Source organism: Clostridium lentum, assembly GCF_014287815.1.
GTDB classification, from domain to species: domain Bacteria; phylum Bacillota; class Clostridia; order Clostridiales; family Clostridiaceae; genus Clostridium; species Clostridium lentum.
On record NZ_JACOOQ010000019.1, the window covers coordinates 1 to 57,671 of the forward strand.

Consider the following 57,671-nt stretch of genomic DNA (forward strand, 5'->3'; position numbering starts at 1 on the left):
TGTGTTTAAAATTAAATTTATTACCACTAATTACATAATATAAACTGAATAATTTTTCTAAAAAACAAAAAAGAGGTCGTCTACATAAATGATTTAAAAATCATTTATGAGACGTCCCCTTTTTTCTATAAAGAAAATGTATGTATAGTCGATAAATTAATTATAATAAATTTGGAGGCGATAAATATGAAGGTATTAAAACCTTTTTATTATGATGATTTTAAATGTATAGCAGGTAATTGTATAGATAATTGTTGTAATTCTGAATGGGAAATAAGTATAGATAAAAGCACGTATAAAAAATATAAAAGGTTAAGAGGACAATGGGGCAATAAAATTAAAAAAAATATTTGCAAAATTAGGAATAACAATAATAATTATTTAAGATATGGAAAAATCAAATTAAAAAATAGTAGATGTTCATTATTAAGTGAAGAAGGATTATGTTCCATACATGCTAATTTAGGTGTGGGATATCTATGCAATACTTGTAAAGTTTATCCAAGGCAAATAATTAAATATGGAAAAATTTATGAAAGAAATTTATTTATGTCATGTCCTGAAGTAGCTAGATATTTTGTTAGACATAAAGAAAATTTTTATTTTAATATGGGTGAAGAAGAGTTATCAGATTTAGATAAAGATTATATTATTGATAAAAGTTATGATGAAAATCTATATAATCTTCTTTGGGATAGCCGTAGTTTAGCTATGGAAATAATTCAATTTAAAGAAATTGAAATTTGGAAAAGAATTATATTTTTAAAAATGCTTACAGATAAAGTTCAAAGATTAATAGATGAAGAAAACTATGAAAACTATGAAAAGGTATTAAATGTTTTCAGAAATGAAATAACTAATATTGATCTAATAACTTCTTTAGATAAAATTAAAGTGGTTGAAGAAGTAAAACTTACATTTATTAAAGGTGTGTTAAAAACCAGTATTAAAAAAAGTTTAGATAATTGTAAATATAGAAATTTAATAAAAGAATATAATGAATTATTTAGAAAAAATAATCATAGAAAAAATGAATTAGAAATGATAATAGAAAAAGAGAAAGAATTTAATATATTCTTACAAAATTATGAAAACATATTAGAAAATCTATTAATTTATTTAATATATGAATATTTTATACAAGCAGTATATACAAAAAATTTAATTAGAGAAATTAATAATATTGTTTTTAGTTATTCAATTATACGAATGTTACTATTAGCAAGATGGAATAAAAATAATAAAAAACTAGAAGAAAATGATTTTGTAGAAATATTTTATGTATTTGCAAGAAATATAGAGCATAGATATAAATTTTTAGATTCTATATATGATGCAATTAAAAGTGCAGGATATGATAGTATAGCATATACAGCAATATTAGTGCGATAGAATGGAGTAAATTATGAGAATTAATATAAATATGAAGTCCTTAGGGATATATAGTGGATATAAGAAAAATATTATAGCTAATTCTGCTGCCATGGAGAAAATATCCAGTGGTAAGAAAATTAATTCTGCCAAGGATAATCCTCTTAAAATTGAACAAAGTGAAAATTTTAGGATGCAAATAAGAGCATTGGAAATGGCTAATAAGAACTTGCAGGATTCCACATCTATGATTCAAGTTGCAGACACTGCCATGGGCACCATCAGTGAAGCTTTAATTAGAATGAAAGAATTAACAGTGCAAGCTGCCAATGAAGTTACTAATGAAGCTGATAGAAAGATTATTCAAGGTGAAATTGATGAATTAACAAGTTATATTAATGACACAGCTAAGAATACAGAGTTCAATGGTAATAAGCTTTTAGTTAATGGCAATGTAACTGATAATAGTAAACCCGATTATGTGGAAATGCAAATAGGTGCTAATGTAGGTGATAGCATTGGAATTCCATTCTTTAATGTATCTAGTGAAACTTTAGGTATTGATAAATTAGATGTGGTTAATGATGCCACAAAAGCTTTAAATTCCATTGATGAAGCTTTAAAAGATGTAAATGGGTGTAGAGCTAAATATGGAGCAGTGCAAAATAGATTGGAAAATTCCATAGAAATTACTTCTAGTTCATCATATATATATGAAAAATCTAGCAGTGATATAAATGATGCTGATATTGCACTGGAAATGGCGGAAATTGCAAGAACATCTATATTGATGGAATCAGCCACAGCAATGATGGCTCAAAGCAATAATTTCCCTAAGGATATGTTAAATATATTAGCAAATTTAAGAAAATAATATTTTAAAAAACTTTAAAAGAACTAAAATGTGGTTAAAATTCATTTTAGTTCTTTTTTTATTTTTGTTAAGTAAATAGAAGTAGATAATGGAATAAATTTGGAAAAAACTATAAAAATTTTATTTTGAATTTAAAAGTTGAAAATGTTTTTCTGTTTGAAAATTCAATGTTATTTAATATTATCACAAAAAATAATTTAAAGTTTTATAAATGCTAATAATATATTAAATTATTTTGAAAATCATGTAGAAAACATTCATTAAATGTAATATAATTAAAACTAAAGTTTCGACATTTATAGAGTTTGGAGGGGAATTAATTGTCTAATAGTTTAAATACATATGACTTAATAAAGCGAGGATTAAATGCCGCTGCTGTAAGAAGTGAAACTATAGCCAATAATATAGCAAATGTTAACACCAGTGGATATAAGGCTTTTAAAGTTGTTTTTGAAGAAAAATATAAAGATTCTGGTTTTAATATGAAGGCAACCAATGAAAAACATATTCAAAAGGAAAAACCAGGAAGTATCACTACTGTTAGAGACGAAGAGACAAGCATGAATGAAAATGGAAACAATGTTAACTTAGATTTAGAAAAGGTAAATCAAGCAGCAAATACTTTAATGTATCAAGCATTAACATCACGTGCCAGTGGAAAGTTAGCATCAATGAAAACTGTGATTGGAGGAAATTAAAATGGGAATGTTTGATTCAATGAGAATTAGCGCCAGTGGATTATCAGCAGAAAGATTAAGAATGGATACCATAAGCTCTAATGTGGCAAATGCTCAAACAACAAGAACAGAAAATGGTGGACCATATGTGAGAAAGGTAGCTGTTTTTAAGGAAGCATTAGATGAAGCAGGAAGATGCAAAGGTATATCAGCAGTGGGAATAGTAAATGATGAATCAGAGCTGGAAAGGGTGTACGATCCTACTCATGTGGACGCTGATGAAGACGGATATGTAACTATGCCTAATGTGAACATATTAAATGAAATGGCAGATATGATAGTTGCTACTAGAACATATGAAGCTAATGCTGATGCATTAAGTGCATCTAAATCAATGTTTACTACAGCATTATCTATAGGAAAATAGGAGGATATAACAAATGAAGATAGACAATTTTACACCCAGTGAAAAAATATTTGAAAAAAGAATAGCAATAGAAGATGAAAATAAGGATGGATTTGGACAAGTATTTAAAAGTGCATTACAAGCGGTCAATGATAAACAAGTTTATTCTGATGAAATGACAAATAAACTTGTTTTAGGTGAAGATGTGGAAATTCATGAGGTAATGCTGGCGGCAGAAGAAGCTTCATTGGCATTACAAACAGCAGTGCAAGTTAGAAATAAATTAACAGAAGCAATTAAAGAATTAACAAATTTACAAATATAGTTAGGAGTGCTTAAGCATGGACAAGTTTTTAGAAGTTTTTAAAAAGCTTTTAGAAAAATTTAAAAATTTAAGCAAAGGTGTAAAGATAGCATCGATTATATCTGCTATAACACTTATCATAGCTATTTCATCATTGTTTTTTTATCAATCTTCCAATAAATATTCTGTTTTATTTTCAGGTTTAGACTCAGCAGATTCAAAAACAGTTTTAAGTGCATTGGAGGAGCAAGGTGTAAATTTTAAAGTTGAAGGTGATTCAATTTTAGTAGATAAATCTGTAGTAGATAAGCTTAGATTACAATTAGCTTCTAATTTAACTATGGGGAGTACAGGCTATGAACTAATGGACTCAGGAAGCTCTTTTGGTATGACTGAAGAAGAATTTCAAATTAAAAAGCTTAGAATGCAACAAGGTGAATTAGAAAAAACCATAAAGAGTTTTGAACAAATAAGTGATGCAAGAGTACATATTACTCTTCCTACAAATTCGGTATTTGCCGATGAAAAAGAACCAGGAAGTGCAGCAGTATATGTTAAGTTAGTAGCAGGAAAAACTTTATCACAAGAGCAAGTTAAATCAATAGTGGCTTTAGTTTCAGGAAGTACAGCCATATCTAAGGATAATATTCAAGTAATGGATAGCAATATGAATCTTTTATCAGAAGATTCAAGCTTTAAATTAGATGAAAATAGTGATCAAAATGTAACTTCTACTTCCATTGCAACTCAATTAGAGTTAGAAAAGAAGTATGAAGCTCAATTACAAAAATCAATTTTAGAACTTTTAACACCGGTATTAGGAAATGGAAAAGTTAAAGTAATGGTAAGTGCTGATTTAGATTTTGATTCAACAAAGGTTACAGAAACAGTGGTGGATCCTAATAAAGTAATAATCAGTCAAAAGACTTCAAAAAGTGAGAATAATTCATCAGAAGGTAATGATAATGCAAGTGGTAGCGGAAGTGTAATTGATGAAAATATGGGAAATACAATAGTTACCAATGATAAAAACACAAAGAGTACAACTGAAGAACAAACAACTAATTATGAAGTTGGAAAAACTGAAACAATAAAAATTAAAGCTCCAGGTGAAGTTAAATCATTAAGTGCATCAGTAATAGTTGATGGAGAAATTAATGATGCATTAAGAACTGCCATTGAACAATCTGTGTCAGCAGCAGTAGGGTTAAATGCTGAAAGAGGAGATAGAGTTAGTGTAGCAGGAATTACATTTAACACTAAAGATACAGGAAATATTACTGATCCATTTGCAGAGCCAGAAGCAAATAATAACAATATGATTTATATGATTATTGCAGGAGTAGTAGGTGCTATTTTATTAATAGTATTTATTGTGTTAAGAAGTAAAAAGAAAAAGACTAATAAAGAAGTAGTTACAGAAGAAGAAGGAAATCTACTGGATATAGTTATAGAAGATAAGATTTCAAAAGTAGAGGAAGAAGAATTAAAACCTATAGAGTTTGAAGTTCCAAATCAAAATATACATATTGAAAATGAAATTAAGAAATATGCAGCAGAAAAGCCACAACAGGTAGCTGATATAGTTAAATCTTGGTTAGTAGAAAGTGAGAGATAGATAAATGGCGAAAAAACAATTAACAGGTATTCAAAAGTCAGCTCTATTATTTATTACTTTAGGGCCAGAAGCATCAGCAGATATTTTAAAAAGATTACCTGAAAATGAAATACAAAAGATAACTTATGAAATAGCAAATATTTCAACTGTTACATCAGAGCAAAGACATAGCATATTACAAGAGTTTTTAGAAATGAATAAGGCTAAAGATTATCTTTTAGAAGGTGGACTTGACTATGCTAAAGAATTACTATCTAAAGCTTTAGGACCACAAAGAGCAGGGGAAATATTAAACAAGGTAGCAGAAGCATCACAACTTAATAGACCTTTTGCCATAGCAAGAAAGGCAGATGCTCAGCAAATACTTAATATCATTAATTATGAACATCCTCAAACCATTGCATTAATACTTTGCTATTTACAAGTGGAAAAGGCAGCTCAGATAATTGCTGAGCTACCTGAGGAAATTCAAAGTGAAGTAGCTTTAAGAATAGCTACTATGAATACTACATCACCAGATGTTATTAGAGAAATAGAAAAAGTATTAGATGATAAGTTATCTACTATTGTTAAAACTGAAACTACAGTATTAGGTGGAATAGATACTTTAGTAGGTATATTAAATCAAGTTGATAGAACAACTGAAAAGAATATAACTGAAAGCTTACAAGAACAAGATTATGAGCTTGCAGAGAAAATCAAAAGCTGTATGTTTGTATTTGAAGATATTCTTACTCTTGATGATGTGGCAATTCAAAGAATTCTTAGAGATGTTGAAACTAAAGAGCTTGCTCTTGCTCTTAAGGGAGCTTCAGAAGAAGTGGCAAATGTTATTTATAAAAATCAATCTAAGAGAGCAGCAGCTTCATTAAAAGAGGATATTGAATACTTAGGACCAGTAAGATTAACTGATGTTGAAAAAGCACAACAACAAATTGTAGCTATTATTAGAAGATTAGAAGATGCACAAGAAATAATTATTTCAAGAGGTGGAGAAGATGCACTCATCATGTAATCTTATAAAATCTAGTAATACATCTGTTAAAGGTGATATTAAAATAGTAACAGAATGTGTTGTTACTGAAGAAGAACAACATTTTCAAGAAATTGAAAATAGTCAAATTAAAAGCTATGAAGCCATTGGGGCAAGTATATTAGATAAGGCAAGAAAAGATTCTGATAATATTATTATGGAAGCTTTTCAATATTCAAAAAATATTGAAAAAGAAGCTTATGAAAAAGGATATGCTCAAGGTGTAAATAATGGATATGAAGATGGCAATAAACAGGGATATGCAGAATCAAAGGAAGAAGCTAAAAGTATTATAGAAGATGCTGTAAAAAAAGCTAGAGAAATTTTATTAAGTGCTGAAAAGCAAGTGGAAGATTATAAAATAAAAAAAGAGAAGGAAATAGTGAAACTTTCATTGGAAATGGCAAAGATTATAACAAATAAAAATTTTGAAAATGATGAAAGTGTTATAAGCTTAATTAATCCTGTACTGGAGCAATTTAGAGGTGAAGAAAATATAGTTATAAAATGTAATGGAAACTATATTGTGGCCATTGAGTCTAAAGTTAATGAATGGAAAAAGTCATATGCTATTTCTGGGGAAATACTAGTTCTTGAAGATCCATTAATGGAACTTGGAAATGCAGTTTTGGAAAAAAGTACAGGTAAAGTTGTAGTTGGTTTAGATGTTAGCTTAGAAAAATTAGAAGAATCTATAAAGGAATTTTGTGGTGAAGAAGATGCTTAATATAGATTTTAATTTAATTAGGAAAAGAGTTAATGAAATAGATACTACTTACTGTGAAGGTATAGTAAGTGAAGTTATAGGTCTTACCATTGAAGTGCAGGGAATAAAAGCTTTTGTTGGGGAAGTTTGCACTATATATAATGTTTATAATAATCCTGTAAGTTGTGAAGTGGTAGGGTTTAAAAATAACAAAGTCATATTAATGCCTTTAGGTGAACTTGTAGGTATATCTCCAGGATGTATAGTTGTTCCTGAAAGAAGGCCTCTTGAAGTACAGTGTTCTGATGATTTAATGGGAATGGTATTAGATGGTTTAGGTAAACCAATATATGGTGGAGAACTTTTAACTGGAACACCATATCCTTTAGAAAATCAACCACCAGATCCATTAAAAAGAAAAAGAATAAAGGATATACTACCTACAGGGGTAAGAGCCATTGATGGTTTTTTAACTTGTGGTGATGGACAAAGAATAGGTATTTTTGCAGGTTCAGGAGTAGGTAAGAGTACAACACTAGGAATGATTGCAAGAGAAGCAGAGGCAGATGTTAATGTTATATGTCTAATTGGAGAAAGAGGCCGTGAGGTTCTTGAGTTTATTGAAAAAGACTTGGGACCGGAAGGGATGAAAAAATCAGTGGTAGTTTGTGCTACTTCTGATAAATCAGCCTTAGAAAGAGTTAAAGGTGCATTAACAGCCACTGCCATAGCAGAATATTTTAGAGATAAAGGTAAGAAAGTTATTCTTATGATGGATTCTGTAACAAGATTTGCCATGGCGCAAAGAGAAATTGGACTTGCCATTGGAGAGCCACCAGCACAAAAGGGGTATACACCGTCAGTTTTTGCTAAGTTACCAAAGCTTTTAGAAAGAGCTGGTACATCAGATGTTGGTTCCATAACAGGTTTTTATACGGTGCTAGTTGATGGTGATGACTTTAATGAGCCTATTGCAGATACAGTAAGAGGTATACTTGATGGTCATATAGTTCTGTCAAGAGCATTGGCTCACAAGAATCATTACCCAGCCATTGATGTATTAAATAGCGTAAGTAGATTAATGTCTCAAATAGCTGATGATAAGCATAAAGCAGTATCATCACAAGCAAGAGATTTACTTGCTACTTATAAGGAATCAGAAGACCTTATAAATTTAGGAGCGTATGTTAAGGGCTCCAGTAAAAAGATAGATTTGGCTATTCAATTTAATGATAGTATTAATGCTTATTTAAAGCAAGGAATTGATGAAAAAACAACTTTTGCAGATAATTTAAATAATTTATTTGCTATATTTGGATGATAATTTTAGGAGAGATTAATTTTGGCAAATGGATTTAAATTTTCTCTTGAGAAATTGTTAGAAATGAGAAAAACAAGAGAAGAAGAAGGTAAGAAGCTTTTTAATAATAGTCAGCAGGAACTGCAAAAGTCCATTAATAAGTTAAATGATCTTAATGATAAGTATAAACAATATAATGGAATTGCAGCAGGAGAAACTGTTATATATCAAAAATTAAAGAAAAATTATTTAATAGCTTTAAATAAAGGTATTGAACAAACTGAAATAGAAATAGAGAAAAAACAAAAAGAAGTAGATTATAGAAGAGAGCAATTAAAGGTTAGGCAAATTGAAAGAAAAACTGTAGATATATTAAGAGAAAAGAGATTTAATCAGTTTATGGTAGATGAAAAAAGAAAAGAAGAAATAGCCAATGATGAATTTGCACTATATGCCCATATGAGAAAGATTGGAAAGGAGGTGAAAGAACATGGATTTAGGTAATTTAAATGCTGTAATAGCCAATATGGGAAAAGTTGATAATAACAGTAATGTTAATGGTGATAATTCAGTTAAAACTGAAAATAAAAGCAGTAATGGTAATTTTAAATCAGTGATGAGTTCCAAGGAAGATTCTCTTTCTAAAACTACAGAAGATAACAAAACAACTGTTGAAAATGTATCTAAAGATATAAATGAAGCTATAGATAAAACTGAAGTTATTGAAAAAATTGAAAATGGAACTAAGGAGGAAATAATTGAAGAAGTAATGGTATTACTTCAAGCATTAAATATTCCAGTTATTGATAATAGTAATTTACCTATAAAAATTTATTTAGAATCTGGCAATACTTCTAGTTTAGATTGTATCAATACTTTAAAAAATATAAATTATTTAAGTGAAATTGCTGATTTAAATATTTCATCAGAGCTAATAAATAACAATAACTCTAATGTGTTAGAAAATATAAATTTACTTAAAAATAATACTGTATTTGAATCAGAAAATATTAATATATTTGAAAATGTAATAGAAGAAGTGTCTTTAAATAATGGTGAAAATATAGATTTAAATGAAGAAACATCATCTAATATAATCAATTTGCCTATTAAAGAAATTGTTAAAACTTTAAATTTAGAAGAAGATAAAGTTGTTACAACAGATAATATAGATAAAATATTAACTGTTTTGTGCGATAAAGATGGCAATGAAATTAAAAAGGATAAATTTATAGAAGTTGTGGATAGTTCTAAAGGCGAAAGCAAAAAGGATACTTCACAAGGTGTTGAAATGTTAAAGATGGTATTTAATATAGATAAATCTAATGGTGAGCAAAAAGGTGAAGAAGATATTTTAGCCAAGCTTATGACAATGGATGAAGACATAAATAAAGTTGAAGATTACATAGTTGAAGACACACCTATATTTACAGAAGTTTTAAATAGTAAAAATGATGTTGCTTCAAGTCTAATATCAGAGGTGAAACCTGTGGTAGTTTCAAGAGAAACAGTAGCTACTGATGTGGTTTCTAATGTTAAGTATATGGTTAAAAATCAAGTGGAGCAACTTACTGTAAAGATATATCCTAAGGAATTAGGTGAAATAACCATAAAGATAATATCTGAAGATGGAATAATGAAGGCAGATATTAAATCAACATCTAAAGAAACATATACATTGTTAAATTCTAATATGGAAGAAATTAAAAAGCATTTAAGCAATGAAAGTTTAATTATTAAAGAAGTAAATATTGGCTTATATGAAGATACTACTTATTATAGTGGACAAGGTTTTAGTAATGAATTTAATGATGAAAGAAATAAAGAAAATTATTTTGTAGAAGATAATGATTCTATAAATATACATAAAGAAGAAAATGAAGAAATTTCAGAAGAAATTTCTAATGTTAACTTATTAGCATAGGAGAGAATACATATGTCAGATATAAGTACAATTTCAGGTCAAAGTAGAGCTGGTGGTAATTATACTGTTGGAGGAAAAACTGATAGAGGAACTTCAATTGTTGAAGCAGGTGGAAGTGTAGATAAAAATGCATTTTTACAAATATTAGTGGCAGAATTATCTAATTTAGATCCAACGGCTGATGCAGATTCAACACAATACATATCACAATTAGCACAGTTTTCAACTATGGAACAAATGTCTAATTTAAATACTACAATGTCTAATTCAGCAGCATATAACTTAGTAGGTAAAGGTGTTACAGTTAATGTTCTTGATAATAAAGGTATTCCTTATACTGGTATAGTTAGAGGTGTAAGTGGAAACAATGGGACGAGTTATACAGTATCAATAGAGGTTTATGAGGATAATCAAACAAAGTATATTGATGTTCCAATGAGTAGTATTCAAACGGTTTTAGATGTAGGAGACTCATCACTTTCAGCTTTAAATAATATGAATACAAATATTGCGATGATGACAGCAAGTTCTTATATAGGAAAATATGTGGAACTTACTGAAAGTAAAGAAAATGGTAATAATGAAAAGGTAACAGGACAAGTTATGTCTGTATCTAGAGAAAATGGTGCTATAAATATTAAAGTTAAGCTTTTAGATGGAGAGATAAAGACTTACGACTATAGTTTAGTTGAAAAGGTGCAAGATACTCCAATATAACAAAAGAAGGTGAGTTATGGGGTATAGAATAGTTAATGGAAGAGCATATGCTGTAGGTAATTTTTTTAACCTGGAAAGTGAAGCAAAATTAACTAATGGTAACACAGGGGAAGTTAGCTTTAATGATGTATTAAATAATGTAAAGACAGAAAATGAAGGATTTATTTTATCTAAACATGCTTGTAAAAGATTCAATGAAATAAGCTTTTCAAGAGATGATATGAATGTGATAAATAATGGTTTCGATTTAGCAAAAGAAAAGGGTGCTAAAAATGCAGTGTTTATATATAAGGATGTGGCATTAATAGCTAATATAAAAAATAGAACAATAATAACTGCCGTAGAGAAAGAAAGAGCAGAAAATAATGTTTTTACCAATATAGATAGTGTAGTTATATTATAAAAATTTATTAGGCTGGACCAAATATGGAGGCCTTGTCTTGTGGAAAGATAGAAGCAAGAAACAAATGAAAAATTTTTAGGAGGAAATATTTATGTTAAGATCGTTATATTCAGGGATTTCAGGAATGAAAGTAAATCAAACTAAGTTAGACGTTATAGGTAATAACTTAGCCAATGTAAGTACAACAGCATTTAAAGGATCAAGAGTAAATTTCAGTACTACAATAAGTCAAACATTAGGTAGTGCCAGTGCAGCATCAGATTCTTTAGGAGGTGTTAATGGTAAGCAAGTAGGTCTTGGAGCACAAATTGCCAGTATAGATAAAATCATGTCTCAAGGTTCAATGCAATCAACATCAAGATCTCTTGACGTGGCAGTAGATGGAAGTGGATACTTTATGGTGGCTGCAGGTCCAGAGCTTACGGGAGGAACTAATGACAAGATAACAATAGATGATAATGGAATAGATGCTATGCCAGCTAATAGCTCTGTGGCATATACAAGAGATGGTTCTTTTGTGTTAGATAATGAAGGTAACCTTTTAACATCAAAAGGTTATAGAGTTTTAGGGTTTGCTATGAAAACAACAGATACAAAGAATAATAATAATGGAGATAACATAAGACCAGATGGAACAGTATTATACGTTGAATCAAACAATAATACAGTATCTGTAGATAACCAATTAGTATCTTTAAAAATTCCAGATAAAGTAACTAAAATTGATAAAGCAGGTAAAGAAACCCAAGTTGCAGTAAAGAGTTTTAATATATCTGCTGATGGATTAATAACAGGTGTATTAGAAACTGGTGAAATAACAGCTCTTGGTCAAATAGCTATGTCAAGCTTTAAAAATGAAGTTGGTTTAACAGATATAGGAAACAATATGTATGAACCTTCAGGAAGTTCAGGAGCAGCAATAATTTCAAGTGGTAAAAATAGTCCAACTAATAGGAATAGCTCAGGATATGGAGATATTCTTCAAGGATATTTAGAAATGTCAGGAGTAGATATGGCAGAACAATTTACTGATATGATAGTTGCCACTAAAGCTTTCCAAGCAGCAGGAAAAACAATCACTACAGGTGATGAAATTCTTTCAGAAATAATTAACTTAAAGAGATAGTTTGTAAATTATTAATTGTGAGCAATGAATGATGGATTAAATTTAATTTATCATTCAGCTCATAAATTATAGTAAAAAATTGAATTACCAAAAATGAGTTAATTATTTTTAATTGATTCATTATTGGTAATTCAATAAGCAAGAAAGGTGTTAGTATGATTGATTTAACAGCAATGAATAATAAAGAATTTACTTTAAATGCAGATCATATAGAAAAGATTGAAGAAGTTCCTGAAACTTTAATAACACTTACCAATGGGAAAAAGTATATTGTTTTAGAAACTATACATGAAGTAAAAGATAAGGTTATAAGATATAAAAATAGAATAGCTACGTATAGAATTTAGGGGGAAATTGATGTGAAGAAAACAGATATTATGACGCCGGCTGGGTTTGTACTTGGAGCTGCCTTAATAGGATATGGAATTGTTTCTGGAGGTCCTTTTAGTATATTTATTGATATTCCATCAATATTCATATGTGTTGGAGGATCTTTAAGTGCTTTATTTATCACATATACTATGGATGAAATAAAAGAGATGTTTGGAAGTCTTGGTAATGCATTTAAAGAAAGCAGTGCTTCTCAAAAAGATATAATAGTACAGTTTTCAAATCTTTCACAAAGAGCAAGAAAAGACGGTTTATTATCTTTAGAAGAAGATATAAGTAATTTAGAAGATCCATTCTTAAAAAAGGGTATGCAAATGGTTGTTGATGGTATTGAGCCGGAAACTATTAAGGAAATATTAGAACTAGATATATATGAAACTGAAAATAGAGGAATGAATGTGGCAGGTATGTATAGTGCTTGGGGTGGATATGCTCCAGGGTTTGGTATGATAGGTACATTAATAGGGCTAGTTCAAATGATGCAAAACTTAAATGATATTCAAAGTATAGCTGTTGGTATGGGAGTTGCACTTCTTACAACTTTCTATGGTTCATTCTTAGCTAATTACTTTTGTAATCCAATAGGTGCAAATTTAAAAAGACAATGTGCATTAGAAACTGGTACAAGAACTATGATGTTAGAAGGTATCTTAGCAATACAATCAGGTGTTAACCCAAGAATTGTAGAAGAAAAACTTTTAACTTATTTATCTGCAAAAGAAAGATTAGAATATATAAATAGTAATACAGAAAATACAGAAGGAGTTGCATAAGTTATGGCAAGGAAAAAAGTACAGCGTGATGAACCAAGCGGTGATGAATGGTTAGCTACCTACTCTGATTGTGTTACTCTTTTGATGACTTTTTTTGTTCTTTTATATGCAATGTCTTCTACTGATGAAGCTAAAATGAGAGCACTTTCTCAAGCTTTCAGAAGTGTAATGGCAGGTGAAGTTGGGGATAGTATTTTAGAATATAATTTATATAATGGTGATGTTCCTTTAATTGGTGGAGAAACACCAACAGATACTGTAGATGGTGAAAATATTGAAGAAAGTATGTACTATCAAGTAAGTAAATTTGTTAAGGAGCATGAACTAGAAGCGGCAGTGGAAATAATTGAAACTGAACAAGGTGTTGCCATTCAAGTTAGAGAAAGTATACTTTTTGAAACTTCAAAATCAACTTTAAGGGAAGATAGCAAGGAAGTATTATCATCTATTGCAGAATTATTATTGTCTATAGATAATACTATTGTAGTAGAAGGGCATACTGATAATAGACCTATTTCTACAGCAGAATTTCCTTCTAACTGGGAATTGTCAGTGGATAGAGCTGTAAATGTAGTAAAATATTTTGTTGAAAATACAGGCATAGATCCAAAAAGATTAAGTGCTACAGGATATGGTGAACATCATCCAGTGGTGCCTAATGATACTGAAGAAAATATGGCTAAAAATAGAAGAGTAAATATTTTAATTATAGCTGATGATAAGGAGTAAGAAATGGCAGAAGAAAAGAAAAAAGGTAAAGGTAAACTAATTATTATTATAGTTGTAGCATTATTACTGCTAGGTGGAGGAGTTTTTGCTGGAGTATATTATGGTATATCAAAGGCAAATGCTGAAGAAGCACCAATAGTAGAAGCTTATACTGAATTAGGGCAATTGCTTGTAAATTTAAGTGATGAAGGTAGCAAAAAATATGTGCAAATGACTGCTACTGTTACTTATGACAGTGCTAATACAGAAGTAGGAGAAGAAATTACTACTAAGCTTGTTGCTTTAAGAGATTCAGCAATATTTTATTTAAAATCTTTAAAAACTTCAGATTTTACTGCTGATAATGAAGTTAATTTAAAGAGAGATTTAGTACAAAGATTAAATTCAAATTTAAAATCTGGAACTATTATAGATATTAAATTTAATGAACTTTTAGTTCAATAATAGGAAGTACATATATATGGAATTTGTATTGATGAGTATTAAAATTATAGGAACATTAATAGTTCTTATACTTTTAATGCTCTTACTATTAAAATTTAATGAAAGCAAATTAAATGAGGTAAATTCAAGAAAAACCATAAGAGTAATTGAAAGAACTCAGTTATCAAAAGATGTATCTTTACAAATAATAAAGATAGGAAAAAAAGCATATGTAATGTCAGTATCACCTTCTAAAGGTGAATTTATAAAAGAGCTAACTGAAGAAGAGCTAAATGAGATTGAAGTTTTAAAGAAATTTGAAATTGAAAAAAATAAAGAAGCTTTTAATAATATTATAAAGCCTTTTGAGGAAGTAATAAATAAACTAAAGAAAAGGAAAAATAAATATGAAAAATAAAAAAGCTTATAAATTAATAGTGTTTTTTATAATAGCAATTACTTTCATGATTCCAAAGGAAGCTTTTGCATCGCCACATTTTAATTTATCTGTTAGTAGTGGAGATACTCCAGCAGATTATGTGGATAGTATAAAAATACTTATATTTTTTACAATGTTAACATTATTACCATCATTTATAATAATGTTTACATCATTTACTAGAATAACGGTGGTCTTTTCATTATTAAAGAATGCCATAGGAGCGCAGCAATCAATACCTAGTCAAATTTTAGTTGGATTAGCTATTTTTTTAACTATTTTCATAATGCAACCAGTATATACAGAAATAAATGAAGTTGCATTAAAGCCGTATTCAAATGAAGAAATAACTTTTGAGCAAGCACTTGAAAATGCATCTAATCCAATAAAGGATTTTATGTTAAAAGAAACAAGGCAAAAGGATTTGGAATTATTTGTTGATGCCGCAAAGCTTAATAGTGGAGAATTAACAAGAAAAAATATTCCTTTATATTCTATTGTTCCTGCTTTTGCCATAAGTGAATTAAAAACAGCATTTCAAATAGGATTTTTATTATTTGTACCATTTATGGTAATAGATATGATAGTAGCCAGTGTGCTTATGTCTATGGGTATGATGATGCTTCCACCAACAGTTATATCTTTGGCATTTAAATTGTTATTATTTGTAATGGTAGATGGATGGAATTTAATTGTAAAATCATTAATTACAAGTTTTTCGTGAGGTGAATAAAAGTGAGTGAAGCGTTATTAAATGGAATAATAAAAGAATCTATAATGACAGTAATAAAGGTGGCAGGACCTTTTTTAGCTGCTGCATTAATTATAGGTCTTATAATAAGTATAATTCAAGCAACAACCCAAATACAGGAACAAACTTTAACTTTTGTTCCAAAATTGTTAGGAATATGTGCAATAGGATTATTTTTAGCTTCTTGGATATCAAAAACTATGGTTCAATATACAGAAAATATATATAATATCATTACTAAGATATCTTAGGGGGATAAATGATAGATTCAGCAATTATTTTTACTGTTATGTTTATCTTCGTAAGATTATCAGCATTTTTTATAGTTTTTAATATTATTTTTCCAAGTGGAACACCAAAGGTACTGAAATTAGCTATTCCAATGATTTTAGCTTTTGCAATTGAACCAACGGTTTCCAATGTAAGTATGGAAATTATAAATAATAATAATAAGCTACTGATATATTTTTTAAACGAAGGGATTACTGGAGCACTTTTAGGACTTGTAACTAAAAGTTTATTTCAAATATTAAAGCTTGCTGGAAGTTGGATTGATCTTCATATAGGATTTAGTATGTTGTCACTGGCAGATGCCAGTGCATCATCAACTACCACTGTAACAGGAAAGTTACTTGAATATTGTACTTTAGTATTATTTTTTATAACAGATGCACATCATTTGATCATTAAGTCATTAATAGAAAGTTTTTCAGTTGTTTCTGTAGGTTCATCAATAATTTCATCAGAATCTATGATGGAAAGTATGCAGATAATAATAGAATATTTCTTTATGGGAATAAAAATTGCATTACCTATAGTTATTATAATTATAATGACAGATATATGTATGGGATTAGTATCTAGAGTAGTTCCACAAATAAATGTAATGATTTTAGGTATGCCTGTAAAGATGATAGTAGGGTTATTAATGATTACACTTTCTATAGCGATAATAAATAAAGTTTTTATAGGTGCTTTAAGTTATTTACCTTCAGTTATAAGAAGAATATTAAATGTAGCTCCTGTAGCACTTATTTTTATGTCAGATGATAAAACAGAAGAAGCTACGCCTAAAAAGAAGTCTGATGCTAGAAAAAAAGGTCAAATTGCTAAAAGTAAAGATGTAGGAATTGCTCTTACTACCATAGCAACTTTATTGGTGATTATGACTTTAAGTGATAAGATAATTAATAACTTTAAGGAAATAATAATTTACTATTTAAGCAATGTAGGCTCTATGGAGTTAACAGATGGTTTATTAAAGTCAATTGCAAGTAATTCTTTTACTAAATTTGCTTCAACAGTTGTATTGGTAGTAATACCTATAATGGTTGCAGGAATAGTAGCTAGTTTAATGCAAACAGGATTTTTATTAACTGGAGAACCATTAAAACCTTCTTTAAAAAAGCTTAATCCTTTAAATGGTATTAAAAATATGTTTTCTAAGAAAAGTGCCTTTGACCTTTTAAAGAATCTATTGGTGGTAACTATTGTTACTTACATTGGATATTCTTATATGAAAGATAATTATAATGATATTCTTCATATATCAACATTAAATGTTTCAAGTATAGGTAGTGAAATAAAACAGATAGTTGTTGGTTTATTTACTAAAATAGTAATACTTTTAATAGTGCTGGCAGCTACTGATTATTTTATTCAATTTAGGTTCCATAATAAAGAGCTTAGAATGTCTAAGCAAGAAATAAAGGATGAATATAAGCAGATGGAAGGGGATCAACAGGTAAAGGCTAAGATAAAGCAAAAACAAAGAGCCATGATAACTCAAGGTATGATGAATGCCGTGGGAGATGCCACTGTAGTTATTACCAACCCAACTCATATAGCTGTAGCTATAAAGTATGAAGATGGACAGAATAATGCACCTAAATTGGTTGCAAAGGGAATAGATCATTTAGCCATTAGAATTAAGGAAAAGGCCAAGGAAAATGATGTTCCAATAATAGAAAATAAACCTTTAGCAAGAATGATTTATAAAGAGGTAGAATTGGACAGAGAAATACCACAGGAAATGTATCAAGCTGTAGCTGAAATTCTTGTGGCTATATATAAAATGAAAAAATAAGATAATTAAAAGGATTGATGAAATTGGCTATCGATAGAAAGTTTAATTTAAAAGAAAATCTTGATGTGTTGGTGGCTTTTGGGGTAATTGGTATTGTACTTATGATAATAATACCATTACCATCAATAGCTTTAGATATTTTACTGGCACTCAACATAACTTTATCAATTATTGTAATAATGATTACTATGTTTACCACAAGCGTACTACAATTATCAGTTTTCCCAACATTACTATTGGTAGTTACCTTATTTAGATTGGGGCTTAATATTTCTTCTACAAGACTTATATTAAGTAAAGGTGATGCAGGAAGTATAATTACTGCCTTTGGTGATTTCGTAGTTGGTGGAAATTATGTTGTTGGAGTTATTATATTCTTAATAATTATGATAATACAGTTTCTTGTTATAACTAATGGGTCTACTAGAGTTGCAGAAGTTTCTGCAAGATTTACATTAGATGCAATGCCTGGTAAGCAGATGAGTATTGATGCTGATTTAAATTCAGGATTAATAGATGAAGCAACTGCTAAAAAAAGAAGAGCTGATTTGCAGTCTGAAGCAGATTTTTATGGAACCATGGACGGGGCATCTAAGTTTGTTAAAGGTGATGCTGTAGCAGGTATAATAATTACTGTAATAAATGTTTTAGGTGGAATTATAATTGGTATTACTCAAATGGGTATGTCAGCTGGAGAGGCAGCTAGTCGTTTTGTTATTTTAACAATAGGTGATGGGCTTGTAAGTCAGGTTCCAGCATTACTTATTTCTACTGCTGCTGGTATTCTTGTAACTAGATCAAATTCAAAAAATAATTTCGGTAAAACTTTAACTACTCAGTTATCAGCTTTCCCAGTGGCTCTTGGAATTGCAGCAACAATAATGTTTGCCTTTGCAATAATACCATCAATGCCAACAGTACCATTTGCATTGGCAGGGGCATCTATGGGTGGATTATCATTTATGCTTATAAAGGAAGAGGAAAAGAAACAAGAAGTTGCTATGGTTCAAGAAGTTGAAGAGCAAGAAGAGCAAATAAGAAAAGAACCTGAGAATGTTATGAATTTAATTTCTGTAGAACCTATGGAAGTTGAAATTGGATATGGTCTTATACCTTTAGCTGATGAAAGAAATGGTGGAGATTTATTACAAAGAATAGCTTCAGTTAGAAGACAGTGTGCCATTGAAATGGGTATAATTGTACAGCCTATTAGAATAAGGGATAATTTACAGCTTAAAAATAATGAGTACATATTAAAAATTAGGGGAACAGTGATAGTTTCCTCTGAATTGATGCCAAACATGCTTCTTTGTATGGATCCATCAGGAGAAAGTGGCACTATGCCAGGAATTAAAACTATTGAACCAACATTTGGTCTGCCAGCTGTATGGATAAATGCAGATCAAAAAGAAGAAGCTGAAATAAGAGGATTTACAGTGGTAGATCCAATAACAGTAATGGTTACTCACTTAACTGAAACTATAAAATCTCATGCACATGAATTATTAGGACGTCAAGAAGTTAAGATGATAGTTGATAATATGAAGGAGAAGTATAGCACAGTTGTAGAGGAACTTATACCTGATTTAATGACCATCGGTGAAGTACAAAAGGTATTACAAAATTTATTAAGAGAAAAGGTACCAGTAAAGGATACTGTAACAATTTTTGAATCTTTAGCAGATAATTCAAGAAATACTAAGGATATAGAGTTATTAACTGAATATGTAAGATTTGCTATGGCAAGAACCATATGTAATACGGTAGTAGATGAAAATAGAACTGTTACAGTGATCACATTAGATCCACAAATTGAAAATATAATTGCAAATAATACACAAAAATCTCTGCAAGGATCATTCCCATCAGTTGATCCAGAAACAACTACAAGAATTTTAGAAAAAATACGTCAAACAATAGATAGTGTTTATTTCTATAATAATCAACCAATTATCTTGGTATCACCTAATATAAGACCGGTATTTAGAAAACTTATAGAAATGGTATTTCCACATGTGATGGTACTTTCTTTAAATGAAATACCAAATGATGTACAAATAAGAACAGAAGGAGTTGTAGCTTTATAATGATAATAAAAAAATATGTAGTTAAAAATATGAATGAGGCTATGACGAGAATTAGATATGAATTAGGAAAAGATGCAATAATTATAAGTCAAAGAAAAATAAGACAATCAGGATTTAAAAAATACTTTTCACCTAAGCTTATAGAAGTTACAGTAGCCTTAGAAAACACTACAGAATCAATGAAAACACAAAAACCACAAAGTACTTTTGCAAGTAGTGATGTGTTAAAGGAATCTGTTGAAAGTATTAAAGCAATAATGAGTAAGGATGTTGTAAAACCTAAAGAAGAAGAGAAAAATGTTCTTGAAGATGAAGTTAAAGAAATGAAGAGTATTTTAAATGAGATATTAAATAATACTAAAGGTGAAGATAATGAAGATTTATTATTAAATTATGTTAATAGTCTTGATTTAAATCCTGTTTATTTAGAAGAGTTTAGAAGAGTTTGGAATGAAGCTGAAGATAAAGAAGAAGCCATGAAAAGTTATTTGTCAGAGGTAGTACAAATATCAAATGAAGATATAAATGGTAGAGTTGTGTTGGTTGGACCTACAGGTGTAGGAAAAACCACCACAATAGCAAAATTAGCAGGAAAATTAGCTCTTATGGATAAGAAAAAAGTTGGGTTAATCACCATAGATACTTATAGAATTGGAGCTGTAGAACAACTTAAAACTTATGCAGAAATAATGAATATACCATTTAGAGTTGTTATAACCATAAAAGAAATGGAAGAAGCAATTAATTCCATGACAGATTTAGATGTGGTATTAATAGATACCACTGGAAGAAGCAGTAAGAATAATATGCAGATTTCAGAACTAAGAGCTTTTGTTCAAAAAGCTAATCCAGATCATACTCTTATGGTTATGAGTAGTACAACTAAAAACAAAGATGTAAAGATGATACTTAAAGGTTATGAGCAAATAGAGTACGAAAAGCTTATTATTACAAAGTTAGATGAAACTTCATCATATGGAATTATACATACCATATTAAAGGAAAGTAATAAGCCGGTAGCTTTTTTAACTACAGGTCAAAATGTACCAAATGACATAAGGGTTCCAAGTAAAGATGAAATTATTAAGCTTATAATGGGAGAAGATTCAATATGATGGACCAGGCAGAAATTTTAAGACAATTAGCTAGTAAAAGTAGTGGATTAAATGAAAAATCAAAAATTATAACTATAACTTCAGGAAAAGGTGGAGTAGGTAAAAGTAATTTTGTAGTAAACTTAGCAATAGCTCTTGCAAAAGAAGGGAAAAAAATATTGCTTTTTGATGCTGATATTGGTATGGGAAATGATGATGTATTAATGGGAATATATCATAAGTACAATATTATGGATGTTATAAATGGTGAAGTTTCAATTGAAAATGGAATTATTGAAGGGCCACATGGAATTCACTTACTACCTGGAGGAACAGGAATAAATAATATTGAAGATTTGACAGAAGAACAAAGAGAAAGATTTATTTCAGAAATAGATAGAATTGATGGATATGATTATATATTAATTGATACAGGTGCTGGAATAAGTAGAACAGTTCTTGCTTTTATTGCTAGTTCTGATGAAGCTATATTTATTTTAACACCAGAACCTACATCATTGACGGACGGATATAGCCTATTTAAAGCACTTAAGCATTTTAAAATAGAAACTCATGTTAATATAGTAATTAATAGAGTTATAAGTGAAACAGAGGGAAAATCAACATTTAATAAATTTGACTTAGCAACTAGAAAATTTTTAAATGGATATCCAAGTTATTTGGGATGTATATATGAGGATAAGCATATTACCATGGCAGTGAGAAATCAAATTCCTATAGTAATAAAATATCCTAAATCTGAAGCAGCAAAATCCATAGTGCATGTATCAGAAAAAATTATGGGTAGAGAAAGTTCTATAAGAGGAAATGGTGCAAAAGGATTATTTAATAAGTTATTTGATATTTTTTCTTAGGAGGAGAGGGAAATGGCCAAGTTTCAATTAAAAATAAATGGAAGATTAGATGTATTATGTATGCAAAAATTATAGCTAACTAAGGAGGGGTAACAATGAGCTGGACTAATATAGATAATAAGGAAAAAATAGTGGAACAATATATTCCTTTAGTAAAATATATTGCGTCTAGAATAATGATTGGAAGGAGTACTTATATAGAGTATGAAGATTTAGTTAGTTATGGAATGATAGGGTTAATGGATGCCATAAGTAAATTTGATCCAGATAAGGGAATAAAATTTTCATCTTATGCATCAATAAGAATAAAAGGTGAAATGATAGATCAGATAAGAAAAGCCAGGCCTATTTCTAAAGGGGCAATGGATAAATTAGCAAAGTATAATGAAGCTATTGATGCATTGCAAAATAGGTTACTTAGAGAACCAATCATAGATGAAATAGCTGAATATTTAAATATAACTGTGTCAGAAGTTGCTGATATCGAAAGATATATTAACTTTATGTCAGTAGTATCTTTAGAAGGAATTCTATTTTCGGAAGATGATGAATTAACTATTATGGGAGTTGTTGAAGATAAAAATAGCCCAAGTCCTCATGATTCTTATGAAGATAAAGAAAAAGTAGAAATATTAGCTGAATGTATTGAAAAATTAAAAGAAAAAGATAGAACAATATTAAATCTTTATTATTATGAGGGCTTGACGTTAAAAGAAATAGGTAAAGTACTAGAGGTATCTGAATCGAGAGTTTGTCAGTTACATAGTAGAGCTATTAAGAATTTAAGGGTTATGCTTCAAAAAATAAATTACATAGAGGTATAAAAAGTGATACATATTTTACTTATAGTTATAGGAATAGTTTTAATAGTTGTTAATAGAGATATAAAAAATGAAAGAGCCGATGATGGAGGCTCTTTTACTAATATTCTAAAAAATGAAGAAAAAGAATTTACAGACTATGATATGAAATTTGTAGATATGAGAAAGGATATGGCGGAAAGTATTCTTGATTTACAAAAAGAAATTGAAGAGTTAAGAACTGAAGTTTTTAATATAGAAAATAGTAATGTAAATATAAAAGAGAATATAAAGCAAGTGAAATTAGATAACGATATAAAAAGAGATTGTATAGATAAAGATATAATTTCTGAAATTAATTTTAATAATTTAAAGGATAATCATGGTGATGATAGTAAGTTTGAAAATATTAAAATGATGATTGATGAAGGAAAAAGTGATGAAGAAATATGTAGTTCACTTAGTATAGGAAAGGGTGAAGTATTATTAGTAAGAGCATTATACAATCAATAAAAGAAAGTATTTATATATTTAGAGATAAAAAGATTTTAATGGGAATTGGAATTGGAATGATTATATCTACATTAATATTATTTTTATCTGGCACTAATAAAATGTCAAATGCAGAAATAGAAAAAGCAGCAAGAGCTATGGGAATGCATTATGAAGATGAATGTAAGGTTTTTTTTGAAAATGATAATTCTTCAAGTAATGATGCTACTACTAATAGCACCACAGAAGCTAATGAGGAGGATATATTTAATGATTAGAAGTTTATATACATCATTATCATCAATGATTACTTTAGAAAATCAGCAAACATCAATAACAAATAATTTATCTAATGCTAATACAAATGGATATAAATCAGAATCTTTAGTTACTAAGAGTTTTAATGAAGTATACATAGGTAATAGAGAAAATGGTGTAATAGGTAGTTTGAGTTTGGGAGCTGCCATTGACACAGTACAAAAATCATTTACTCAAGGTGGACTTAAAAGTACATCAGATTCATCGGATTTTGCTATAAATGGAAGAGGTTTCTTTGTAGTTCAAAAAGGTAATGAATATTTGTATACAAGAGATGGAGATTTTACTGTGGGAGCTGATGGAACTTTAAAGACTACTTCAGGAGATTCTGTAATGGGAAGAAATATGAATACAGGGATAATGGAACCTATTTTTGTAGGCAATAATCAATATACATTAGGAGTAAATAATATTTTAAATGTTGATGGATTAGCTAATTATCAAATGGTTACAGCTGATTTTGAAGATTATAGTACATTAAAAAAAGTAGGAGATAATTATTATACAGGAGAAAATCCTATTATGGATTCTGTAGTAAAAACACATCAAGGTTATTTGGAAGGGTCTAATGTTAATGTAACAAATGAAATGGTTAATATGATGAGTACAATGCGTAATTTCCAAAGTAGTCAAAGTATCTTTAAGATGATAGATGGTACTTTGGATTTAGCTGCTAACAGCATAGGTAAAGTGTAGGAGGATATATAGATGTTAACAACATTATGGACAAGTAAATCAGGACTTAATGCTAATCAAGAGAAATTAGATGTAATATCAAATAATATAGCAAATGTAAATACTACAGGATATAAAAAAGTTAATGCAGGTTTTAAGGATTTAATTTCATCTTCTTTAGATGAATGGGGAAATCCATTAAATGATAAAACAGCTACAGTAGGAAGTGGAGTTAAAGCTGGTAATTTTACTAAAGATAATAGCCAAGGTGGTTTACAAACAACAAATCAAAAAACTGATTTGGCATTAGATGGTGAAGGATATTTTAAAGTGATTTCCAGTAATGGAACAGAGTATTATACTAGAGATGGCAGTTTTAAATTAGATTCTTATGGAAGACTTGTAACTGCTAATGGGAATATTTTAGAGGTTCAGTATGCAAATGGGTATTCACAGAATAATACAGGCCTTACAGCTGATAATTTTACTATAAATAAAAAAGGGGAAATATTTGCAGAAAACAATGGTAACTTTGAAAAGGTTGGAGAAATTGCAGTATATACAGCAGTAGGTAATGATGCATTTACATCTGTTGGAGATAATTTATTTAAGGAATTAAATGGAGTTCAAGTATACAGAACTTTAGATGCCGATATGTATCAAGGATATTTAGAAGCTTCCAATGTGGATCTTTCACAAGAAATGACAGATATGATAGTAACTCAAAGGGCTTTTCAATTAAGTTCTAAAGGAATTACAGCTGCTGATGAAATGTGGGAAATGATAAATAATCTTAGATAAAAAATAATGGATAAAATTTAAAATAAATTTTATCCATTATTTTTTTATAAACTATTAATTTAATAAGATTTTTTTCGATAATAAAAATGGAGAGAAATTTTAGATAACAGAGGAAGAAATAATGAAAATTAATCATAATATGGGTGCTATGAACTCAAAAAGAAATATGAAAATAAATAATAAAGCCTCCTCTAAATCAATGGAAAAGCTAAGTTCAGGATTAAGAATAAGCAGTGCTGGAGATGATGTAGCAGGTCTTTCTATTTCTGAAAAAATGAGAGCACAAATTAGGGGCTTGGAGCAGGCTTCAAGAAATGCAGAAGATGGTATTTCTTTAATTCAAACAGCAGATGGTGCATTAAATGAAACTCATTCTATAATTCAAAGAATGAGAGATATTTCTGTACAAGCTGCTAATGACACTAACACTGAAAGTGATAGAAAAGCTCTTCAAGAAGAAATGAATGAACTTACTTCAGAAATTAATAGAATTGCCAATACTACCGAGTTTAATACTAAAAAAATATTAACTGGTGGCCAAGGAAATGGTGTAAAGGCTATAAATTTAGATTTTAATGGTACTGAAGTTACTCACACAAAAGGTAATGATGCTATAACGAAGAATATGAAGGTTGCAATTACATTAGATGCAGGTATATCAAGTAATATTTATCCTCAACCTGATCGTTTTAGTTTTCAGATAAATGGAATAGATTTAGGGGTTACATATGTTTATTTACCTAATGGAAATGTAGGAGATATTACTTATGGAGTAAAAGATCCAAATGGATTTATAACTCAATCACCTACTCCCAATGGTGTAGTTACAGGAGGTCAAATTAAAATTACTAATACTGCTAATGGAACTTTGGAAGCTAAAGATATTAAAAAAGTAGCAGAAGCTACAGCTAAATTAGTTCAAAGTCAAATTGATACTAATCCAGCTTTAAATGGCGATTTTAGAGCATATGCTAAAGGTAGTCAAATTATAGTTGAAGCTTTAGATAGTGGAAATAGTACAGGTGCAAATGCAACAATGAATGTTACAGGAATAGCTTCTGCTAATAAAGCTTTTAATGTAACAGATGTTAATACTGGTGGACAAGTCGGTGCAGGAGGAACTATAGCAGGGCAAGATATACCAGCAAAGGGAGCTTCAACTACAATAGATTTTTCTACTATAGCAGCAACTAAAGATGATATAAAAGCACTTGTAGATGCAGGGATGAGCATTAATGGACAAACTATACAGTTTTTTGATTCTACTGATGGACCATATATGGGTAAAGCAATAGGAATAGATATCAAGGACGCAACAAATGCAGAAGAGTTAGTTCAAGCTATAATAGATCAAACTATAATGAAACTTCAAGGTGTAGATTTAACAAGGGATGGTAATAAATTAGTTATTACATCTCAAATAGTAGGAGAAAATAGCGTACTTGAAGTATTTAATGGTAATTCTTATAATGAAGATATTGAGATAAAACTTCAAGTTGGTTCAAATAAAGAACAATCAATGCTTGTTTCAATTGGAAATATGAGAGCTAGAGCTTTAGGTTTAGTTGGAGCTGGAGCTGGTTTTACTAAAGAACCAGGAGTTACTGATGGAACCGATACTAAAAAGTATGAAAGAGCATTAGATGTAACTACATCAAAAAGTGCAGAAAGTGCAATAAAAATAATTGATGAAGCTACTAAAAAAGTATCAGATCAAAGAGCGGCTTTAGGTGCATATCAAAACAGATTACAATATGTAGTAAATAATTTAGATAATTCAGCTGAAAATACTATTTCATCTGAATCAAAAATAAGAGATACTGATATGGCCTTAGAAGTTACACGAAATACAAAAAGTGATATATTATTACAAGCAGCTCAATCTATGATGGCACAGGCTAATTCTGCACCAGAGCAAATAATACAATTACTTAAATAATTAATAGGTAAAAAATAAGAGATGCAAAGCATCTCTTATTTTTTAAGCATTTGTTATTACGTTTGTTACTGGCGGTACAACTTGTTTCTTTCTTGAAAGAACTCCAGGAAGGAAAGCAGTATTGTCTACTAGTGTTGCATTGAATGCTTTTTCAGCTATGTCAGATCTTTCACCAACAACAAGAACTTGAGAACCTTCAGTGATTATGTCAGTTAATAATAACATAACCATATCTAATGATGATTCTTTTGCTTTTTCATTCATGTAAGCTAACATTTCTTCTTTTAATGGCATAAATCCATCAATATCCATTGTATTAACTTGTGCTATACCAACTTTGATATCTTCAATTGAGAATGGTTTGTAATCTTGATTGAAGATTTGTTCCACAGTTTTTCCTTTTAATGAAGTTCCTGCTTTGAACATTTCTTTAGCGTAATCTTCAACAGATGAAATACCAGCTATTTCAGCAAGTCTTCTACAGATTTCTTCATCTTGAGGTGTGCAAGTAGGGCTTCTGAATAATAATGTATCAGAGATTATAGCACTACATAATAAACCAGCAGCAGTCTTAGATGGAGTTAAACCTCTTTCAAAGAAGCATTTAGCAACTATTGTAGAAGTACTTCCTATTGGTTCATTTCTAAAGAAGATAGGATTGCTTGTTTGAATATCAGCAACTCTGTGGTGATCGATGATTTCTAATACTTCTGCATCTTCTAATCCATCAACAGATTGACCTCTTTCGTTGTGGTCAACTTGGATAACTTTTTTCTTGTGTTTAGAAATTAAGTGGTATCTAGCAACCATTCCTAAAACTCTACCATTTTCATCAGTTACTGGGTAGCTTCTGAATCTAGTTTGAGCCATAGCATCTTTTATATCGTCCACTAAGTCATCATTAGTAAATGATACGATATTTTCCTTAGCCATTACATATTCAACAGGTACGCTTTGTACAATAAGTCTTGAAGTTGTGAATGAGTCATGAGGAGTAACTATTACAGTAACGCCATTTTCTCTAGCTAAAGTAATGATGTTTTCACATGGTGTATGAGAACCTGTTACAATCATTAATGATACTTTCTTATCTATTAATGCTACTTGAGCTTCTTCTCTATCACCAACGATAGCAATATCTCCAGCATTTATATGATCAACCATGCTCTTTGGATCCATAGCAGAAACTACTATTTTGCCTGGGAATGTTTTTAAGTTTTCATTTATATAGCAAGCTGTAGCTGAAAGTGTATCTAATATGTTTTCTAACGTAGTATTGCTTTTTGATAATATTGTGTTGTCCCACATGTCCATGTAGCAAGAAGTTAAATTAGAAACAGAAAGAACACCTAATAAGTGATTGTTTTCATCAACAACAGGTAATGTCTTCATGTTGTTTTCTTTCATTACATTCCAAGCAGATTTTAATGAAAGTGTAGGTAAAACTGGATTTATTTTATCGAAGTTTAAGTCTTCAACCATAAGTCTTACAGTTTTTAATAATTCTGGAGCTTTAGCACCAAAATAATCAAGAACAAATTGTGTTTCTTGGCTTATGTTACCAAGTCTTACAGGAACAGCTTTTGTATCTCCTGTTAGATTTTTAAATTCAGCATAAGAATATGCTGCACATATAGAATCTGAATCTGGATTTTTATGACCAGTTACATATATTATATCTTTCAAATCAATTGCCTCCTTTGTATTTTCTAAAAATAAGCATATGACAATATTTTATCGCATAAGTATAAAGGTTGTAAATAATTAAAAATGTAAAATTAAAAATCGATGAAATTCATAATTTTTAATTCTTAATTTATATTGGATTTAATATATATTTATAGAAGAGTTATTTTATGGGAGGAGAAGATGTGATTCAGGAAAGAGAATTCACAAGGGGACTAACAACTAGGGAAGCAGAAAAGAGGATACAAACATATGGTTATAATGAACTTAAACATAAAAAGAATAAATCAGCCATATTAATTTTTTTATCTCAATTTAATGATTTTATAGTTTGGGTTTTAATAGTTGCAACAGTTATATCAGGTATAATGGGAGATAAGGCAGATGCAGTAACCATATTAATAATTGTGTTTGTCAATGCTATATTAGGATTTGTTCAAGAGTTTAAGACGGAAAAATCATTAGAAGCATTGCAGGAATTAGCTGCTCCCACATGTAAGGTTATTAGAGATGGAAGTTTAAAAGTAATTACGTCTAGGGAATTGACCTTAGGTGATGTAGTGGTGGTAGAAGCAGGAGATAGAATACCAGCAGATGGTAAGTTTATTGATGCTTCTAATATGGTAGTGGATGAATCATTGCTTACAGGAGAGTCTGTAGGAGTTTCTAAAGATACTACGAAAGATAAAAATCATGGATATATGGGGACAATAATTTTAAAAGGAAGAGGTATGATACTTATTGATGCTATTGGTATGAATACAGAAATGGGTAAAATAGCTAATCTTTTGGATAATATAGAGGAAGAAAGGTCACCACTAAAAGAAAGATTAAATTCATTAGGAAAGATTCTTGTAATTGCCTGTTTAGTTATTTGTGCTGTAGTAACTATCTTAGGAATAATAAGAGGTAATGATATTACGGAAATGTTCTTACTGGGAGTTTCATTGGCAGTGGCAGCAATACCAGAAGGGTTAGCAGCTATAGTAACAGTAGCATTAGCACTTGGTGTAAATAGAATGTTAAAAAGAAATGCACTTGTAAGAAGACTGCCAGCAGTAGAAACATTAGGGTGTACATCAGTAATATGCTCTGATAAAACTGGTACTTTAACTCAAAATAAAATGACTGTTAAGGAAATCTTTATAAATGGAAGAATATATGAATTAGATAGAGAATTGCCAAGTAATTATGAAATGCTGAAAAAAGCATTTGTATATTGTAATGATACTAACTATGACTATAACGTCAGCAAAGTAGAAAAAGCACTGATGGGAGACCCTACAGAAACAGCACTTATAAGTGCATTTTTTAAAGATGTTAAGGAAATGAAAAACTTTGTGGAAAAAGCTAAAAGAGTTTATGATATTCCTTTTGATTCTAATAGAAAAATGATGACTGTAATAATGAAGGAAGATAATTGTGAGACTTGTTATATGAAGGGTGCACCAGAGAGGGTTATAAATAAGTGTAATTATATTTTAGAAAATGGCAGAGTAAAGCCTATGACCATGGCTAAAAAGAAACAGATATGTTCGTATATTGATATCATGTCCAACAAAGCTTTAAGGTGTATTGCAGCAGCATATAAAAAAGAGGATATAAAGAAATCAGAAGATGTGGAAAATAATTTAATATTTATAGGTGTTGCAGGTAGCATGGATCCGCCAAGACCAGAAGTAAAAGAGGCAGTAATGAAATGTAAGTTGGCAGGAATCAAGCCTGTTATGATAACAGGAGATCACAAAAATACTGCATTGGCAATTGCAAAAAGTATAAATATATGTAATAGTGATGATCAAGGTTTATCAGGAGAAGAACTTGAAAAAATCAGTGATGATGATTTAGAAGAAGCAGTTAAGAAAGTAAGAGTTTTTGCTAGGGTATCACCAAATCATAAGTTAAGGATAGTAAAAGCATTTAAAAAGAATAATAATATAGTAGCCATGACTGGTGATGGAGTTAATGATGCACCAGCTATAAAGGAAGCTGATATAGGTATAGCAATGGGAATATCAGGTACAGATGTAACTAAGGAAGCAGCAGCAATGATACTGACTGATGATAATTTTGCAACTATAGTATCTGCTGTAGAGGAAGGTAGAATTATTTATGATAATATAAGAAAATTTATTAGATATTTATTATCATGTAACTTAGGAGAAGTTCTTACAATGTTTTTAGCGTCTGTATTTTACTTACCTAATCCATTGACACCAATACAAATTTTATTTGTTAACTTGGCAACTGATGGTCTTCCAGCCATTGCTTTAGGAGTAGACCCACCAGATAAGGATATTATGATGCAACAACCACGTAGAAAGAGTGAAGGGATATTTGCTAGAGGTCTATGGGAAAAGATAATAGTAAGAGGATGCCTTATTGGTGTATGTACATTATTTTCTTTTGAACTTGCTAGGCTTTTTGGTATGGATTTGGCAACTTGTAGGACTATTTCATTATGTACACTTGTAATGTCTCAATTATTGCATGTTTTTGAATGTAGATCTGAGAGACATTCTATATTTGAAATTAAGATTTTTTCTAACCCATATTTATTAGGAGCTGTATGTGTTTCTGTTATCATGATATGTAGTATTTTATATATACCTTTCTTGAAATCAGTGTTTAACACTGTTTCATTAAATTTAGATCAATGGGCATTAGTATTATTTTTTTCAGGAATAATATTCTTAATAAATAGCGTGTATTTATATATTAAAAGTAAAGGAAAGAAGGAATATAATTAAAAAGGTTGCTAGATAATATTTTGTATGTAATATACTATTAAATATTATCTAGCTTTCTTTGTTTATAATAAAAGGTTAATAGAACATTATTATGAAATATTTAGTACATACTATAATATAGTTGAAAATATGAAATTAGGAGTATATAATTAAGAAGAATTTTATTATAGCAAATTAAGAAAATAAAGTGCTAATTTTAGACAAGCTTTTATTTTCATGGGAGATATGCATGAAAAAAAATAGTAATATGATAAAAATATTAATGAGTATGATGTTTCTAGTAGCAATAGTAGTTTTAGCTAATACATATTATAAGGAAAAGGAAAATGAAGAAAATATTTATTTAAATAATGGTATAGATGAAACTGCAGAAAATAGTGATTCAGTAAATGAAGAAGTGCAATATGTTGATATTATATCTCTAGGAAATTTAATAATACATCAATCACAAATAGATGGAGCAAAACAAGAAAATTCTTATGATTTTTCGCCAAGTTTTCAATATATTAAGAAAATGATTTTAGATTCAGACATATCAATGGGAATATTAGAGGGTACTTTAGCAGGTTGTGAACCAAGTGGCTATCCATTTTTTAATTCGCCAGATGAAGTAGTTGATGCTTTAAAAGATACAGGAATTGATATAATTAATTATGCTAATAATCATATTTATGATTATGAAGATGTAGGTTTACAAAGAACTATTGATGTTACAAAGGAAAAGGGATTAGATGTTTTAGGAGTAAAATCTACAGAAAAAGAAAAAAATTATTTAGTGAAGGAAGTAAATGGAATAAAGATAGGATTTCTAGCGTATGTTTTTGAAACATCAATGATTAATGGCCATAAAACAATAAATAGTAATATATTATCCACATATAGTGAAAATCTTATAAATACTTTTAATTATAATGATTTAGAAAGCTTTTATAAGAAAATTGAAAATGAAATATCAGCAATGAAATCAGAAGGTGTTGAGTTTATTATAACATCAATGCATTGGGGAGAAGAATATAATACATATATAGAAGCATCTCAAAATGAAATAGCTAAAAGACTTAATAAATTAGGTGTGGACATTATTTTAGGTGGACATCCCCATGTTATTCAGCCATATGAAATAATGAGAAATGAAAGTGGAAATTCTACTTTTGTAATATATTCACAGGGAAATTCTCTGTCTAATCAATCAGAGCAAGAAATTGGTGTAGCTGAAAGTGAAGATGGAATAATGATAAAGTTTACTTTAGAAAAGAAAGATGGAAATGTATCTTTAAAAGAATATAAGATAATCCCAACATGGGTTTATAAGGAAGAAAAAGGGAATGGAACATATTATCATAAAATAATTCCTGTAGAAGAAGCACTGGCAGATCCAAAGAAATATGGCATAAGTAGTGATGTATATGAAAGGGTAGAAACTTCATTAAATAGAACTAAAGGTATATTAGGCATTAAATAGGCAGTAACTTTACTGTCTATTTTTTAATATGTGATCAGAGAATTGGCAATAACTTGATGGTGAAAGTCAGTTGTGGGCTTGGTATTGGTAACTACTAGCAAAGGATAAGGGTGTCTATGGTGAGGTAGAATCTGAAAGAAGTCTAAGGCAAAATCTTGGTCTGAGGAACACAAACTACATACAAGGTTTACTAAGATTGGACTAGTTTGTGTTACAAAACAAATTTCATAATAATTAAAAATAAAATAGTTATTTTCCTCCTAATCCATTGTTAACAAAGAAAATACTTGTATTTGTGAAAAGCAAATGATAAAATTCTTTTAAGTTAAAAAATGTTAATTTTAACATATATAAGCAATTAATTAATTAAAGCTGGGGGAGAGGGAATGAGGTTTATAAGTACAAGAGGAAAAAGTGGAAAAGTTTCAGCAGCAGAAGCTATAATTAAAGGGTTAGCTGATGATGGAGGATTATTTGTACCAGAGTATTTTCCAAAGGTTTTTCAAAAGTTAAAAGAGAAAGCAAGTATTTCATATGAAGAGTTATCATTTGAAATAATAAAAGAGTTTTTTGATGATATTCCAGAGGAAGATTTAAAGGAAGCTATTGATGAAGCATATAGAGGTAGATTTGAGATACTGGAAAAAGGGGCATTTTTAGAATTATATCATGGGCCTACATCAGCATTTAAAGATGTAGCACTTTTATTTCTTCCACAAATTATGAAAAAGGCAAAGAAAGTACTTGCCATTAATGATGAAATAACTATATTGACAGCTACATCTGGTGATACTGGCAAAGCGGCATTGGAAGGATTTCATGATGTAGAAGGATTTAAGTGTGTAGTTTACTATCCTAAGAATGGAGTAAGTGCAATTCAAGAAAGGCAAATGAATATACAGGTGGGGAATAATGTTAAGGTTATAGCTATAGAAGGTAATTTTGATGACGCTCAAAGAGGTGTGAAAAATATATTTGCTGATGAAGAGTTAAGGGATAAATTTAAAAATCATGGAATCTTATTGTCGTCAGCAAATTCTATAAATATAGGCAGGTTAGTGCCACAAATAGTTTATTATTTTTATGGATATTTTAAACTTGTTAATAAGCAGAAGATAAAACTTGGAGAAAAGATTAATGTTGCAGTGCCAACAGGTAATTTTGGTAATATATTAGCAGCTTACTACAGTAAGAGAATGGGGTTACCAATTGATAGATTTATTTGTGCATCTAATGAAAATAATGTTTTGTCAGATTTCTTTAAGACAGGAACTTATGATAGAAAAAGGGAATTATTTATAACAGATTCACCATCTATGGACATATTAGTATCATCTAATTTGGAAAGATTGATTTTTGAAGCAGTGTGCAGAGATGGAGAAAAGGTTTCTAATTTGATGCAACAATTAAATAATAATGGAATATATGTTTTAGATGAAATTTCAAAGAAGTTTTTAGTTGACTTCTATGGAAATTATGCAACTAAAGACGAAATTTTTAAAGATATAAATAGGCTTTATCATGAAGAAAAATATTTAATGGATACTCATACTGCTGTTGCTCATACTGTACTAAGAAAATATAAGAATGAAAGTAAGGATTATAAGCAATCTCTTATAATAGCGACAGCAAGTCCTTATAAGTTTCCAAGAAGCATTTGTAGTGCTTTAGGTATTGACGTGAAAAATTCTAGTGATTTTCAAGTATTAAATATATTAAATAGCTATACTAAGATACCTATTCCAGAAAATTTAAGAAACCTTGATAGTAAGCCAATACTACACAAAGCTGTTTGTAAGAAAGAAGATATTAAAAAGGAGCTTTTAAGTTTTTTATATGAATGATAGATATTTTAAAGTAAGGGTTCCAGCAACCAGTGCTAATATGGGGCCTGGTTTTGATTCATTAGGGATAGCATTTAAGTTGTTCAATGAATATATTTTTGCTGAAATTGAAAGTGGAGTAAAATTTATAGGTTTTGAAAGTGAGTTTGCCAACAAGAATAATATAATATTTAAAGCTATGGAAAAGGTATTTAAAGATTATAATTATGATTATAGTGGTTTAAGGATTGAAATTATCAATTGCAATATACCAGTTTCAAGAGGTTTAGGTTCAAGTTCCAGTTGTATAATTGCAGGAATTATAGGTGCATTTTCAATAATTGGCAAGGATATTAATAAAAGTGAAGTATTAAAATATGCTGTAGAAATAGAAGGTCATCCTGATAATGTATGTCCAGCTATTTATGGAGGTATGGTCACAGTTGTAATGGAAGATAATGCTCCTATATTTAATAAAATAGATATTAAGGAAGAGGTTAGGTTTGTGGCCCTTATTCCAGAATTTAAATTTTATACAGAAAAAGCAAGAAGTATTTTACCTAAGGAAATTTCATTGAAAGATGGAGTTTATAACGTTGGAAGAACTGCTTTACTTGTTTCTGCATTTGCAAATGGTAATTATAATTTGTTAAAATATGCAATGAAAGATAAATTTCATCAAGCATATAGAAGCAGATTAATAGAAGGATATGATATGTTAATTAAGGAATGTATGAAGCTTGGAGCTTTGGGATGCTTTTTAAGTGGAGCAGGTCCAACTATAATGACAGTTGTAGGTAGTGAGGATAAAGCATTTAAAAGCAATATTAAGAAATTTATTGAAGAGAATAACTTAAAATATACTGTTGTTGAACTAAAAATAGACAAAATTGGGGCAACGGTTTTAGAGGTGAATAAAAATGAAGGACGATTATTTAGTAATTGATAAGAAAGTACTATCAGAAATTTTTCAGAAGGTAATTGATACTAAAAAGATTATAGAAAATGGTGATGTAAAAGGAATAACAGAAGCAACTAAGGTAACAGGTATAAGTAGAAGCGTATTTTATAAATATAAGGATTATGTTTTTGAGTTTTCTAAGATGTCTGCTGGCAGAAAAGTTACTTTTAGCATGATGGTAAAACATGAAAAAGGGTTATTATCAACTATTTTAAATGAAATATCTAAGGAAGGTGGAAATATACTAACTATTAATCAAGGAATTCCTATAAATGATGTGGCTAATTTAAGTATAACTATGGATATAAGTAGTATGGAAAAAAACTTTAAGATATTTTTAAATGAAATAAATAATATTAATGGTGTTGATAATGTTGAGCTTATTGCAATAGAATAAAAAATAATGATGAATTGTTAGTTTTTATTAATAATTCATCATTTTTATTTTTATTTGACAAAAGTACATTTTTATAGCAGAATGATTGAAGAATTGAATATAGGTAGTATGTAAATACTAGTAAGAAAGGAGTGAGAAACATGGAGATTTATTTTGATAATAGTGCCACTACAAAGCCTTATGATGAAGTTATAGAGGAAACTTGCCAGGCTATGAGAGAATATTATGGAAATCCATCTTCATTACATAATATAGGTCTTAAATGTGAAAAGAGATTAAATGAGGCAAGAGAGTATTTTGCTTCAACTATAAAAGCTGATAAAGATGATATATACTTTACTTCTGGAGGAAGTGAAGGGAATAATTTTGTATTAAAGGGATTACTTAAACCAGGTCATCATTTAATAACAACAGCTTATGAACATCAATCAGTATTAGATACGTGTAAAATACTTGAAAATAATGGTGTTAAGGTAACATATTTACCTGTGGATAAAGCTGGGAGGATTTCATTAGAAGATTTAGATGAAGCAATAACAAAGGATACAGTATTAGTATCAATAATGCATATCAATAACGAAGTTGGTACAATACAAGATTTAGAAGCTATTGGTAAGATAATTAAATCAAGAAGCTCAAGAGCAAAATTCCATGTGGATGGAGTACAAAGTTATGGGAAATTTCCTGTAGATGTAAAAAAAATGAATATAGATTATTTTACAGCAGCAGCACATAAAATTCATGGACCAAAGGGAACAGGATTTGTTTATATAAAAAAAGGTGCTGGTATAAACTCTTTAATTTCTGGTGGAAGTCAAGAAAGAGGGTTTAGAGCAGGTACTCAGAATTTACCATCTATAATAGGTTTTGAAAAAGCAGCTAAAATGACTTTTGATAAGATTGATGAAAATTATAACAGTGTTTTAGCCATAAAGAAATATATGATTGAAAGGTTGCAGGAAATAAAAGATATAAGAATTAACAGTCCTCTAGAAGATGATTTTTCTCCATATATTTTAAATGTTTCCTTTATAGGAGCAAGAGCGGAAGTATTATTACATTTGTTGGAGGATGCTAAAATATATGTTGCCACAGGATCAGCATGTACATCAAAAAGTAGTGCTGCATCAGGAAGTTATGTAATAAAAGCTTTAGGATTAGACAATAAAGAAGTGGAAAGTGCCATAAGATTTTCATTTGATCACAATAATACAAAGAAAGAAGTAGACAAAGTAATTGAAGTGTTAAAAACTTCGTTAATGTTTTTAAGGAGAGTGCGTAAGTAATGAATCAATTAATTTTAGTAAAATATGCAGCAGAAATATTTTTAAAGGGATTAAATAGAGGGAAATTTGAAAGAAAACTTTTAAATAATATTAAGCAAAAGCTTGAAGGATTAGATTATGAGATAATAAATGACCAAAACAGATGGTTTATTAAGGCTAATAATATTGATGAAGCAGTAGAAAGAGTAAGAAAAGTATTTGGTGTTGCAGAAGTATGCACAGTAACTCAAGTAGAAAGAGATTTAAATATAATAAAAGAACAAGCTTTAAAGAAGATTAATGAAGTTAAGCCAAAGACTTTTAAAGTTGAAACTAATAGAGCAAATAAGAAGTTTACTATGAATTCTTTAGAGGTTTCAAGAGATGTAGGTGGATATATATTACATCACTATGAAGGTGATTTGGATGTTCAGGTTAAGAATCCTGAGTGTGTATTAAATATAGAAATAAGAGAACATGCTTACATATTTACTAGTGCAGATAAGATAAAAGCAGTTGGAGGACTTCCTTACGGAATAAATGGTAGTACTATGCTTATGTTATCAGGTGGAATAGATTCACCAGTGGCAGGATACTTAATGGCTAAAAGAGGTGTTGAATTAAATTGTGTATACTATCATAGCCATCCATATACTTCTGAAAGAGCTAAGGATAAAGTTAAAGATTTAGCTAAGATATTAGCTCAGTATACAGAAAGAGTTAATTTATATATAGTACCATTTACAGAAATTCAAATGGCAATAATTGAAGGTTGCAGAGAAGATGAATTAACAATTTTAATGAGAAGGTTTATGATGAGATGTGCATGTGCTTTAGCTGAAAAGAATGGAGTACAATCAATATCATCAGGGGAAAGTATTGGGCAAGTTGCCAGTCAAACAATGGAAGGATTAATAGTAAGTACTGATTGTGCTGATAGACCAGTATTTAGACCATTAATAACAATGGATAAGGGAGATATAATGGACATAGCAAGAGAAATAGGTACATATGAAACGTCTATATTACCATATGAAGATTGTTGTACAATATTTGTACCAAAACATCCTAAAACTAAACCGCAATTAGAAGCTATGAGAAAGTCAGAATCAGTATTAGATGTTGAAGCTTTAGTAAATAAGGCAATAGAAGAAACTGAGTTAGTTGTATTTTAAATTTGAATAAATTACAAAATTTTTCACAGAAAAAAGTATTTTTCTGTGTTTTTTTAAAATTTAATAATATTAAAATTTATGTTTACAATGAATAGGTATGTAGTATAAAGTAGTGTTAATAATTTACGATAATAATAATAAAATTACTTTTAATTTTATTATTAACAATGAGGGGGATATCTTAGTGAAAAATAAGAAGATAGTTTCATATACATTGGCAGCAACACTGGCAACATCAATAGTACCTAATGCTGATAGTGAAGTAGTTAGTGCAACTGAAAATAATTCAGTTGAAAATAATGCTGATGAAAATTTAAAGGAAAATGTAGAAGTAGAAATTGAAAATACAGAAAAAATTCAAGATCAAGATGCAGATAAATCTGATGAAAGCACAGATGAAGTGAAAAATGAATCAGATGTAGTTGAAGATGAAATAAAAGATAATACTATAGAAGAAAAGTCTTTAGAAGATGATGAAGAGGTTGTTAAATCGGAAGAAATTTCTAAAGCAAAAGAAAAAGAGGAAAAAATAGAAGTTAAAAAAGCAGAAGGTAAAGTTGTAGGAAAATTAGAAGTTGATATGAATTTCCCATTACCACTAGCTGATACTTCAAATTTAGGAATATCTTTAAATCTGAAAAATTCTAATAAAGAATTAATAGGAAAAGTTGATATAAATGATATTTTAAATGGAAATTTAAATTCAGGTGTTACTTATACTGTTGAAAAATTAAATTCTAAAAAGCAACCATTAGAGCAAGGAGATTCAATATATTATATAAGAGTTGTATTTGAAGGGTTAGAAAGAGGAAATTATTCTGTTGATATAGATGGAGAAGGATACATAAATACAACAGTAGATAATATAGATATAGTTGATTATTCTAAGAGAATAAAACTAGGAACATCTATAAATGAGATGATTTCAAATGAAAATTATAATCCAGTATTCTTAGCAGGAGATGTTAATAATGATTTTGTTATAGACATGAAGGATTATAAATTAGTTTTTGATGCTATTGGAAGCAAAGACAGTAAATATGATTTAAATAGAGATGGAAGTGTTGATATAGCAGATTTATCTTATGTTAATTCAAACATTGGAAAAACTAAAGGACAAGTGGAAATAGTAGATTTAGAAAAGATATTAGACCCTGAAAATATTGACATAGACACTAAAGATTTAAAAGGTGCAGAAAATATCAAGGATATATTAACAAGTGCAGACACTGTTGTTAATTTAGGGAGAGCAGATGGAGAAGCACCAAGTGCAGACAAACCTTTAACTATATCTATGGGATTAGATACTACAAAAAATGGAACTCTTAGAACAGCTAATAGCGAAGGTGTTGAAATGGAATCAGTTGTAATAAAAGGTTCTGCAGTTGAAGGTGAAGATGCATCTATTCCATCACAAGGATACATAACTTACACTGATGTTGATGGTAACACAGAAACTGTACCATTCAATGAAGAAAATCTTAAAAGAAGTGGTGCATCAAATGATGTTGTTATTGATTTAGGAAGTCAAGTTGCTGTAAAGCAAATATCTATAAATGTAACAGGAAATAGAGGAAACAAGAAGATTTCTCAAATTGCAAAAATAGAGTTTTTAAATAATGTATATAAAGAAGTTCCAAAGCCAGATATGAATATTCCAACAATAAAATCTTTAGAAACTTCTACTAATCTTCATGATGAAAGAATAACAATATCATGGGAACCACAAGCAAATGTAACTTCATATGAAGTAATGTATCAAAAGCTTAATGAAAGCGGTCAAGTTATAAGCACTAAAAAGTTACAAACAAATAAAACAAATTTAAATATATTAGATAAAGATATAAAACCTTATGATTTATATAGAGTAAGTATTCAATCTTTAAGTGGGGAATGGAGCAGTGGATATTTAACTGAAAAAGATGTACCTACAGCATTTGATGGAAAAGCAGATAATGTAGATGCTGATTTTAATCCAATAGATAGCTATTATAATGGTGATAAGGGAAGTGTATCAGAAATACAAGTTATTCCTTTAAACTCACCTGAACCACCAAGAAATTTAACTACAAATCAAGGATATAAATCTTTTACAGTAAGTTGGGAACAACATTCTCAAGCAAGAGATTTTGATATATATTATAGAAAAGTTGGAGATAGCAATAAAAACTGGATAAAGGCTAATGATAATCACAAAGAAGTTATTGAAGGTAGCTCTGATATTACAAATCCAGATAAGAGTAAATTGGTAAGAAGTCATAGTTATACAGTTAATAATCTTGATGATAATGCTACTTATGAAGTAAGAGTTACTGCTACTAACCACTTAGGTACAAGTGAAATGTCTAAGTCATATATAGCAAGTACAACATCAGTTACTCCACCATCAATGCAAGAATACAAGTTAATTAATAGACCAACAAGTGAAAATGAAATAGGAACTACTCATATTGTTGATGTACGTAATAAGAAGGATGAAAATGGATGGAATCAACAAGATGACTACTTACATTATGATTCTAAATATGCATTAGTAGATGGAGATTTTACTACTGAATGGAAGGTTGATAACTGGGATACAGGGGCTAGTTATGGTGCAGATAGAGGTTCAGAAATTACATTTGATGATACATATACAATTGGAAGTATAGGTATTGGTAGAACTCTTCAAAGTGGTCATTATATGGGACTTTATAAAGTAAAGGTTACTTATTGGGATGAAAATGATAATAAAAATGTAGTTTATACAGAATCAATAAATGAAAAATGGTCAAATGGCAACAGTTATTATATGGTTAAGTTAAATGAACCTATAAGAGCAAAGAAAATAAAAGTTGATACATCAGGATATGGTGGAAGTACACAAATAATATCAGAGCTTAAGTTCTATGAATATGATAGTTTAAGTGATGATATAAAGAATTTATATGAAGATGATTTAAGATTAGTTCTTAAGAAATCTGTTACTCAAGATGTATTAAATGAATTGGCTAAGAGATTAGATACACCAGATGCTATTAGTGGCGAATATCATCCAGATAAGGATGTTTTAAAGAAAGAGTTAGATACAGCTCAAAAGTTATTTGATGATAAGGAAGTTTCAGAAAAAATTACAACTCTTGATGCTAGTATTAGAACTAATAATGAAGGTCCATCTTTAGGAATGGGAAATAGTTATCAATCTTTAGGAAGTGTTGCAAGACCTTCAGTTGATGACAAGGGTACAAGTAAGCAAATTGTAGTATACATGGGGTCAAGTGATCCAAATACTAGAGTTGATATAGTATTTTTACAAAATTATGGACTTCCAGGTTCGTATATGAGTAAAGTACAAACAGTATCACCAGGAAGAACAGAAATAACTATACCATCAATCATTTCTGCTGATGTGGAAAAAGGTGGACAAGTTATGGCAAGAGTTACTCAAGGTTCAACAACTGCCAATGTTCAGATACGTTTAAGTGGAGTTACTGAAATTCCTAACTTAAATGTTAACAATATGATAAATGATACTACTAAGGAAAAAGAAGTAAAAGATAAAATAAGAAATTATATATCAGAATTAAAAACATATATGAATGATATAAATACTTTATATCCATCAGAAGTTTCTGATAAAGATAAGATTAATAATGTATATCTTTATGATGAACAAACATCACCTTTAAATACAACTGATATTGAAGGAGATAGATTTACATTAACTTTACCAGCATCAGAAATTCTTAAAGGTATAGAAAGTGGATTAGAAGGTAATACTGAAGCTCAAGTTAATAGAGTATATGATGCACTTTTAGCATGGGAACAAGAAGTAAAAGTTGGTTTTGCTAAAAAAGGTGTATTTGAAGAAGTTCAAGATTTTAATGGTAATGGTGAAATTGATGATGAAGATAGAGCTTACTTTAGAAAGCACAGAGCACCACTTACAAGATTAAATATTAAATATCAAAGAATGATGATGGGAGCAGCAGCTTATGCATCTAATCATCATATAGGTGTAGGATTTAGCTCATCTCAATATATTCAAGGTGTTCCTTATAAATTTGATGAAAATGGAAAGGTTACTAATGCAGATTCTGCTCATTTATATGGTGGATTAATAGGTCATGAAATGGGACATGTTATGGATATTGGTGATAGATTATATCCAGAAACAAGTAATAACTTAATGACTGCTATTACAGGAACTATGTTAAATGAAAATAGTCCTTACTTTGATTCATTTAAAAAGGTATATGAAAAGGTTACTTCTAATACAATAGGTTTATCTACTGATAGAACTGTAGTTTTAAATATGTTATGGCAACCTTATTTAGCATATGAAGATAATATTACTTATGAAATGTTATTTACAGATGTTGATGCTGACTTAACTAATGATTCATATTTTGCTAAATTAAATAGAGCATATAGAGAAATGTCAGAAGAAGAAAGAGTTAATGGTGACAGAGATCAATGGCTAATAAGATTAACTTCTAAAGTTGTTGGTAAAGATTTAACTGATTTCTATGAGGCTCATGGAATAATTGCAAATGAAACAACATTAGCGTATGTTTCTAAGTTCCCTAAGGAAACTAAAAAGATTCAATATATAAATGATGAAGCCAGAAGACAAAGAATAGCAGGAACTGCTGATATGGAAGAGGGTACTACATTAAGTGCATCATTTGCAGATGGAATTACTACAGGTTCTTATGTAGATTCTAAAGAAGTTAAAATTAATTTATCAGTAGATAAAAGTAATGATAGAATTTTAGGATATGAAATTTATAGAAATGGTGAGCCTTGTGGATTTATAGAAAGAGATAAAGCAAATTCACAAACTGTATATACTGATACTGTTGAAAATATAAATAATAGAGTTGTAGAGTATAAAGCAGTAGCTTATGATTATAACTTAAATCCAACAAATGAAGTTCAATTAGGAACTGTTAAAATACGTCATGAAGGTGGAGTAGATAAGAAAAGTTTAATAATATCTTCTAATACTATAAGTCTTCATGAAGAAAGTAATGATATTCATTCATGTGATGGTAATGAAGATTTAAAACATGCTTTAGATAATGATAAATCTACTGTTTATGAAGGTAGAATGCTTACAAAGGATGAATATAACTCAAGTATTCATACTGCTGAAATGAATCCAAATAATAATCCGTATGTAATTTTAGATACTACTGAAATGAAAACTTTAGTAGGTATAAAATATACAGCACCTACAACAAAATCAGGATTTATATTTAAGAGTACATCTATAGCTGATAATGCACTGAAGAAATATAAGATAGAAGTAAGTAAGGATGGAGCAAGTTGGACAACTGTTAAAGAAGGTACTTTAAACTTAGATCCACAAAATCCAACAGAAACAATTTATTTTGATGCAGAAGGTGTTACAGGTGGTAACCAATTAAGTTCATATAATGCTAGATATGTGAAGATAACAGCATTAGATACTAAGAATTTTGCTGCGTCAGAATTAGATTTAATAACACCTCCTGGAGATAATATTGAAATTGGACTTTCTGATGATAATATTACGTATACTAATGGAATTGGTGTATTAAAAAATGATTATGAATATCAATCAGATAATCCAGATACTGATGAAGATGAAAGAAAATTTATTCCAGCTGGTTCAGTTATAATAACTGGGGAATATAGGGGAAATCCTGCATTTAATGTTCCATTAGTTCTTAATGAAAAAGAACAACATATAGCAGATAAGTATCAAGGTATTCTTTTAGCTCAAGTACCTGACAATGGTAATTTGGAAGAAGTAGCAGAAGGAACTTGGATTTATTGGGTAAATCCAGAAGATGCAAAAACATTTAATGAAGATAATAAGAAAATTTTTGCAGAGTTATATAGAACAGATGCGGCTGATGCTTTAGAGGGTGGACAAAGATTAGTAAGTGATACATTTAAAATTGATGTACCAAAAGAACTTCCTGAAATAACATTATCTGCTTCAAGTAGAAGTGTAAATGAAGTTAAGGCTATTGATATAAAAACTGATATATTAAATGCTATTAAAGAAAATAGATAGTACAAAGGAGTAAATGCATGAAAAAGGTTAATACTAAAACAAAAGTTATAGCTTTATCAACAGCTGCAGTAATGACGACGGCTATTTATTTAAAAAGTGATAATGTAACTAATGCTGAACAATATGCACAGGTATCAGATAATGCTATAGAACTTAATGTAGATAAACAAAATAAAGATACAATTAAATTATCATTAAGTAATTTTTCAGATTTAGCAAAATCTTTACAATTAAGTGTTAAGATTGAAGGAAATGCTATTTTTACTGATGATTCTATAAAGTGGTTAGTTAAGTCACAAAATGATGATTTAAAAACAGATGTTAAAATAAGTGCTGATAAAAAGCAAATGGATATATTTATATTATCAAATTCTAATATAGAAATTGATGGTGGATTATTAGAAATTTGTGAAATTAATGTTGCTAAGGAAAATAAAAATAGTACAGAAGGATATACTGTTGTACCAAATGTAAATTCGGAAGGTATTGCATATAACTATATTATTGATGGAACTAACAAACAGGTTAAGGGTTCAGATATAGTAAATAGTAGTAAAGATAAATTAACAGTAAATACAGCACCAGTAATTTCATTAGTAGAATCACCTAAAATTGTTGAAGGAAATATAATTATAAAAACAGGTGATGTTTTTAAGCCTTTAGAGTATGTTAAAGCAACAGATGATGAAGATGGTGAAATAACTAATATAACTGCCAATAGTAATGGTGTAGATAATAAAAAACCAGGAAGTTATAAAGTTACTTATGTAGCAACAGATAAGGAAGGAGAATCTACTACTTTTGAGGCCATTGTAGTGGTAGAAGAAGCTAAACAGTCTGTTAGCAATCCAGTTATGACAGTAACAAATAAAAATATTCAAATAAGACAAGGTGAAACTTTTGATCCTTTAAATGGTGTTATAGCAACAGATTATCAAGGAAGAAAGTTAACTGTTACTGTTACAGGAACTTATGATGTAGAAGCTTTAGGAAGCTATGTATTAACATATACAGCAACAGATGCATATGGCAATACTGTTACAGATACTGCTACATTAGAAGTAGTTAAACAAAATGCACCTGTAATAAATGGAGTTAAATCAGAGGTTACAATAGAGGTTGGGCAAGCTTTTGATCCGCTAGAAAATGTTACTGCTACAGATTTTGCAGGAAATGCAGTAGAAGTTAAGGTTACAGGAACTTATGACGTAAATGTACCAGGTGAATATACTATAACATATAAAGCTGTAGATAATTATGGAACTGAATCAGCTGAAATGAAAACTATATTAAAAGTCGTTGAAAAATCAAATAATAACCAAAAACCTGATGATAGTGGAAATAAACCAGACAATGGAGGAAGCAATCCAGGAGATGGTGTAAATAAACCAGATAATGGAGGAAACAATCCAGGAGATGGTGTAAATAAACCAGACAATGGAGGAAGCAATCCAGGAGATAGTGTAAATAAACCAGACAATGGAGGAAGCAATCCAGGAGATGGTGTAAATAAACCAGACAATGAAGGAAGTAATCCAGGAGATGGTGTAAATAAACCAGACAATGGAGGAAACAATCCAGGAAACAATATAAATAGTTCTAGCAATGGGACAAACACAGGACAAAATACTGGTAATGTAAATAGTGGTGATTCTAAGAATGAAAATGTTATTAGTGAAAATAATAACTCTACAACAAATAGTTCTAAGATACCTACTACAGGAGCAGCAGTTGGTAGTGGAATAATAGTTTCTATTGGATCTGTTATAGCTTTAATAGGTGCATACTTATTTAAGAAAAATAGATAATAAAAAAAGTGCTTAAGTGTTTCATTGCTTAGGCACTTTTTATTATTAATTATAAAAAATGATGGAACTGTGGTAGATAGAATAAATTCTAATATTCTAAAAATTCAATATTAGAACAAGCTGTTCAAGCAATGCTTTCACAAACTAAAAGTGGAGTTGAAACTGTTAAGAATTTGCTAACAACTTAATTTAATTCTAAAACTTTGTATTTATTGACATAAAAACATTTAGTGTTTATAATGATAATTATTATCAATTAAAATATAATTATAAATAATATATATGAGGTAAATATGAAAAATATTTTAGAAATAAATGGGTTAAAGGCAGAAGTAGCTACTAAAGTACAAGGATTTATAAATATTTTAGATACGGATAGAAAAATACCAGTAACTCTTATTAATGGAGCAAAGGAAGGTAAGAGCCTTCTTATTACAGCTGGAGTTCATGGAGGAGAATATCCATGTATAAAGGCGGCCATAGAAATAGCCAAAGAAATAAATCCAGCAGATGTTTGTGGAAATATAATAATTGTACATCCAGTAAATGTTGAGGCATTTTTTAAAAGAACTCCAGCAGTTGTTCCAGAAGATAATAAGAATTTAAATAGTATATTCCCAGGAAAAAAAGATGGAACAATAGCAGAAAAAATAGCTTATATTATAGTTAATGAAATGCAAAGTAAAGCAGATTTCCATTTAGATATTCATGGAGGAGATTTAAATGAAGCATTAACTCCACATTTATATTATGCAGGAAAGGCAGAATTGAAAATTATTAATAAAATTAAAGAGGTGGCTGCTGTGCTAGACGTTAAATATATGGTTAAGTCTAACTCTACCACAGGAGTTCATAGCTATGGTTCTATTAGTGGAACTCCAAGTATGCTTTTAGAGCGTGGAGGAATGGGGTTATGTCTTACAGAAGATGTTAAAGCATATAAGAAAGATTTATATAGTGTTTTAAATAAAATGGAGATATTGGTAACAGAAGAAACTATTAAAGAGGAAATTCCTATAGATATTACAGAAGCAAATTATCTAGAAGCTTTAAATGAAGGGTGTTGGACTAGCTTTGTGGAGGCTGGAGAATTAATTTCTAAAGGACAGGTATTAGGAGAAGTTACAGACTTTTTTGGCAATTTAGTAGATAGATATTACGCAGAATTTAATGGTGTTGTAATGTATCATACAGTAGCGTTAGCAGTTGCAAAGGATAGCCCTTTAGTGGCTTATGGTAAGCTTGAGTAAAAGAAATCATACATGTTATGGCATGTATGATTTTTTTTAATAATTAATAATAATGTTGACACAATAGGAGATAAGATATAAAATTTATAAAGGTAAATGCAAATCATTTGCATTATGAAATGGAGATTAATTTATGAAATTATTAAAATATATCTTTAAGAGAGTTGTAGGAGTAATACCCATTTTGATAATAATATCATTTGTATCATTTGGGCTTATGAATTTAGCACCAGGAGATCCGGCAGAAGCAATATTGACTTCTCAGGGAGCTGTTGTAACATCAGAAGTTTTAGAAAGCACTAGGGTAGAGATGGGATTAGACAAACCTTTTTTAGTACAATATCTAAATTGGATGAAAAATTGCTTAAAAGGAGATTTTGGCATTTCCTATTCTACAGGGGTATCGGTAAAGGAAGAGTTATTTAAGCATTTACCATATACCATAACACTTACAGCCACAGCTATGGCTATAACTATACTTGTTTCGATTCCCATTGGAATAATAGCAGCAATTAATAAAGATAAATTTATAGATTATATAATAAGGACAATCAGCTTTATAGGCAATTCTATTCCAGGATTCTTTTTAGCATTGATATTATTATTAGTCTTTTCTTTAAAATTAAGATGGTTTCCTATATTAAGTGAAAGTGGTATTAAGAGTATAATTTTACCTTCTATAACTTTAGCAATACCTATGATAAGTAAGTATATACGTCAGATAAGAGTAGTTGTTATTGAGGAATTAGAAAAGGATTATGTAAGGGGAGCTAGGTCTAGAGGAATAAGTGAAGCAGGAATACTCTATTTTAATGTACTTAAAAATATAATGATAACAATAATAACGTTAGTAGGATTATCTATAGGTTCATTAATGGGAGGAAGTGCTGTAATTGAGGCTATATTTGTTTGGCCTGGAATTGGAAGCTTAGCATTAAATGCTATATTCAATAGAGATTATCCTGTTATTCAAGGATATGTTCTTTGGATGGCAATAATTTTTGTGCTGATAAATTTAATAACAGATTTGCTATATAAGTTTATTGACCCAAGAATTGAAGCATAGTGAGGGGATAAATATGAGTACAAAAGATAGAAGAAAGAATAAATTTTTAATGATTTTAATATTGATAGTAATAATCTTGGGTATAAGCTTGTTAGCACCATATATAGCACCTAATGATCCGTATAAAATAGATTTACAAAATACATTAAAGGCACCAAGTAGAGAATTCTTTTTAGGCACTGATGCTTTAGGTAGATGTGTATTTTCTAGAATGATATATGGTGCATCTAGAACTATTTTTTCATCACTTATTTTAGTTTCACTAATGTTTGTATTTGGAAGCTTTATAGGAATTATTAGTGGATATATAGGTGGATTATTTGACAATATAGTAATGAGAGTTGTTGATGTATTTTTAGCATTTCCTAGTTTGGTGTTGGCCATTGCTGTTGCAGGAGTTTTAGGTGGTGGTATGATTAATGCTATGATAGCCATAGGGGTTATCGGTTGGACTAAGTATGCTAGGTTAGCTAGAGGTGAAGTATTGGAGATAAAGGAAGAAACATTTATAAAAGCTGCTAGGTTAAGTGGTAATAGTTCTATGTATATTGTTTTTAAGCATATTATGCCAAGAGTTTTAAGTACTCTTATAGTTACAGCATCTTTAGATATTGGAACTACTATCATGGAAATGGCAGCGCTTTCTTTCCTAGGATTAAGTTCACCACTACCTATACCGGAATGGGGAGCAATGATGAATGAAGGAAAAAGTATGATTCAATTTGCACCATGGATAACCATAGCACCAGGTATAGCAATTTTTATTATTGTCATATTATTTAATCTTCTAGGTGATGTAGTACATGATATGCTAGATCCTAAGCAAAAAGAATATTAATAAGGAGTTAACTGGTGAAGAAAAGAAAAATAAACATAATGGCTTTAGGAATTTTAACATGTTTTCTTATATTAACGGGCTGTGGCAAAAGTAATGATGATACTGTTTGGAAAAGCAAGGAAGAATTAGTATTTGGAACAACAATCAGTACTAAAAGTTTAGATCCAGCACAAGGATATAGTGGATGGTTTACTGTAAGGTATGGAGTGGCAGAAACGCTTTTTAAATTAGATGATGCTATGGAACCAATTCCATGGCTAGCACAAGGATATGAAGCATTAAATACTACAACATGGCGTATAGAGATTAAAGAAAATATATATTTTCAAAATGGAGTAGAGATGACAGCAAAAAAAGTGAAAGAGTCATTAGACAGAGTAATTGAATTAAATAGTAGAGCTAAATCTACTTTAAAAATAAAAAATATTGAAGTAGATGGAAAATATTTAATTTTTAATATGGAAGAGGAAAATCCTACTTTAATAAATGATTTGTGTGATCCTTTTGCAGCAATTATTGATGTGAATGGTACAGAAACTCCTGATAGTAATCCAGTAGGTACAGGTCCTTTCATAGTAGAAAAGTTTACTACTATCAGCTCAAGTTATTTAACTAGAAATAATAATTATTGGGATGGTGATGTAAAGCTAAGCAATTTAAAGATTATTCCTATTAGTGATAGTGACACATTAGCCATGGCACTACAATCTGGAGAAATTGATATTGCTCAGGGAATATCTACATCACTTATGGCTTTGTTAAAGGAAAATGACGATTATAAGTTAAGTAGTATAGATACCTCAAGAGCAATATTAATGTATTTTAATGAAAATAACAGCAATTTAAATAATAAAAATGTGAGAAAAGCAATTAATATGCTTATAAATAAAGAAGAGTATGCAAAGGGACTTTTAAATGGTAATGCAACAGCAGCAGTAGGACCATTTCCAAAGAACACTACATATGGTTCTAATGTAACTGATAATTCAAGTTATAATAAAGAAGAAGCAATAAGAATATTGACAAAAGAAGGGTATAGCGATACCAATGGTGATGGAATTTTAGATAAGGATGGAGAAAATTTAACTTTAAAATTAATTACATATTCAGCAAGAGCTGAGTTGCCAACAATAGCCCAGGCACTTCAAGCAGATTTAAAAGAGGTTGGTATAGAAGTATCCATTGAAATATCTGAAAATATTTCAGATATATTATCTAAGGGAAGCTTTGATTTATGTTTATATTCCAATGTAACATCATCTACTGGAGAGCCTTTATCTTATTTAAATAATGCCATGAGAAGTAATGGAGAATTAAATTATGGTAATTATAGTAATATGGAAGTAGATATGCTTTTAGATAAAATGCAGTTAGAATTTGATATAGAAGAAAGAAATAATTTAGCAGAAGAAATAGTTCAAAAGGTTTTAGATGATGATGGTTATAATTTTATAGCACATCTTAAGGTTAGTTTCTTGATGAAAAATAATGTAGTGGGATTTAAGGCACATCCTACAGATTATTATCAATTTAATAAAGATACATATATTCAGTAGGTGAAGCGATGAAAGAGATATTAAAAGTTAAAGATTTATCTGTTAATAATAATAGCGTAAAAATATTAAAGAATATATCTTTTAATATAAAAAAAGGTGAGATATTAGGCATAGTTGGAGAAAGTGGTTGTGGAAAAAGTACGCTCATTAGAGCTTTGATTCAAATGATGAATAAATCAGAGGAAATAATTAGTGGTGAAATATTATTTAATGAAAGGAATCTTTTATCATTAGATAGTAAGCAGATAAGAAAATTAAGAGGAAATAATCTGGCAGTAATTTTTCAAAATCCAGGAGCAACATTAAATCCTATTAGAAAAATAGGTAAACAATTTGTACAAACTATGCAAAGTCATATGAATATAAATAAAAATGAAGCTTTAGAAAAAGCTGCAAATATGCTTGAGAAGGTTAATTTAAAGGATAGCAAATGTATATTAAACAGCTATCCTTTTGAACTAAGTGGAGGTATGAAGCAAAGAGTTACCATAGCTTTGGCCATGATTTTAGAGCCAGAAATATTAATAGCTGATGAGCCCACCAGTGCATTAGACGTTACGGTACAGGCACAGGTAGTAAAGGAAATGATGTCACTTAGAGATAATTTTCAGACAAGCATAATAATAGTTACTCATAGTATGAGTGTTATATCACAAATGGTAGATAAAGTAGCAGTTATGTATAGTGGAAATATCGTGGAGTATGGAGATAAAGAAGATATACTCAGAAATCCTAAACATCCTTACACTAAGGCTTTAATAGATGCAGTTCCTAAGATGGATGGAACTATGCCAAAAGGTATAAAGGGAAATCCACCATTATTTACAGAAAATATAACTGGTTGTAGTTTTGCACCAAGGTGTGAAAAATGTAATGAAGTATGTATAAAAAATCAGCAATATTTGAAGAAGATGCATGATGGAAGATACATAGCTTGTGATTATGTAAAAGATGTGGAGAAAAAATATGGATAAAATAATTTTACAATGCAATAATTTAAGAAAGACATATAAAAAGAAAGATCATTTACATGTTGCTTGTGATGATATAAATCTGTATATAAAGCAAGGTGAGTGTTTAGGGGTAGTTGGAGAAAGTGGTAGTGGAAAAAGCACTTTAGCTAATATCATTATGAAGCTGGAAAAAGCAGATAGTGGAACAGTAATATTAAATGATAAAGATATTACTAATGTAAAAAGAAATGAATTAAAAGAAGTTTATAAGGAAATTCAAATGGTATTTCAAGATGCCATTGGCTCATTTAATCCAAGGCTAACCATTGAAGAATCTATTATGGAGTATGTTTGTAATTTATGTTCTACAACGGAAGAAGAAAAAAAGCATAAGGTAGATAATCTTTTGCAGATGGTAGGTTTGCCAAAGGAGTATAAAGATAGATATCCTCATGAATTAAGTGGAGGGCAATGTCAGAGGGCAGCTATTGCAAGAGCATTATCAGCCCATCCTAAGATTTTAGTTTGTGATGAAGCTACCAGTGCTTTAGATGTATCAGTTCAAGCACAAGTAGTTGAATTACTAAAAGAAATGCAAGAAAAAATGAATATTTCATACTTATTTATTACTCATGATTTAGCATTAGTAAGTAGTTTTTGTGATAGAGTAGCAGTTATGAAAAATGGAAAAGTAGTAGAAGTTGGAGAAGCAAAGGAGGTTATTAATAATCCTCAACATGAATATACCAAGTTATTAATTCAATCAGCTTATCTTTAATAAGTAAAGTCATCAGTCTGTAAAAAAGATAGCCAGAGCTATCTTTTTTACTATTTTCTAATAAAGTTTGTTTGAATTTTTGTTTCTTTTTTAGGAATATTAATGTGATTTGCTTGGCCAACTTTAATACATTTTAAAAGCCAAGCCATATTTTTACCTAATGTTCTCATTATTTGCATACCTTCAAGGTCTTGTACTACTTCTTCAGGAGTATTACCATGAACCATACACCAATATTGCGAAGAAACAAGTGGCATATTTGAAATAGTAAAGTATTTATTTAATTGTTCTAGAGTGGCAGTGGAACCAGCTCTACGGCAACTAACTATAGCAGCACCAGGTTTATACTCAAAGTACTTTTTACCAGCATAAAAAGCTCGATCTAAAAAACTTGTTATAGCACCAGAAGCAGCGGCGTAATGTACAGGAGAGCCAAAGATAAAACCATCAGCTTCTTGTGCTTTTTTTAAGGCAACATTTACGGTATCATCATTAAATACGCAGCGTCCAGATTGTGTTTTAGCACAATTACCACATCCAATACATCCTCGTATAGGTTTATTGCCAATATGAAAAATTTCTGTCTCTATATTTTCTTCATTAAGAGTCTTAGCCACTTCACATAATGCAGTATAAGTGCATCCTTTTTCTTTAGGACTTCCGTTAATAAGTAAAACTTTCATAATATTCTCATTCCCCTTAAATTTTTATATCTATATCATTATTATTATTATACAAATTATGTAATAATTAATAAACTATTTAAAAATGATTAAAAATTGACAAAATGGGCGATGATGTTTAGTTTTGTTTTGAAAAAAATAAATGGATAATGGAAGCTTGAAAAAGCTTTGAATATCTCTTTAAATCATAAAAAATTAAACTTTGACTTTCCTTGACTTTGGATTTATAATTTACTTGTAAAAAGAGATGAGGGATATGAGGAACAAGAGCTAAGGGATATTAAGGTAAAGAAAAAAGGAGGTTTTTGTATGTTTGGTTTAATACCTTTTAGAATGACAAGAGGAAGTGGTAATACAATATCATCATTAACTAATCTTTTTGATAACTTCTTTAGTGATGATTTTATATCAACTTTTGATGACAGAAATGATATAAGGGCTGATGTGAGAGAAACAAATGAGGCTTATTTAGTGGAGGCAGAGCTTCCAGGAGTGAATAAGGAGGATTTACGTTTAGATTATGATAATAATTATTTAACAATTTCAGCAATGAAGAATGAGACATTTGAGGATAGGCAAGATAATTATTTGAGGCAAGAAAGACATTATGGACAAATAGCAAGAAGCTTTTATTTTGATAATGTTAATAAAAATCAAATACAAGCTAGATTCCAAAATGGAGTTTTAGATATTATCTTACCTAAGAGGACTATTGAAAGATCAAGCTATAATGGAATACCTATTCAATAGTGTTCGAATATTTTAATTAAAAAATAGCAATTTAAAATTATTTATATGTGTGAAAGCATAAAGGAGGCTTTTATATGTTTGGTTTAGTACCTTTTAAAATGAATAAGGATCTTAATAATAGTAACACAATGTTTAATGATTTATTTGGAGATTTCTTTAATGATAATCTTAATATGAATACTGCAATTAAAGCAGATATCAGAGAAACTAAAGAAGCCTATATATTAGAAGCTGATCTTCCTGGAATGAGAAAGGAAGATATAAACTTGGAATATAATCAAAATTACTTAACTATACACGCTCATAAGAATGAAACTAAGGAAGATAAGAAGGAAAATTATATAAGGAAAGAAAGACATTATGGAGAAGTTTCAAGAAGCTTTTATGTAGGTAATATTGATAAATCTGCTATAAGTGCAAAATTTGAAAATGGTGTTTTGGAAGTTACCTTACCAAAACAGGAGAAATCAATAAATGAAGATAATAAAATTAAGATTGAATAATTTAAAGCCCTGTTACAGTGAATTGTAGCAGGGCTTTAAATTTTAACTATTAATTTATTTTTTGTACAAAAAGCAGATAATAACTATATATAGTGTATGAGGAGGTTTATAGAACACATATATAGTGTTTTAAAAATGGAAGAATAATACTGTCAAATTGATTATATTATTTAAAATTAAAGATTTTTATAGCAAAATGAAGTTTTTAATGGGAAATTAGCAAATAAAAAGAAAGGAAAAAAAGATAAAAAAAGTTTTTTGAGTTATAATAAATAGTCATATTAATTAATAACAAAATTAATATATATTAGAACTAAATAGGGGGAGATTTGTATGCAAGTAATTAAGCGCGATGGTAGTACAGTTGATTTCGATAAGTCGAAAATAAGAGAAGCTATATGTAAATCTATGAAAAATGGTAGTGGTATATACTTACCGGATATTGCAGGGATAATAGCTGATGATGCAGAGAAATATTTTAGTAAGGAAGATGAAACCCCAACTATATATAAGATAGAAAGCTATGTTTATGATAGATTAGTTCATTATGAACAATCAGTAACAGCTAAAGCTTATGAAGGATATAGAGCAGTACAAGAGTTTAAGAGAAATACTAATACAACTGATGAAAGTATCTTAAGCTTAATCAATAAGACTAATGATGATGTTATGAAGGAAAATTCTAATAAGAATGCTTCTATAGCTGCTACACAAAGAGATTTAATAGCAGGAGAAGTATCGAAGGATATTTCAAGGAGAAGATTAATACCATCACATATGGTTCAAGCTCATGATGAAGGAACCATTCATTGGCATGATATGGATTACACTTTATCACCAATATTTAACTGTTGTTTAATAAATTTAGAAGACATGCTGGAAAATGGTACTGTTATTAATGATAAATTAGTTGAATCACCAAAATCATTTGGTACAGCTTGTACTGTAACAACGCAAATAATAGCACAAGTATCTAGTAACCAATATGGTGGTCAAAGTATAACAGTTAAGCATTTAGCTAAATATTTAAAGGTAACAGAAGATAAAGCTTATAATCACTATATGAAGCTTTTAAATGATGAAGAGTTAGCTAAGAAGCTTGCTTTAGATATGAAAATGAAAGAGCTTAAAGATGGTGTACAAACTATAAGATACCAATTAAGTACATTACAAACAACAAATGGACAAGCTCCATTTTCAACAATTTATTTAGAAATAGAAGAAGGTCATCCTTATGAAGAGGAAATGGCTTTAATTTGTGAAGAAATGATTAAGCAAAGATTAGAAGGGATGAAAAATTATAGAGGACAAGAAATAGGAGAAGCATTCCCTAAACTTGTTTATCTATTAGATGAACATAATTGCTTAGAAGGTGGAAAATATGATTATATCACTAAATTAGCAGCTAAATGTACAGCCAAAAGATTGGTGCCGGACTATCAATCAGCAAAAATTATGAGAAAGAATTATGAAGGGAATACATTCCCACCAATGGGTTGTAGATCACACTTATCACCATGTAAAGATGAAAATGGTAACTACAAGTGGTATGGTAGATTTAACCAGGGTGTAGTAAGTCTAAATTTACCACAAATTGCTATTACGGCAGATAAAGATATGGAGTTATTTTGGGATATGTTAGATCAAAGATTAGAACTTTGTAAGGATGCTTTAATGATTAGACATAACATGTTACTTGGAACTTCTTCAGATGTATCACCAATCCATTGGCAACATGGTGCTATAGCAAGACTTGGAAAAGGTGAAAAAATAGATAAATACTTAAAAGATGGATACTCAACATTATCATTAGGATATGTAGGGGTATGCGAAATGGTTTATGCAATGTTAGGGGTAAGCCATACTACTCCAGAAGGAGAAAAGTTTGCTTTAGAAGTAATGAATCATATGGAAGATAAATGTATGGAATGGAAGAAGGAAACTGGTTTAGGATTTGGTCTTTATGGAACACCAGCAGAAAACTTAATTTATAGATTCTGTAGATTAGATAAAGCTAGATTTGGGGAAATTAAAAATGTAACTGATAGGTTATATTATACTAATTCTTATCATGTGCACGTATGTGAAGAAATAGATGCATTTAGCAAGCTTAAATTTGAATCTCAATTCCATGATATATCTTTAGGTGGATGCATTTCATATATAGAAGTACCTGATATGAGTAAAAATATTGAAGCAGTTGAAGATATAATAAACTTTATATATCATAATATTCAATATGCTGAAATAAATACAAAACCAGATATATGCTACAAATGTGGATATACAGGTGAAATACAATTAAATAAAGGGGATTTAACTTGGCATTGTCCATCATGTGGAAATAGTGATGAAAATGAAATGCAAGTTATGAGAAGAACTTGTGGATACATTGGAACTAACTTCTGGAATAAAGGAAGAACAGCAGAAATTGGAGATAGAGTCTTACATCTATAAGTAAAAAAGATAAGTGTTATATAAAATTAAGTTTTAATATAACGCTTATCTTTTTAATTAATGCTATAATTAAGATAAAAATAAAATCAAAAAGGTTATTAATTTACAATAGATAAGTAATGACTCTATTATTATAGGAGGAAGTATGGCACTTAATAATAAATTGAAAATTACAGATTCAGTAGAACTTGCTAGAATAGAAGAAAAAATAAGTAAGAAAAGGGCTATTGAATTATTTGAAAGTGGATATTTAGACAGCTTAGAAGCGGGAAAATATAATTCATTATCTGATATTCATAGATATTTATTTGAAGATATATATGAATTTGCAGG

The 57,671-nt window shown here is 29.5% G+C and carries 52 protein-coding genes (1 of these 52 running past the window's edge); 50 read left to right on the forward strand and 2 right to left on the reverse strand.

Annotated elements, in window-relative coordinates; translation table 11 throughout:
• Positions 1-186 precede the first annotated feature (186 nt).
• The 31 genes from fliB to H8R92_RS13365 all read left to right on the forward strand — a co-directional run bounded on the left by fliB (position 187) and on the right by H8R92_RS13365 (position 27,131).
• Complete coding sequence (gene fliB / locus H8R92_RS10730; protein WP_186835444.1) at positions 187-1,392, forward strand: flagellin lysine-N-methylase; 1,206 nt, start codon at positions 187-189, stop codon at positions 1,390-1,392.
• A gap of 13 nt (positions 1,393-1,405) precedes the next feature.
• Entirely contained in the window at positions 1,406-2,245 is an 840-nt protein-coding gene (locus H8R92_RS10735) for a flagellin (protein ID WP_186835445.1), read from the forward strand.
• Positions 2,246-2,565: 320 nt separating this feature from the next.
• Positions 2,566-2,943 carry a flagellar basal body rod protein FlgB gene (flgB, locus tag H8R92_RS10740; protein ID WP_186835446.1) on the forward strand — a complete coding sequence of 126 codons (378 nt, stop codon included), beginning with the start codon at positions 2,566-2,568 and terminating at the stop codon, positions 2,941-2,943.
• A gap of 1 nt (position 2,944) precedes the next feature.
• Positions 2,945-3,349, forward strand: coding sequence for a flagellar basal body rod protein FlgC (gene flgC / locus H8R92_RS10745; protein WP_022169213.1), 405 nt, complete (start codon positions 2,945-2,947; stop codon positions 3,347-3,349).
• Positions 3,350-3,362: 13 nt separating this feature from the next.
• Positions 3,363-3,653, forward strand: coding sequence for a flagellar hook-basal body complex protein FliE (gene fliE, locus H8R92_RS10750; protein WP_022169212.1), 291 nt, complete (start codon positions 3,363-3,365; stop codon positions 3,651-3,653).
• Positions 3,654-3,669: 16 nt separating this feature from the next.
• Positions 3,670-5,250, forward strand: coding sequence for a flagellar basal-body MS-ring/collar protein FliF (gene fliF, locus H8R92_RS10755; RefSeq protein ID WP_186835447.1), 1,581 nt, complete (start codon positions 3,670-3,672; stop codon positions 5,248-5,250).
• Positions 5,251-5,254: 4 nt separating this feature from the next.
• Positions 5,255-6,265: a flagellar motor switch protein FliG gene (gene fliG / locus H8R92_RS10760; RefSeq protein WP_186835448.1), complete on the forward strand. Its 1,011-nt coding sequence runs from the start codon at positions 5,255-5,257 to the stop codon at positions 6,263-6,265.
• Complete coding sequence (locus tag H8R92_RS10765) at positions 6,249-7,010, forward strand: FliH/SctL family protein (protein ID WP_186835449.1); 762 nt, start codon at positions 6,249-6,251, stop codon at positions 7,008-7,010. Before fliG ends, H8R92_RS10765 begins: the two co-directional genes overlap by 17 nt.
• A complete protein-coding gene (fliI, locus tag H8R92_RS10770) occupies positions 7,003-8,310 on the forward strand; it encodes a flagellar protein export ATPase FliI (protein WP_186835482.1) in 1,308 nt (435 codons plus the stop codon). Before H8R92_RS10765 ends, fliI begins: the two co-directional genes overlap by 8 nt.
• A gap of 21 nt (positions 8,311-8,331) precedes the next feature.
• Complete coding sequence (gene fliJ / locus H8R92_RS10775; protein ID WP_186835450.1) at positions 8,332-8,793, forward strand: flagellar export protein FliJ; 462 nt, start codon at positions 8,332-8,334, stop codon at positions 8,791-8,793.
• The gene (locus tag H8R92_RS10780; RefSeq protein WP_186835451.1) at positions 8,780-10,213 is read left to right on the forward strand and encodes a flagellar hook-length control protein FliK; all 1,434 of its coding nucleotides are present in this window, start codon (positions 8,780-8,782) and stop codon (positions 10,211-10,213) included. The genes fliJ and H8R92_RS10780 overlap by 14 nt, the downstream gene beginning before the upstream one ends.
• A 12-nt stretch (positions 10,214-10,225) precedes the next feature.
• Positions 10,226-10,930 carry a flagellar hook assembly protein FlgD gene (locus tag H8R92_RS10785; RefSeq protein ID WP_186835452.1) on the forward strand — a complete coding sequence of 235 codons (705 nt, stop codon included), beginning with the start codon at positions 10,226-10,228 and terminating at the stop codon, positions 10,928-10,930.
• A 16-nt stretch (positions 10,931-10,946) separates the two neighbouring features.
• Positions 10,947-11,333: a TIGR02530 family flagellar biosynthesis protein gene (locus tag H8R92_RS10790; protein ID WP_186835453.1), complete on the forward strand. Its 387-nt coding sequence runs from the start codon at positions 10,947-10,949 to the stop codon at positions 11,331-11,333.
• A 91-nt stretch (positions 11,334-11,424) separates the two neighbouring features.
• Positions 11,425-12,459 carry a flagellar hook-basal body complex protein gene (locus H8R92_RS10795; protein ID WP_186835454.1) on the forward strand — a complete coding sequence of 345 codons (1,035 nt, stop codon included), beginning with the start codon at positions 11,425-11,427 and terminating at the stop codon, positions 12,457-12,459.
• Positions 12,460-12,614: 155 nt separating this feature from the next.
• Complete coding sequence (locus H8R92_RS10800; protein WP_022169202.1) at positions 12,615-12,806, forward strand: flagellar FlbD family protein; 192 nt, start codon at positions 12,615-12,617, stop codon at positions 12,804-12,806.
• Positions 12,807-12,818: 12 nt separating this feature from the next.
• Positions 12,819-13,622 (forward strand): motility protein A, encoded by an 804-nt coding sequence (locus H8R92_RS10805; RefSeq protein ID WP_186835455.1) that lies wholly within the window; start codon positions 12,819-12,821, stop codon positions 13,620-13,622.
• A 3-nt stretch (positions 13,623-13,625) separates the two neighbouring features.
• Positions 13,626-14,351, forward strand: coding sequence for an OmpA/MotB family protein (locus tag H8R92_RS10810; protein WP_186835456.1), 726 nt, complete (start codon positions 13,626-13,628; stop codon positions 14,349-14,351).
• Between the two features lie 3 nt (positions 14,352-14,354).
• Entirely contained in the window at positions 14,355-14,795 is a 441-nt protein-coding gene (locus tag H8R92_RS10815; protein WP_186835457.1) for a flagellar basal body-associated FliL family protein, read from the forward strand.
• A gap of 16 nt (positions 14,796-14,811) precedes the next feature.
• On the forward strand, positions 14,812-15,192 hold the full coding sequence (locus H8R92_RS10820; protein ID WP_022169198.1) for a flagellar biosynthetic protein FliO: 381 nt from the start codon (positions 14,812-14,814) through the stop codon (positions 15,190-15,192).
• On the forward strand, positions 15,182-15,937 hold the full coding sequence (fliP, locus tag H8R92_RS10825; RefSeq protein ID WP_022169197.1) for a flagellar type III secretion system pore protein FliP: 756 nt from the start codon (positions 15,182-15,184) through the stop codon (positions 15,935-15,937). Before H8R92_RS10820 ends, fliP begins: the two co-directional genes overlap by 11 nt.
• An 11-nt stretch (positions 15,938-15,948) precedes the next feature.
• Positions 15,949-16,215 carry a flagellar biosynthetic protein FliQ gene (locus tag H8R92_RS10830; protein WP_022169196.1) on the forward strand — a complete coding sequence of 89 codons (267 nt, stop codon included), beginning with the start codon at positions 15,949-15,951 and terminating at the stop codon, positions 16,213-16,215.
• An 8-nt stretch (positions 16,216-16,223) separates the two neighbouring features.
• Positions 16,224-18,050 (forward strand): fused FliR family export protein/FlhB family type III secretion system protein, encoded by a 1,827-nt coding sequence (locus H8R92_RS10835; RefSeq protein ID WP_186835458.1) that lies wholly within the window; start codon positions 16,224-16,226, stop codon positions 18,048-18,050.
• A gap of 23 nt (positions 18,051-18,073) precedes the next feature.
• Complete coding sequence (gene flhA, locus H8R92_RS10840) at positions 18,074-20,137, forward strand: flagellar biosynthesis protein FlhA (RefSeq protein ID WP_330606914.1); 2,064 nt, start codon at positions 18,074-18,076, stop codon at positions 20,135-20,137.
• Positions 20,137-21,252: a flagellar biosynthesis GTPase FlhF gene (gene flhF / locus H8R92_RS10845; RefSeq protein ID WP_186835460.1), complete on the forward strand. Its 1,116-nt coding sequence runs from the start codon at positions 20,137-20,139 to the stop codon at positions 21,250-21,252. The genes flhA and flhF overlap by 1 nt, the downstream gene beginning before the upstream one ends.
• Positions 21,249-22,106, forward strand: a complete 858-nt coding sequence (locus tag H8R92_RS10850) for a MinD/ParA family protein (protein WP_022169192.1) — start codon at positions 21,249-21,251, stop codon at positions 22,104-22,106. The genes flhF and H8R92_RS10850 overlap by 4 nt, the downstream gene beginning before the upstream one ends.
• 95 nt (positions 22,107-22,201) lie before the next feature.
• On the forward strand, positions 22,202-22,930 hold the full coding sequence (locus tag H8R92_RS10855; protein WP_186835461.1) for a FliA/WhiG family RNA polymerase sigma factor: 729 nt from the start codon (positions 22,202-22,204) through the stop codon (positions 22,928-22,930).
• 3 nt (positions 22,931-22,933) lie between these two features.
• The gene (locus H8R92_RS10860; RefSeq protein ID WP_186835462.1) at positions 22,934-23,419 is read left to right on the forward strand and encodes a hypothetical protein; all 486 of its coding nucleotides are present in this window, start codon (positions 22,934-22,936) and stop codon (positions 23,417-23,419) included.
• Between the two features lie 38 nt (positions 23,420-23,457).
• Entirely contained in the window at positions 23,458-23,676 is a 219-nt protein-coding gene (locus tag H8R92_RS13085) for a hypothetical protein (protein WP_022169189.1), read from the forward strand.
• Positions 23,669-24,412: a flagellar hook-basal body complex protein gene (locus tag H8R92_RS10870; RefSeq protein WP_186835463.1), complete on the forward strand. Its 744-nt coding sequence runs from the start codon at positions 23,669-23,671 to the stop codon at positions 24,410-24,412. Before H8R92_RS13085 ends, H8R92_RS10870 begins: the two co-directional genes overlap by 8 nt.
• A 12-nt stretch (positions 24,413-24,424) precedes the next feature.
• Positions 24,425-25,192 (forward strand): flagellar hook-basal body complex protein, encoded by a 768-nt coding sequence (locus H8R92_RS10875; RefSeq protein ID WP_022169187.1) that lies wholly within the window; start codon positions 24,425-24,427, stop codon positions 25,190-25,192.
• 121 nt (positions 25,193-25,313) lie between these two features.
• Complete coding sequence (locus H8R92_RS13365) at positions 25,314-27,131, forward strand: flagellin N-terminal helical domain-containing protein (RefSeq protein ID WP_186835464.1); 1,818 nt, start codon at positions 25,314-25,316, stop codon at positions 27,129-27,131.
• A gap of 42 nt (positions 27,132-27,173) precedes the next feature.
• On the opposite strand, the gene H8R92_RS10885 is transcribed toward H8R92_RS13365, so the two are convergent.
• The gene (locus H8R92_RS10885; RefSeq protein WP_186835465.1) at positions 27,174-28,817 is read right to left on the reverse strand and encodes a putative manganese-dependent inorganic diphosphatase; all 1,644 of its coding nucleotides are present in this window, start codon (positions 28,815-28,817) and stop codon (positions 27,174-27,176) included.
• Positions 28,818-29,002: 185 nt separating this feature from the next.
• Here H8R92_RS10885 and H8R92_RS10890 point away from each other — a divergent pair, with 185 nt between their 5' ends.
• From H8R92_RS10890 to H8R92_RS10960, 15 genes are all read left to right on the forward strand, one after another.
• Positions 29,003-31,567: a calcium-translocating P-type ATPase, PMCA-type gene (locus H8R92_RS10890; protein WP_186835466.1), complete on the forward strand. Its 2,565-nt coding sequence runs from the start codon at positions 29,003-29,005 to the stop codon at positions 31,565-31,567.
• Positions 31,568-31,796: 229 nt separating this feature from the next.
• A complete protein-coding gene (locus tag H8R92_RS10895; RefSeq protein ID WP_186835467.1) occupies positions 31,797-33,029 on the forward strand; it encodes a CapA family protein in 1,233 nt (410 codons plus the stop codon).
• Between the two features lie 386 nt (positions 33,030-33,415).
• Positions 33,416-34,873, forward strand: coding sequence for a threonine synthase (gene thrC, locus H8R92_RS10900; protein ID WP_186835468.1), 1,458 nt, complete (start codon positions 33,416-33,418; stop codon positions 34,871-34,873).
• A complete protein-coding gene (gene thrB / locus H8R92_RS10905; RefSeq protein ID WP_186835469.1) occupies positions 34,866-35,798 on the forward strand; it encodes a homoserine kinase in 933 nt (310 codons plus the stop codon). The genes thrC and thrB overlap by 8 nt, the downstream gene beginning before the upstream one ends.
• Positions 35,773-36,210, forward strand: coding sequence for an ACT domain-containing protein (locus H8R92_RS10910; protein WP_186835470.1), 438 nt, complete (start codon positions 35,773-35,775; stop codon positions 36,208-36,210). The genes thrB and H8R92_RS10910 overlap by 26 nt, the downstream gene beginning before the upstream one ends.
• 140 nt (positions 36,211-36,350) lie before the next feature.
• On the forward strand, positions 36,351-37,496 hold the full coding sequence (locus H8R92_RS10915) for a cysteine desulfurase family protein (RefSeq protein ID WP_022212691.1): 1,146 nt from the start codon (positions 36,351-36,353) through the stop codon (positions 37,494-37,496).
• Positions 37,496-38,650: a tRNA uracil 4-sulfurtransferase ThiI gene (gene thiI, locus H8R92_RS10920; protein WP_186835471.1), complete on the forward strand. Its 1,155-nt coding sequence runs from the start codon at positions 37,496-37,498 to the stop codon at positions 38,648-38,650. Before H8R92_RS10915 ends, thiI begins: the two co-directional genes overlap by 1 nt.
• A gap of 184 nt (positions 38,651-38,834) precedes the next feature.
• Entirely contained in the window at positions 38,835-44,696 is a 5,862-nt protein-coding gene (locus tag H8R92_RS10925; protein ID WP_186835472.1) for a fibronectin type III domain-containing protein, read from the forward strand.
• A 17-nt stretch (positions 44,697-44,713) separates the two neighbouring features.
• A complete protein-coding gene (locus H8R92_RS10930) occupies positions 44,714-46,504 on the forward strand; it encodes an immunoglobulin-like domain-containing protein (RefSeq protein WP_186835473.1) in 1,791 nt (596 codons plus the stop codon).
• A gap of 293 nt (positions 46,505-46,797) precedes the next feature.
• Positions 46,798-47,754 carry a M14 family metallopeptidase gene (locus H8R92_RS10935; protein WP_022212687.1) on the forward strand — a complete coding sequence of 319 codons (957 nt, stop codon included), beginning with the start codon at positions 46,798-46,800 and terminating at the stop codon, positions 47,752-47,754.
• Between the two features lie 133 nt (positions 47,755-47,887).
• Positions 47,888-48,820, forward strand: a complete 933-nt coding sequence (nikB, locus tag H8R92_RS10940) for a nickel ABC transporter permease (RefSeq protein WP_022169174.1) — start codon at positions 47,888-47,890, stop codon at positions 48,818-48,820.
• Positions 48,821-48,833: 13 nt separating this feature from the next.
• Positions 48,834-49,658: a nickel transporter permease gene (gene nikC / locus H8R92_RS10945; protein WP_186835474.1), complete on the forward strand. Its 825-nt coding sequence runs from the start codon at positions 48,834-48,836 to the stop codon at positions 49,656-49,658.
• A gap of 14 nt (positions 49,659-49,672) precedes the next feature.
• On the forward strand, positions 49,673-51,214 hold the full coding sequence (locus H8R92_RS10950) for an ABC transporter substrate-binding protein (RefSeq protein ID WP_186835475.1): 1,542 nt from the start codon (positions 49,673-49,675) through the stop codon (positions 51,212-51,214).
• Between the two features lie 8 nt (positions 51,215-51,222).
• On the forward strand, positions 51,223-52,188 hold the full coding sequence (locus H8R92_RS10955; RefSeq protein WP_207722833.1) for an ABC transporter ATP-binding protein: 966 nt from the start codon (positions 51,223-51,225) through the stop codon (positions 52,186-52,188).
• Positions 52,181-52,945, forward strand: a complete 765-nt coding sequence (locus H8R92_RS10960; protein ID WP_186835476.1) for an ABC transporter ATP-binding protein — start codon at positions 52,181-52,183, stop codon at positions 52,943-52,945. The genes H8R92_RS10955 and H8R92_RS10960 overlap by 8 nt, the downstream gene beginning before the upstream one ends.
• Positions 52,946-52,995: 50 nt before the next feature.
• Here the strand turns inward: H8R92_RS10960 and H8R92_RS10965 are convergent, their stop codons facing one another.
• Positions 52,996-53,628 carry a flavodoxin family protein gene (locus tag H8R92_RS10965; protein ID WP_022212681.1) on the reverse strand — a complete coding sequence of 211 codons (633 nt, stop codon included), beginning with the start codon at positions 53,626-53,628 and terminating at the stop codon, positions 52,996-52,998.
• A gap of 309 nt (positions 53,629-53,937) precedes the next feature.
• Between H8R92_RS10965 and H8R92_RS10970 the strand changes: the two genes are divergently transcribed.
• From H8R92_RS10970 to fic, 4 genes are all read left to right on the forward strand, one after another.
• The gene (locus H8R92_RS10970; RefSeq protein ID WP_186835477.1) at positions 53,938-54,378 is read left to right on the forward strand and encodes an Hsp20/alpha crystallin family protein; all 441 of its coding nucleotides are present in this window, start codon (positions 53,938-53,940) and stop codon (positions 54,376-54,378) included.
• A gap of 74 nt (positions 54,379-54,452) precedes the next feature.
• Positions 54,453-54,881 (forward strand): Hsp20/alpha crystallin family protein, encoded by a 429-nt coding sequence (locus H8R92_RS10975; RefSeq protein ID WP_022169167.1) that lies wholly within the window; start codon positions 54,453-54,455, stop codon positions 54,879-54,881.
• 333 nt (positions 54,882-55,214) lie between these two features.
• A complete protein-coding gene (gene nrdD / locus H8R92_RS10980; protein ID WP_186835478.1) occupies positions 55,215-57,338 on the forward strand; it encodes an anaerobic ribonucleoside-triphosphate reductase in 2,124 nt (707 codons plus the stop codon).
• A gap of 145 nt (positions 57,339-57,483) precedes the next feature.
• Positions 57,484-57,671: the start of a protein adenylyltransferase Fic gene (gene fic, locus H8R92_RS10985; protein WP_186835479.1), read on the forward strand. 418 nt of this gene lie beyond the right edge of the window; 188 of the gene's 606 nt are visible here — the first part of the coding sequence; it begins with the start codon at positions 57,484-57,486; its stop codon lies beyond the right edge, outside the window.

Coding starts and splice junctions, on each gene's coding strand:
- fliB (WP_186835444.1), top strand. CDS start 187: ATGAAGGTATTAAAACCTTTTTATTATGATGATTTTAAATGTATAGCA.
- H8R92_RS10735 (WP_186835445.1), top strand. CDS start 1,406: ATGAGAATTAATATAAATATGAAGTCCTTAGGGATATATAGTGGATAT.
- flgC (WP_022169213.1), top strand. CDS start 2,945: ATGGGAATGTTTGATTCAATGAGAATTAGCGCCAGTGGATTATCAGCA.
- fliE (WP_022169212.1), top strand. CDS start 3,363: ATGAAGATAGACAATTTTACACCCAGTGAAAAAATATTTGAAAAAAGA.
- fliF (WP_186835447.1), top strand. CDS start 3,670: ATGGACAAGTTTTTAGAAGTTTTTAAAAAGCTTTTAGAAAAATTTAAA.
- fliG (WP_186835448.1), top strand. CDS start 5,255: ATGGCGAAAAAACAATTAACAGGTATTCAAAAGTCAGCTCTATTATTT.
- H8R92_RS10765 (WP_186835449.1), top strand. CDS start 6,249: ATGCACTCATCATGTAATCTTATAAAATCTAGTAATACATCTGTTAAA.
- fliI (WP_186835482.1), top strand. CDS start 7,003: ATGCTTAATATAGATTTTAATTTAATTAGGAAAAGAGTTAATGAAATA.
- H8R92_RS10780 (WP_186835451.1), top strand. CDS start 8,780: ATGGATTTAGGTAATTTAAATGCTGTAATAGCCAATATGGGAAAAGTT.
- H8R92_RS10785 (WP_186835452.1), top strand. CDS start 10,226: ATGTCAGATATAAGTACAATTTCAGGTCAAAGTAGAGCTGGTGGTAAT.
- H8R92_RS10790 (WP_186835453.1), top strand. CDS start 10,947: ATGGGGTATAGAATAGTTAATGGAAGAGCATATGCTGTAGGTAATTTT.
- H8R92_RS10795 (WP_186835454.1), top strand. CDS start 11,425: ATGTTAAGATCGTTATATTCAGGGATTTCAGGAATGAAAGTAAATCAA.
- H8R92_RS10800 (WP_022169202.1), top strand. CDS start 12,615: ATGATTGATTTAACAGCAATGAATAATAAAGAATTTACTTTAAATGCA.
- H8R92_RS10810 (WP_186835456.1), top strand. CDS start 13,626: ATGGCAAGGAAAAAAGTACAGCGTGATGAACCAAGCGGTGATGAATGG.
- H8R92_RS10815 (WP_186835457.1), top strand. CDS start 14,355: ATGGCAGAAGAAAAGAAAAAAGGTAAAGGTAAACTAATTATTATTATA.
- H8R92_RS10820 (WP_022169198.1), top strand. CDS start 14,812: ATGGAATTTGTATTGATGAGTATTAAAATTATAGGAACATTAATAGTT.
- fliP (WP_022169197.1), top strand. CDS start 15,182: ATGAAAAATAAAAAAGCTTATAAATTAATAGTGTTTTTTATAATAGCA.
- H8R92_RS10835 (WP_186835458.1), top strand. CDS start 16,224: ATGATAGATTCAGCAATTATTTTTACTGTTATGTTTATCTTCGTAAGA.
- flhF (WP_186835460.1), top strand. CDS start 20,137: ATGATAATAAAAAAATATGTAGTTAAAAATATGAATGAGGCTATGACG.
- H8R92_RS10850 (WP_022169192.1), top strand. CDS start 21,249: ATGATGGACCAGGCAGAAATTTTAAGACAATTAGCTAGTAAAAGTAGT.
- H8R92_RS10855 (WP_186835461.1), top strand. CDS start 22,202: ATGAGCTGGACTAATATAGATAATAAGGAAAAAATAGTGGAACAATAT.
- H8R92_RS13085 (WP_022169189.1), top strand. CDS start 23,458: ATGGGAATTGGAATTGGAATGATTATATCTACATTAATATTATTTTTA.
- H8R92_RS10870 (WP_186835463.1), top strand. CDS start 23,669: ATGATTAGAAGTTTATATACATCATTATCATCAATGATTACTTTAGAA.
- H8R92_RS10875 (WP_022169187.1), top strand. CDS start 24,425: ATGTTAACAACATTATGGACAAGTAAATCAGGACTTAATGCTAATCAA.
- H8R92_RS13365 (WP_186835464.1), top strand. CDS start 25,314: ATGAAAATTAATCATAATATGGGTGCTATGAACTCAAAAAGAAATATG.
- H8R92_RS10895 (WP_186835467.1), top strand. CDS start 31,797: ATGAAAAAAAATAGTAATATGATAAAAATATTAATGAGTATGATGTTT.
- thrC (WP_186835468.1), top strand. CDS start 33,416: ATGAGGTTTATAAGTACAAGAGGAAAAAGTGGAAAAGTTTCAGCAGCA.
- thrB (WP_186835469.1), top strand. CDS start 34,866: ATGAATGATAGATATTTTAAAGTAAGGGTTCCAGCAACCAGTGCTAAT.
- H8R92_RS10910 (WP_186835470.1), top strand. CDS start 35,773: ATGAAGGACGATTATTTAGTAATTGATAAGAAAGTACTATCAGAAATT.
- H8R92_RS10915 (WP_022212691.1), top strand. CDS start 36,351: ATGGAGATTTATTTTGATAATAGTGCCACTACAAAGCCTTATGATGAA.
- thiI (WP_186835471.1), top strand. CDS start 37,496: ATGAATCAATTAATTTTAGTAAAATATGCAGCAGAAATATTTTTAAAG.
- H8R92_RS10930 (WP_186835473.1), top strand. CDS start 44,714: ATGAAAAAGGTTAATACTAAAACAAAAGTTATAGCTTTATCAACAGCT.
- H8R92_RS10935 (WP_022212687.1), top strand. CDS start 46,798: ATGAAAAATATTTTAGAAATAAATGGGTTAAAGGCAGAAGTAGCTACT.
- nikB (WP_022169174.1), top strand. CDS start 47,888: ATGAAATTATTAAAATATATCTTTAAGAGAGTTGTAGGAGTAATACCC.
- nikC (WP_186835474.1), top strand. CDS start 48,834: ATGAGTACAAAAGATAGAAGAAAGAATAAATTTTTAATGATTTTAATA.
- H8R92_RS10955 (WP_207722833.1), top strand. CDS start 51,223: ATGAAAGAGATATTAAAAGTTAAAGATTTATCTGTTAATAATAATAGC.
- H8R92_RS10960 (WP_186835476.1), top strand. CDS start 52,181: ATGGATAAAATAATTTTACAATGCAATAATTTAAGAAAGACATATAAA.
- H8R92_RS10965 (WP_022212681.1), bottom strand. CDS start 53,628: ATGAAAGTTTTACTTATTAACGGAAGTCCTAAAGAAAAAGGATGCACT.
- H8R92_RS10970 (WP_186835477.1), top strand. CDS start 53,938: ATGTTTGGTTTAATACCTTTTAGAATGACAAGAGGAAGTGGTAATACA.
- H8R92_RS10975 (WP_022169167.1), top strand. CDS start 54,453: ATGTTTGGTTTAGTACCTTTTAAAATGAATAAGGATCTTAATAATAGT.
- nrdD (WP_186835478.1), top strand. CDS start 55,215: ATGCAAGTAATTAAGCGCGATGGTAGTACAGTTGATTTCGATAAGTCG.